The 57,099-nt window shown below is 70.2% G+C and carries 47 protein-coding genes (1 of these 47 only partly in view); 21 read left to right on the top strand and 26 right to left on the bottom strand.

Going from position 1 to position 57,099, the window contains the following annotated elements:
* The 5 genes from ACMV5O_RS10705 to ACMV5O_RS10685 all read left to right on the top strand — a co-directional run.
* Positions 1-1,115, top strand: partial view of a baseplate J/gp47 family protein gene (locus ACMV5O_RS10705; protein ID WP_416163451.1) — the 3' portion only. Its footprint begins 637 nt before the window's first position; only the last 1,115 of its 1,752 coding nucleotides appear in the window; the start codon falls outside the window, past its left edge; the stop codon is at positions 1,113-1,115.
* 43 nt (positions 1,116-1,158) lie between these two features.
* Positions 1,159-3,642, top strand: coding sequence for a hypothetical protein (locus tag ACMV5O_RS10700; protein ID WP_416163450.1), 2,484 nt, complete (start codon positions 1,159-1,161; stop codon positions 3,640-3,642).
* Positions 3,639-5,117 carry a hypothetical protein gene (locus ACMV5O_RS10695; protein ID WP_416163449.1) on the top strand — a complete coding sequence of 493 codons (1,479 nt, stop codon included), beginning with the start codon at positions 3,639-3,641 and terminating at the stop codon, positions 5,115-5,117. The genes ACMV5O_RS10700 and ACMV5O_RS10695 overlap by 4 nt, the downstream gene beginning before the upstream one ends.
* A gap of 85 nt (positions 5,118-5,202) precedes the next feature.
* Positions 5,203-6,915 carry a hypothetical protein gene (locus ACMV5O_RS10690; RefSeq protein WP_416163448.1) on the top strand — a complete coding sequence of 571 codons (1,713 nt, stop codon included), beginning with the start codon at positions 5,203-5,205 and terminating at the stop codon, positions 6,913-6,915.
* A 1-nt stretch (position 6,916) separates the two neighbouring features.
* On the top strand, positions 6,917-8,761 hold the full coding sequence (locus tag ACMV5O_RS10685) for a hypothetical protein (RefSeq protein WP_416163447.1): 1,845 nt from the start codon (positions 6,917-6,919) through the stop codon (positions 8,759-8,761).
* A gap of 45 nt (positions 8,762-8,806) precedes the next feature.
* Here ACMV5O_RS10685 and ACMV5O_RS10680 read toward each other — a convergent pair whose 3' ends face one another.
* Positions 8,807-10,402, bottom strand: a complete 1,596-nt coding sequence (locus ACMV5O_RS10680; RefSeq protein ID WP_416163446.1) for a thymidine phosphorylase family protein — start codon at positions 10,400-10,402, stop codon at positions 8,807-8,809.
* Positions 10,403-10,585: 183 nt separating this feature from the next.
* On the opposite strand from ACMV5O_RS10680, the gene ACMV5O_RS10675 reads away from it, so the two are divergent.
* Positions 10,586-11,008 (top strand): cyclic nucleotide-binding/CBS domain-containing protein, encoded by a 423-nt coding sequence (locus ACMV5O_RS10675; protein ID WP_416163445.1) that lies wholly within the window; start codon positions 10,586-10,588, stop codon positions 11,006-11,008.
* 12 nt (positions 11,009-11,020) lie between these two features.
* Here ACMV5O_RS10675 and ACMV5O_RS10670 read toward each other — a convergent pair whose 3' ends face one another.
* From ACMV5O_RS10670 to arsS, 12 genes are all read right to left on the bottom strand, one after another.
* Positions 11,021-12,034 carry a DUF5924 family protein gene (locus tag ACMV5O_RS10670; RefSeq protein WP_416163444.1) on the bottom strand — a complete coding sequence of 338 codons (1,014 nt, stop codon included), beginning with the start codon at positions 12,032-12,034 and terminating at the stop codon, positions 11,021-11,023.
* 24 nt (positions 12,035-12,058) lie between these two features.
* Positions 12,059-12,811 (bottom strand): SDR family oxidoreductase, encoded by a 753-nt coding sequence (locus tag ACMV5O_RS10665; protein ID WP_416163443.1) that lies wholly within the window; start codon positions 12,809-12,811, stop codon positions 12,059-12,061.
* Between the two features lie 89 nt (positions 12,812-12,900).
* Entirely contained in the window at positions 12,901-13,635 is a 735-nt protein-coding gene (locus tag ACMV5O_RS10660) for an SDR family NAD(P)-dependent oxidoreductase (RefSeq protein ID WP_416163442.1), read from the bottom strand.
* A complete protein-coding gene (locus ACMV5O_RS10655) occupies positions 13,632-14,885 on the bottom strand; it encodes an ABC transporter ATP-binding protein (RefSeq protein WP_416163441.1) in 1,254 nt (417 codons plus the stop codon). Before ACMV5O_RS10655 ends, ACMV5O_RS10660 begins: the two co-directional genes overlap by 4 nt.
* A complete protein-coding gene (locus ACMV5O_RS10650; protein ID WP_416163440.1) occupies positions 14,882-15,946 on the bottom strand; it encodes an ABC transporter ATP-binding protein in 1,065 nt (354 codons plus the stop codon). Before ACMV5O_RS10650 ends, ACMV5O_RS10655 begins: the two co-directional genes overlap by 4 nt.
* Positions 15,943-16,959: an ABC transporter permease gene (locus tag ACMV5O_RS10645; RefSeq protein ID WP_416163439.1), complete on the bottom strand. Its 1,017-nt coding sequence runs from the start codon at positions 16,957-16,959 to the stop codon at positions 15,943-15,945. The genes ACMV5O_RS10650 and ACMV5O_RS10645 overlap by 4 nt, the downstream gene beginning before the upstream one ends.
* 26 nt (positions 16,960-16,985) lie before the next feature.
* Complete coding sequence (locus ACMV5O_RS10640; protein WP_416163438.1) at positions 16,986-17,969, bottom strand: ABC transporter permease; 984 nt, start codon at positions 17,967-17,969, stop codon at positions 16,986-16,988.
* A 96-nt stretch (positions 17,970-18,065) separates the two neighbouring features.
* Positions 18,066-19,661 carry an ABC transporter substrate-binding protein gene (locus tag ACMV5O_RS10635; RefSeq protein ID WP_416163437.1) on the bottom strand — a complete coding sequence of 532 codons (1,596 nt, stop codon included), beginning with the start codon at positions 19,659-19,661 and terminating at the stop codon, positions 18,066-18,068.
* 131 nt (positions 19,662-19,792) lie between these two features.
* Positions 19,793-20,254 (bottom strand): CopD family protein, encoded by a 462-nt coding sequence (locus ACMV5O_RS10630; RefSeq protein WP_416163436.1) that lies wholly within the window; start codon positions 20,252-20,254, stop codon positions 19,793-19,795.
* 84 nt (positions 20,255-20,338) lie between these two features.
* Complete coding sequence (locus ACMV5O_RS10625; protein ID WP_416163435.1) at positions 20,339-20,944, bottom strand: TIGR04282 family arsenosugar biosynthesis glycosyltransferase; 606 nt, start codon at positions 20,942-20,944, stop codon at positions 20,339-20,341.
* Positions 20,941-21,615, bottom strand: a complete 675-nt coding sequence (locus tag ACMV5O_RS10620; protein ID WP_416163434.1) for a TIGR04283 family arsenosugar biosynthesis glycosyltransferase — start codon at positions 21,613-21,615, stop codon at positions 20,941-20,943. Before ACMV5O_RS10620 ends, ACMV5O_RS10625 begins: the two co-directional genes overlap by 4 nt.
* A 4-nt stretch (positions 21,616-21,619) precedes the next feature.
* Positions 21,620-22,588 carry an arsenosugar biosynthesis radical SAM (seleno)protein ArsS gene (gene arsS / locus ACMV5O_RS10615; protein ID WP_416163433.1) on the bottom strand — a complete coding sequence of 323 codons (969 nt, stop codon included), beginning with the start codon at positions 22,586-22,588 and terminating at the stop codon, positions 21,620-21,622.
* A gap of 159 nt (positions 22,589-22,747) precedes the next feature.
* On the opposite strand from arsS, the gene ACMV5O_RS10610 reads away from it, so the two are divergent.
* Both ACMV5O_RS10610 and ACMV5O_RS10605 read left to right on the top strand, forming a co-directional pair.
* Positions 22,748-23,965, top strand: coding sequence for an FAD-dependent oxidoreductase (locus ACMV5O_RS10610; protein ID WP_416163432.1), 1,218 nt, complete (start codon positions 22,748-22,750; stop codon positions 23,963-23,965).
* Between the two features lie 52 nt (positions 23,966-24,017).
* Positions 24,018-26,180, top strand: coding sequence for an FAD-dependent oxidoreductase (locus ACMV5O_RS10605; RefSeq protein WP_416163431.1), 2,163 nt, complete (start codon positions 24,018-24,020; stop codon positions 26,178-26,180).
* A gap of 85 nt (positions 26,181-26,265) precedes the next feature.
* Here the strand turns inward: ACMV5O_RS10605 and ACMV5O_RS10600 are convergent, their stop codons facing one another.
* Positions 26,266-27,525, bottom strand: a complete 1,260-nt coding sequence (locus tag ACMV5O_RS10600; protein WP_416163430.1) for a CynX/NimT family MFS transporter — start codon at positions 27,523-27,525, stop codon at positions 26,266-26,268.
* A 209-nt stretch (positions 27,526-27,734) separates the two neighbouring features.
* On the opposite strand from ACMV5O_RS10600, the gene ACMV5O_RS10595 reads away from it, so the two are divergent.
* The 7 genes from ACMV5O_RS10595 (at position 27,735) to ACMV5O_RS10565 (ending at position 37,074) form a co-directional block, all read left to right on the top strand.
* Positions 27,735-28,583: a class I SAM-dependent methyltransferase gene (locus ACMV5O_RS10595; RefSeq protein WP_416163429.1), complete on the top strand. Its 849-nt coding sequence runs from the start codon at positions 27,735-27,737 to the stop codon at positions 28,581-28,583.
* Between the two features lie 158 nt (positions 28,584-28,741).
* Complete coding sequence (locus tag ACMV5O_RS10590; protein WP_416163428.1) at positions 28,742-30,538, top strand: DctP family TRAP transporter solute-binding subunit; 1,797 nt, start codon at positions 28,742-28,744, stop codon at positions 30,536-30,538.
* An 8-nt stretch (positions 30,539-30,546) separates the two neighbouring features.
* Entirely contained in the window at positions 30,547-33,909 is a 3,363-nt protein-coding gene (locus ACMV5O_RS10585) for a response regulator (RefSeq protein WP_416163427.1), read from the top strand.
* Entirely contained in the window at positions 33,906-35,018 is a 1,113-nt protein-coding gene (locus tag ACMV5O_RS10580) for an HD-GYP domain-containing protein (RefSeq protein ID WP_416163426.1), read from the top strand. Before ACMV5O_RS10585 ends, ACMV5O_RS10580 begins: the two co-directional genes overlap by 4 nt.
* Positions 35,019-35,096: 78 nt before the next feature.
* A complete protein-coding gene (locus tag ACMV5O_RS10575; RefSeq protein WP_416163425.1) occupies positions 35,097-36,068 on the top strand; it encodes an ankyrin repeat domain-containing protein in 972 nt (323 codons plus the stop codon).
* Positions 36,069-36,326: 258 nt separating this feature from the next.
* Positions 36,327-36,533 (top strand): cold-shock protein, encoded by a 207-nt coding sequence (locus ACMV5O_RS10570; RefSeq protein WP_416163424.1) that lies wholly within the window; start codon positions 36,327-36,329, stop codon positions 36,531-36,533.
* 178 nt (positions 36,534-36,711) lie between these two features.
* Positions 36,712-37,074 carry a hypothetical protein gene (locus ACMV5O_RS10565; protein WP_416163423.1) on the top strand — a complete coding sequence of 121 codons (363 nt, stop codon included), beginning with the start codon at positions 36,712-36,714 and terminating at the stop codon, positions 37,072-37,074.
* On the opposite strand, the gene ACMV5O_RS10560 is transcribed toward ACMV5O_RS10565, so the two are convergent.
* The 7 genes from ACMV5O_RS10560 to ACMV5O_RS10530 form a co-directional block, all read right to left on the bottom strand.
* Positions 37,050-38,789: an ATP-binding protein gene (locus tag ACMV5O_RS10560; RefSeq protein WP_416163422.1), complete on the bottom strand. Its 1,740-nt coding sequence runs from the start codon at positions 38,787-38,789 to the stop codon at positions 37,050-37,052. The genes ACMV5O_RS10565 and ACMV5O_RS10560 overlap by 25 nt on opposite strands.
* Positions 38,789-39,448: a response regulator transcription factor gene (locus ACMV5O_RS10555; RefSeq protein ID WP_345794212.1), complete on the bottom strand. Its 660-nt coding sequence runs from the start codon at positions 39,446-39,448 to the stop codon at positions 38,789-38,791. Before ACMV5O_RS10555 ends, ACMV5O_RS10560 begins: the two co-directional genes overlap by 1 nt.
* A gap of 213 nt (positions 39,449-39,661) precedes the next feature.
* Positions 39,662-40,468 carry an SDR family oxidoreductase gene (locus tag ACMV5O_RS10550; protein WP_416163421.1) on the bottom strand — a complete coding sequence of 269 codons (807 nt, stop codon included), beginning with the start codon at positions 40,466-40,468 and terminating at the stop codon, positions 39,662-39,664.
* A gap of 11 nt (positions 40,469-40,479) precedes the next feature.
* Positions 40,480-41,133: a TenA family transcriptional regulator gene (locus tag ACMV5O_RS10545; RefSeq protein WP_416163420.1), complete on the bottom strand. Its 654-nt coding sequence runs from the start codon at positions 41,131-41,133 to the stop codon at positions 40,480-40,482.
* Positions 41,130-42,740, bottom strand: a complete 1,611-nt coding sequence (locus ACMV5O_RS10540) for an AMP-binding protein (protein WP_416163419.1) — start codon at positions 42,738-42,740, stop codon at positions 41,130-41,132. The genes ACMV5O_RS10545 and ACMV5O_RS10540 overlap by 4 nt, the downstream gene beginning before the upstream one ends.
* A complete protein-coding gene (locus ACMV5O_RS10535) occupies positions 42,724-43,404 on the bottom strand; it encodes a thermostable hemolysin (protein WP_416163418.1) in 681 nt (226 codons plus the stop codon). Before ACMV5O_RS10535 ends, ACMV5O_RS10540 begins: the two co-directional genes overlap by 17 nt.
* A 408-nt stretch (positions 43,405-43,812) precedes the next feature.
* On the bottom strand, positions 43,813-45,216 hold the full coding sequence (locus tag ACMV5O_RS10530; RefSeq protein WP_416163417.1) for an alpha/beta fold hydrolase: 1,404 nt from the start codon (positions 45,214-45,216) through the stop codon (positions 43,813-43,815).
* 224 nt (positions 45,217-45,440) lie between these two features.
* Between ACMV5O_RS10530 and ACMV5O_RS10525 the strand changes: the two genes are divergently transcribed.
* From ACMV5O_RS10525 to ACMV5O_RS10510, 4 genes are all read left to right on the top strand, one after another.
* Positions 45,441-45,782, top strand: a complete 342-nt coding sequence (locus ACMV5O_RS10525; RefSeq protein ID WP_416163416.1) for a hypothetical protein — start codon at positions 45,441-45,443, stop codon at positions 45,780-45,782.
* 46 nt (positions 45,783-45,828) lie between these two features.
* Positions 45,829-48,582: a hypothetical protein gene (locus ACMV5O_RS10520; RefSeq protein ID WP_416163415.1), complete on the top strand. Its 2,754-nt coding sequence runs from the start codon at positions 45,829-45,831 to the stop codon at positions 48,580-48,582.
* Positions 48,579-49,931: a hypothetical protein gene (locus tag ACMV5O_RS10515; protein WP_416163414.1), complete on the top strand. Its 1,353-nt coding sequence runs from the start codon at positions 48,579-48,581 to the stop codon at positions 49,929-49,931. Before ACMV5O_RS10520 ends, ACMV5O_RS10515 begins: the two co-directional genes overlap by 4 nt.
* Before the next feature lie 145 nt (positions 49,932-50,076).
* Positions 50,077-50,979, top strand: a complete 903-nt coding sequence (locus tag ACMV5O_RS10510) for a pirin family protein (RefSeq protein WP_416163413.1) — start codon at positions 50,077-50,079, stop codon at positions 50,977-50,979.
* Here ACMV5O_RS10510 and ACMV5O_RS10505 read toward each other — a convergent pair.
* The 3 genes from ACMV5O_RS10505 to ACMV5O_RS10495 form a co-directional block, all read right to left on the bottom strand.
* Positions 50,969-51,313: a pirin family protein gene (locus ACMV5O_RS10505; protein ID WP_416163412.1), complete on the bottom strand. Its 345-nt coding sequence runs from the start codon at positions 51,311-51,313 to the stop codon at positions 50,969-50,971. The two genes, ACMV5O_RS10510 and ACMV5O_RS10505, sit on opposite strands and share 11 nt — an antisense overlap.
* Positions 51,314-51,391: 78 nt before the next feature.
* Entirely contained in the window at positions 51,392-51,970 is a 579-nt protein-coding gene (locus tag ACMV5O_RS10500; RefSeq protein WP_416163411.1) for a YceI family protein, read from the bottom strand.
* Between the two features lie 78 nt (positions 51,971-52,048).
* Positions 52,049-52,609 (bottom strand): YceI family protein, encoded by a 561-nt coding sequence (locus tag ACMV5O_RS10495; RefSeq protein ID WP_416163410.1) that lies wholly within the window; start codon positions 52,607-52,609, stop codon positions 52,049-52,051.
* Between the two features lie 301 nt (positions 52,610-52,910).
* Between ACMV5O_RS10495 and ACMV5O_RS10490 the strand changes: the two genes are divergently transcribed.
* Together ACMV5O_RS10490 and ACMV5O_RS10485 are read left to right on the top strand one after the other, a co-directional pair.
* Positions 52,911-55,178, top strand: a complete 2,268-nt coding sequence (locus ACMV5O_RS10490) for an OsmC domain/YcaO domain-containing protein (RefSeq protein WP_416163409.1) — start codon at positions 52,911-52,913, stop codon at positions 55,176-55,178.
* A 22-nt stretch (positions 55,179-55,200) separates the two neighbouring features.
* Positions 55,201-56,151, top strand: a complete 951-nt coding sequence (locus ACMV5O_RS10485; RefSeq protein WP_416163408.1) for an IS5 family transposase — start codon at positions 55,201-55,203, stop codon at positions 56,149-56,151.
* Positions 56,152-56,305: 154 nt separating this feature from the next.
* Here the strand turns inward: ACMV5O_RS10485 and ACMV5O_RS10480 are convergent, their stop codons facing one another.
* Positions 56,306-56,530: an RES family NAD+ phosphorylase gene (locus ACMV5O_RS10480; protein ID WP_416163407.1), complete on the bottom strand. Its 225-nt coding sequence runs from the start codon at positions 56,528-56,530 to the stop codon at positions 56,306-56,308.
* A gap of 10 nt (positions 56,531-56,540) precedes the next feature.
* Positions 56,541-56,756, bottom strand: coding sequence for a DUF3820 family protein (locus ACMV5O_RS10475; RefSeq protein ID WP_416163406.1), 216 nt, complete (start codon positions 56,754-56,756; stop codon positions 56,541-56,543).
* Between the last annotated feature and the right edge of the window lie 343 nt (positions 56,757-57,099).

The following is a 57,099-nucleotide window of genomic DNA, read 5'->3' as shown; positions in this document are numbered from 1 at the left end:
ACGGCCAGGCCGCGGCCAAGGTCGCGGCGCGCGACCTGGTGGCCGCCAACGACGCCCTCGCTGCCGACAGCCTGGTGCTGATGGTGCGCCCGATCGCCGGCATCGAGTCGGTCACCAACCCGGCCGCCACCGCGCGCCAGGACCGCGACGAGAACGACGACGAGTTGCGCAGCCGCGCCCGCCGCTTCCTCGCCGGCTCGGCCCGTGGCACGCGCAGCGCGCTCGAGGCCGCAGTTGCCGCCGAAGGCTTGCGCGCCGAGATCCTCGAGCCCGCGCCCGGCCGCGTCGACATCCAGTTGCAGGGCGTGCTCGACCCCGACCACCGCGCGCGTCTCGACAAGGCGGTCCTCAGCGTGCGCCCGGCGGGCGTGCAGGTCCTGATCCACGACGGCAGCCCGCCGGCGAAGATCAGCCTCGACCTGCGCCTGAGCACCGCGGCCGGCCTGCTCGATGCCGAGCTGCGGGCAATCCAGGACAGCATCCGCAAGCGCTACGCCGACTACTTCGCCCGCCTGCCGCTCGCCAGCGACGGCAGCCTGACGCGCCTGGTCGGGCTCGCGATCGGCGTCGACGGTGTCGAGGACGTGCGCATCACCGCCGCCAGCGCCGACGGCACCGACGTGCTCGACGCCGCGCAGGGGCTGCTGAAGCTGGCGACGTTGTCGACCGAGCTGGGCGCGGTGCGCATCGTCGACCCGGCGCTCGCCACCGGCCTGCGCCTGCTGCTGCGCTACCCGCGCAGCGCCGCCATCCCCGACCAGGCCAGGCTCGCCAGCGCCACCGAGGCCGCCATCGCCAGCCTGAACCAGCTCGCCGAGGCCGGCGACGCCAGCGACGATGCCAGGCGCGTGCTCGACTGGAGCCGGCTCAGCCGCATCCTGCCGCTGCCGCATGCGGGCTGGAGCAGCGCCACGCTCGAGCAGCAGCTCGCCGGCGCGGCGGGCGCCAGCGCCGACGACCTCGCCCCCTACACCGTGCAGTGGGTGCTGACCCGCCCGAGCGCCCTCAGCCAGGTGCTCGACGGCCCCACGGCGCCCGGCTTCGCGCTCGCCACCGGCGAACGCCTGTCGCTCGCCGGCGTGGTGGTCGAGGTCAAGCCCAAGGATGCGCCATGAGCACGAGCGACCCCGCGCACCGCGCCTGCCCATGGAGGCCCGCATGAGCGCACGCGATCCGGCCTATGCCAACCAGCTCGAGCGCCTGCTCGCGCTGCTGCCCAGCCTGTGGCGCCCGCAGCACGACGAAGGGGGCCTGCTCGCCGACTGGCTGGCCGCGGTGGCCGCCGCCCAGGGCGAAGCCGCCGCCGAACTGCAGCACGTGCTGCGCGCACACTGGTGGGACACCGCCGACGCCGCGCTGTGGGCGCGCCACTATCAGGCCGAGCGCACCGAGCGCGGCCTGCCGCCGGCCAATGTGCGCGCGCCGCGCGATCGCGCCGAGCTGCAACGCTACCCCTGGGTGCGCGACCTCGCCCGCCTGGGCGCCCTGCTCGACCTGCCGCCCTGGCAGGAGCCGGCCAGCCTGCGCGAGAACGTCGAGGAGTACCGCCAGCGCCTGCCCGACATCGTCGACGCCTGGCGCCTCGGCCTGACCACGCCCGACGCCTTGCGCCGCCTGGTCGATGCCGCCCTGCCCGAGGACATGGCCGCGCCGCTCGCGCGCCAGCGCAGCCGCTTCGCGCTCGAGGAGCCCGCCGTGGTGCTGCGCCAGGTGCGCGCGCTGAGCGCGCCGCCGACGGTGCAGCAGGGCGAGCGCGTCGCCCCGCTCGCGCGCTGGGCGCTCGACACGCCGACGACGCCCGGCTTCGTCCTCGCCGGCATCGCCGCCGAGCCGCCTTGCGCCGCCACCGCCGCACCGATGATCGAACGCTACACGCCCGGCGCCCGCCCGCTCGGCATCGGCCTGGCCTGGACCGGCACGCTGGCGCCCGACCAGGCGCTGCGCCTGACCCCGACCCGGCGCGGCTGGCTGGCGCGTGACGCCCACCTGTATGCCACGGTGGCCGAATCGGCCGCCAACGCCGCGCGCGACCCCTCGGCCAACGGCCCCTGGCACGAGGCCGCCAGCCTGCCCGCGGGGCGCATCCTCAGCCTCGCCGCCGCCCCGGACGGCAGCCTGTGGGCCCTGCAGCGCACGCTGCAGACCTGGCGCGTGCAGCGCTTCAATGGCACGAATTTCGCCGCGGTCGAGACCGACGCGCCCGATGGCCCCTACCTTGCCCTGTGCTGCGCCGGCGACTCGGCCTGGCTGGGCACCGCTGCCGGGCTCTTCCGCTGCCCGCTGTGGCCCGCCAGCGGCGGCCTGCGCTGGCACGCGGCCGCCGGCTTCGGCGGTGCCGTGCGCGCGCTGGCGACGAACGGCTCGACGCTGTACGCGGGCGGCGCGGACGGCCTCAGCGAGCTCGCGCTCGATGCGCCGGGCGACAGCCTGCCGCTCGAACGCCGCCACGCCGGACTCGACATCCATGCCTTCCTCGTCGAACCCGGACGCGAACTGATCGCCACCGCCGGCGCGCTGTTCCAGTTCCGCCAGGGCCTGTGCTGGCGCTACGAAGGCGCCGCGGTGTCCGAGCACCTGCCCGACTGGCAGGCCGAGACGGCCGCCGCGCCCGGCCTGCACAGCCCGCTGCCGCCGCTAACCGCGCTGGCGAGCACCGCCGACGGCAGCCTGTGGCTGGGCAGCGGGGCCGGCCTCGCGCGCTGGCATGTGGCCGACGGCGAGGGCACCCGGCTCGAGGCCTTCCCCGAGCTGATCGGCGCGGTGCACAACCTGGTGGTGGATGAGCGCAGCCTGCTGTGGATCGCCGCCGACAACGGCCTGTTCCGCTACGACGGCCGCGACCTCGCGCGCCACGACATCGAGGCCGGCACCTGGATCGCCGAGGGCCGCGCCGACACCGCCTACCCGAGCGACTTCGCCAGCACGCCGCGCGGCCACTGGCGTTTCGACCGCGAGCAGGCGCGCTGGCTGCGCTGGGATCCCGCGCAGCGGCGCTTCGCCGACCCCGGCCTGGCCGACCGCCGCGCCGGCACCGGCGGCGAAGGAGCCGGCGAGGGCGTCGCCGCCCTGCTGTTCGCCCCTGGCGTGCGCGCCGAGCTCGGCCAGTGGGACGCCACCACAGGTGGCTTCAGCGCGAGCGCCGAGCTGCCGCCCGCCGAGCTGCGCCTGCGCGTCAAGCCCGACGAGCTGCGCGTCGTCGATGGCATCGCCCCCCTGCTACCGCCGCCGAGCGGGCGTGGCGACGAGCGTTGGCGCTACCTGCAGCTCGCACCCGGCGCGGCGCCGCCGCCCGGCGACAGCCACTGGTGGTCCACCGAGGGCCAGCTCTTTCCGGCGCCGGCACGCAAGGCCGCGCTACCAGGACATTTCCGCAGCGACCCGGTCTTCCTCGCCGATGCCGAGCGCGAAGGCCAGTTCGACCACCTCGCCTTCAGCTACCCGCCCTCGGCGCGGCTATGGGCCTTGCTGCCGGACGGCCCGGCGGTCGGCATCCGCCTCCGCCTGTGCCTCCCCGACCCCGACGCCGCCGCCGACCCGGCGCTGATCGAGCGGGTGTGGAAGCTGGTCGAGCGCGCCCGTCCGGCCGGGGTGCCGCTGCAACTGATGGTCGAAGGCAGAATCGTCAAGGAGAGCACATCATGACGCTGGAACAAGCCATGGCAATCGTCGCCGGACTCGGCGGCAAGGCGCCGGGCCACCTGATCCGGGCCGAGGACTGGAATGCACTGGTGAGCGTGCTCGACACCTATGGCGCGCAGATCGACGCCCTCGACACCGGGCTGCAAGGCCTGCAGGCCGAGGTCGCCACGCTGGCGACGAACCTGCAGGCGGCGATCGCCGCGCTGGAAGCACGCGTCGCACCGCTCGAGGGCCTGGACGAAGTGGTCGCGCGCATCGACGCCGAAACCGCCCCGCTGCGCGAGAACTACCTGCTCAGGGTCAGCACCACGAGCGAGAACTACTTGGTCGGCCAGGTCGCCGAGCTGGTGTTCACCGCTACCGCGCTCGATGGCAGTCCGCTGCCCGAGCCCCGCCCCTGGCTCGACATCGTCACCACCTGGGGCCGGCTGCGCGCTGCGCCCGGCTTCGTGGTGCGCGAGAACGCAGAAGAAAACGCGCTCGCGGTGCAGTTCAACAACACCGGCCAAGTGCGCGTGCAGTTGCGCTCGCACTTCACCAGGGGCATCGCCGCCAGCACCGAGGCGGCCTTCGCCGGCGTGCTGCAGGCCCAGGCCGGCAGCAGCGGCAAGACGGTGATGCGGGTGCTGCAGGAGGCCGCCTCGCCGCAGGATCCGGAGGCGCAGATGGCCTTCCGCTCGATCAGCGCGATGTACGAGGGCAACCACAGCGTGCGGGGCTTCGCCGACACCTATCTGGAGCAGTACACCGGCGGGCGCATCATCGGCGGCATCGTCGTCAGCCCCGGCGAGTGGCGCAACTATCGCGCCACCGTGATGGCCTTCGCCAAGCCCGATGCCGTCGCCACCTCGCCCGACCCCACGCGCGGCGTCGCCACCATCCAGGTGAACTTCCGCGAGTGGATTCCGAACTGGTCCTTCGGCCACATCGAGACCGTCGATCCGGTGCTGCCCGACTGGTCGCGCCTGCTCGAGCTCAACATCCGCGTGCCCGACCTGGTCCATCGCATGGTCAGCGAGCTCGACAAGCGGGCGCTCAACACCGGCGTGCTCGGGCGCATCCGCGACATGAAGGCGCTGGAGAAGGCGGCCAGCGTCATCAACCCCGGCAACGACACGCTGATCCAGCACGGCAAGGCGATGATGCAGGGCGCGCTGCAGATGCAGTTCGCCACCGGCTCCGCCGACACCGGCGTCGCCGGCGGCTACGCCCGCCAGGCCGGTATCACCCAGCAGGTCAGCCAGACCGCAAAGGCCGCGCAGGACACCGCGCTCGATGCCGCCACCGCCAAGCAGGCGGTCACCGTGCTGGAGAACCGCGTCAGGGCCGCCGAGCAGACCGGCAAGGAGATCAGCGCCGGCCTGCGCTCGCTCGGCGACGGCATCAACAAGATCGACGTCGTCCAGGTGGCCGATCTCGGCTCGCGCCTGAACGCGATCAACACCTCGCTCAGCGGGCTGGCGAGCAAGATCCGCTGAGGGCCCGCGTCCCCGACACCGCGCGCGAACCGAGGCCAACCCGACCCGCGGCCAACCCACTCCTAGGCGAACCATCTCCAGGGCCATGCCGATCGTCTATCTGCAACCGAGCGACCTCTCTGCCGTGCAGGCGGCGCAGGTGCTCGACTTCCTGAACCGGGCGACGAGCCCGGCCCAGCTCGACCGCGACATCGAGTTCCCGGGCGAGCCGGACATCGGCCTGCGCCTCGGCCAGCGCCTGCTCGATGCGCGCGCGGCGCTCGGCGGGCAGTTCACCGACATCGTGCAGGTGCGCGCGATCCGCCTGATCGGGCCGGAACGCTTCACCGAGATCTGCGTTGCCGCGCTCGGGCTCGACCCCTTGCGCTGGATCGAGCTGTTCTACGGCGGCGCCCCGCTCGCCCCGCAGGCCGAGACCGGCCTCGGCGTCAGCATCGAGGTCCAGCCGCAGGCGGCCTGGCTGGGGCAGCCGCGCACGCTGCGCCTGCGCGTGAGCGACCGCGGCGGCACGCCGCGCGCCGGCGTACCGGTGACGGTGCAGTGCGGCCTCGGACGGCTGGTCTACATGTACGGCTTCCGGCGCCTCGAGGGCCAGGCGGTGACCGTGCTCAGCGGCGCCGACGGCACCGCCGAGCTCGAGCTCCTCACCCCGCCGTCCGAACCGCTGTCCGAGAACCAGCAGGCCGCGCTCGAGCATGCGCTCGCCCGCCTCGACCCGCAGGCGCCCCACCCGCTCGAACTGGCGCCGGCCCTGCGCGCGATCGCCGAGGAATACCTGCGCGACCGCAGCTACAGCCTGCGCAGCGCGATCGACCTCCATGTGCGCGACCACCGCGAGGCCATGCTCGACAGCGTGAACCCGGGGCGCTGGCGCATGGCCTGGCCGGCCGACAGCGCCCTGGTGCAGGCCGACGCGCTCGCCGACGAGGACAGTGGCACCAGCCTCGCGCGCGCGGTGCGCACGCTGACCTGGATCAACTGGGTCGGCCCCTGGCTGAGCTTCATGGCCGAGCTGCTCGCCGATGGCGACGCGCTGGCGCGAAGCCTGGCTGCCACCACCGCCGAGGGCGGGGCCGGCGGCAGCCAGATGCTGGGCCGCTTGCTCAATCTCGGCCAGGCCCACCTCGCCAGCCACGCCGGGCGCGCCGCCGAATGGCTGGGCCGCCAGCAGGTCACGCAGACGGTCGACCGCTTTCTCGGCGCCGGCGTGGAGGCGCTGGCGCCGGCGGTGCGCGACGAGGTGGTGCGCCAGCTCGGCGTCGCCGCCAGCGGTCTCACGCCGCGTTCGCTCGGCGGCTTCACGCTGGCCGACAGCACGCGCAGCGAACTCGATGTCCGCATCGACGCGGTCGCCCAGGGCAACCTCGCCCGCTTCGAGTACCTCAGCGCGCTGGCCACCGACATCGACGGCAAGGCCGCCCTGGTCGACCGGCACATGCAGGAGCTGCAGACGATCGCCACCAGCGTGCGCCAAGACCGTCTCGTCGTCGAGGCGCGCCACACCGATTTCAACACGCGCTACGCGCAGTTCGATGCCCGCTACGCCGATTTCGACGCCCGCTACACGGACTTCGACTCGCGCTACACCACCTTCGACTCGCGCTACACCCAGATCGACGGCCGGCTCAACGAGTTCGATACCCGCTACGGCCAGTTCTCGACCGACCTCACCCGCTTTCGCACCGACCTTGCCGGCTTCGACCAGAATCGCGTCACGCTTACCGACCGCATCAACACGGTCGACAGCAACCTGAACTCGGTGGTACGCCTGAACAACCTGCGCCAGCGCGGAGGCTGAGGTGAGCCCGTCCGCCCCCCTGTCCGCCCCCCTGTCCGCTCCGGCGTCCGCCCCCTTCGGCCTCTATCCGAGCGCGAGCTTCAATGCCACGACGCAGCTGAAGGCGGGTGCCACGTTCGTGCTCGACAGACCGCTCGCCAGCGGCACCGGCAGCGTCGTGTTCCGCCGCTCGCTGTGGCTGCCGCTGCCCGCGGCCTGCCGCGACGCCCGCGCCCTGCAGCTGGCCGACAGCCAGCTCGAGCTGCGCTTCTCGCCGGGCGAGCTGACCCTGGCGACCGACGACCCGCACTGGTTCTCAGCCGTCGACGACGACCGACGCCAGCAGACACGGCTGGCCTTCGTATGGCCGGCGACGGTGATCCGCATCGACGGCCCGCATGCGGGCAAGCCTTACGCGTTCGGCCTGCACCGCGCCGACGGCGAGGCGGTGTCGGCCGAAGCCACGCAGCGCGGGCAGACCGGCGTTGCGCTCGCCCCGCCCTGGCAAGGCTCGCCGCTGGTGGTGCGCTTCGACCATCCGCTGCCTGCAAACGTACGCGCCGACACGATCCGGGAGGCAATGCTCACCAGGCCGCGCGCCCAGCCCCAGGCACGCGCGGCCGCCCCGCCCAAGGGCGGCGAGATCCTGCAGGCGCAGGACGCGGCGCTGGCCGCCGAGGTCGGGGCGTTCGCCCAGCGGCGGCTCACCTCGACGCTGGTCCCTGGCGTCGCCATCGCCGCCCGTCCGGCAAGTCCGCGCCTGCGCCTGATGCTGCTGGAAGGGGGCAAGGAGCGGCTGCTGTGGCAGGCGATCGAGCCGGGCGAGCACGCCACGCCGGTGAGCCTGCCTGGCTCCGCGCTCGCCCAGGAATGGGCCGCCGCCCTGGAGCAGATCGTCGCCACCTGCCGCAAGCTGCCGCCCGGCGCCGATCTGCCCGGCCTGCGCCTGGACATCGAATCCGACGCACCGTGCCTGCTCAGCGTGCCGCATGCCGCGCTCGCCCTCGACGCCGAATACGACCTGCTTGCCGCGCCTGCGGCCGCCGATGCCGACCCGGATGCCGACCAGGACACGACCGCCGACGGGCTGCGGCTGGTCTTCGATGGCACTCGCCACAGCCGCCTGGCGATCGCCCTGCCCCCGCCGCAAGCGGGCGCCCGGCGTGCGCTGCAGCTTGGCGGGCGTATCCGCTGCGCCGACACGCCGGCCGTGGGCGCCGAGCCGGCCGCGTCCGGCGCCGATGCGCGCCAGGGCCTGCTGCTCGAGGAAGATCAGCGCGTCGAGGGTCGCCTGGTGCTGCCCACGCCGAGCCGCGTGGCCGGCCTGGCCCTGGGCTGGCATCCCTTGTCCGCACGCCTGCGCGGCAGCCTGCGCGTGCTGCCCGCCGACGCCCGGCGCGGTGCGCCGGCCCTGCTCACACAAGGCTTCGACTTCGACACCGCCAGCGCCAGCGCGCTGCGGTTCGCGGTGCGCTGGCCGGCACTCGACCTGCAGGCGCAAGCGCTGCGCATCGAAGTGGGGCTGCAGGAAGGGCGCGGCATCTGGCTGAGCGGCAGCGAGGGCGAGGACTGGCGCCTGCACCGGGATGCGGGCGACCCCGACGGCCGCGGGCTTGCGCTCAGGCTGCAGCTTGCCTGGCTACTCGACGACAGCGCCGACGGCACTGCCGATGGCTCGGTGCGCCGGCCGTCCTTCCATCTCGGCGCTCAGGCCCTGCCGGCGACCGGCATCGAGACGGGGCGCTTCTCGCTGCTGATCGCGCCGCCGGCACTCGACGCATGGCCGGCGCAGCCCCTGTGCGTGGAGTCCGGCATCGCCGCCGAGCTCGCCATCGAGCGCGCAAGCCTGACGCTGCGCCTGGGCTGAGGGCCCGGGGCGCCGTCTGCCTGAAGCGTGCGCCGCGCGGCCGGCTCAGAACTCCACGAACAGGTGTGACAGCTCAGCGGCCTCGCCGACCGTATAGCCCGAGGCGCGCGCGCTGGCCTGGCGGGCGAATTCGAGGTCGGCCGCGTAGTCCGCATACACCCGATACAGCACCTCGCCACGCGCGACCGGGTCGCCGAGCTTCTTCAGCAGGTCCACCCCCGCCCCCTGCACCTTGGGCGCGCCGGCGACGCGGGCGATGCGGGCGAGTTGCAGGTTGTCGATGCCGGTGACCAGGCCATCGGCCTCGGCCAGCACCTCGAAGCAGAGGCGCGCCAGCGCGGGCGCATTGTGGTCGAAGGGCTTCGCGCCCTGGGCGCGGATGATCGCGTCCATCTTGGCCAGCGCACGGCCGGAGTCGAGGATGTCGCGCGCAATGGCAAAGCCGTCGCCGCCGCGCACGTCGGGATCGAACTCGAGCATGCGCCCGGCCAGGCGCAGCGCCTTCTGGCGCAGGTCGTTGGGCGCGCGCGGGTCGTTCTCGAGCACGCGCATGACGTCGCGCGCCTCCAGCACCGGCCCGATGCCGATCCCGATCGGCTGGCGGCCGTCGGTGATGACGACGTCGATGACGAGGTTCATGCGTGCGGCGACGAACTCGAACAGCTTGCGCAGGCGCTGCGCCTCGGGCATCGAGCGCACCTTGGCGGTGGGTCCCACCGGGATGTCGAGCACGAGGTGGGTCGAGCCCGCCGCCACTTTCTTGGACAGGATGGAGGCCACCATCTGCCCGGGCGAGTCGATCGACAGCGGGCGCTCGACCGAGATCAGCACGTCGTCGGCCGGCGACAGGTGGGCGGTGCCGCCCCAGGCGAGGCAGCCGCGGTGCTCGCGCACGATGTCGGCGAGCGCATCGACCGGCAGCTCGACCCTGGCCAGCACCTCCATGGTGTCGGCGGTGCCCGCCGGCGAGGTGATCGCGCGCGAGGAGGTCTTGGGGCACAGCATGCCGTGGGCGGCAACGATGGGCACCACCAGCATCGAGGTGCGGTTGCCGGGAATGCCGCCGATGCAGTGCTTGTCGACCACCGGACGCTCACGCCAGTCCAGACGCTGGCCGACCGCCGCCATCGCCTCGGTGAGGAAGTACACCTCCTCGCGATCGAGCTCGCCCTGGTTGCTGGCGACAACGAAGGCAGTGAGCTCGATCTTCGAATAGCGGTGCTCGGCAATGTCGCGCACGATGGCACGGAAATCGTCGCGCCCGAGGCGCTCGCCGGCAATCTTGCGGTGCAGCGCCGGAATCGAGGACGGCGGCTCCGCCTGCTCCACCATCGCCGGGTGGCCGTTGTCCACGCCGAGCTGGGCAAAGGCGTCGAGCGACAGCCCGATCTCGTTGCAGCGCACGATGCGCGGATCGTCCACCACGTTCAGCGTCGCCAGCACGCGCCGGCCATTGGCGCGCACCTCGACCTTGGCCAGCGCCTGGAAGCCTTCGGCGCGGTAGATCTCGCAGTCGCGATGCAGGTAGGCGACGTTCTCGCGATAGGTATCGATCGCCACCCGCCGCAGGCTCAGCGGAAAGGGCTGGTCCTCGGGACTCGCGGTCGGTTCGGGGGGAGAAGGGGCAGGCGTCGCGTTCATGCCGAAAAGACTACACCCGCCTGCCCGGCGCGCGCAGCTCCATCGTCGATGCGGCGCGTCACAGCGCACGCTTGCCAGGCCTCATGGGGTCGATCGTATGCCGGCTTAACAAATGTCAACGCCGTCAAGCGCCTCGATGCTTAAGCTGTGATGGAAATCACACTTACAAACCGAGGAGCCATCATGACCAACCGCAACATCTCCTTCATCGTCAAGGACCAGAACCCCCTGATGCTGCGCCCCACGGACACCGTGGAAGTCGCCTGCCAGCGCATGTGCGAGCGCCGCGTCGGTGCGGTGCTGGTGACCGACGCCCATGCCCACCTCAAGGGCATCTTCACCGGTCGCGACGCCGTGCAGGTGCTGGCGCGCCACGGTGATGCCGCGCGCGTGCATCTGTCCGAGGTCATGACCGCCAAGCCCGACACCATCGCCCCCGAGCGCACCGCGATCGAGGCCTTGCGCATGATGTGCGATGGCGGCTACCGCCATCTGCCGGTGGTCACCGACGGCAAGGTCGTCGGCATCGTGTCGCGCAGCGACTTCAAGGGCCTCGAGCTCGACCAGTTCGAGGACGAGGTCAGCCTGTGGGAACGCATCTGCTGAAGCGCGCAGCGCTCACGGCACGACGCGAAAGCGCAAGGTGCCGATCATGCGGTCGTCGTCGGTCAGCACGCGGATCTGCCAGCGCCCCTCGGGGCGCTCGGGGAAGTTGAGCTTGCGCGTCCACGCCCGGTAGCCTTCGGCGCGGCCGCCGCTGACCTCGAGTTCGATGCGGTCGACCTCCTTGCCGTCGTGCAGCCAGACGTGGCGGACGCGCTCGCGCAGGCCGAGCGGCGCATGGATGGCGGTGTAGGCGTACAAGCCCTGTTCGCGCAGTTGCGCCGCGCCGATGCGCGCGAGCGCTTGTTGCGGGCGTCGTTCGTCGGTATCGACGGCGGTGGTCACCGCCATCTCGGTCATCCTCAGCGTGGCCGGTGGCACCCACAGGCGGGCGAACCAGCCCGCCGCGCCGAGCGCAGCCAGCAGCGCGAGCACCAGCAGCCCGCGCCACCAGCGCGGCACGGTGATGGAGCCGGCCAGGGTCGGAAAGGACAGCAGCACGGCCACGCCGAGCGCGAGCTGGTAACTCGTCATCGCCGGCAGGCGCAGGATCAGCGGCAGGGCCACCAGCAGCAGCACGAACAGCGTGAAGGTGTGGTAGCCGAGGAAGAGCCAGCGCCGCGGCGCCAGCCGGCGGTAATACACCGGATCGACGATGGCCACCAGCGCCGCCAGCGCCACGGCACCCGAGAACAGCGCCTGGCCACTGTTCCACGAGGTGCTGGCGATGAAGAAGGGTAGCGCGAAGAACAGGCTTTCCTGGTGGGTGAACTGGGTCAGGTAGCGCAGCAGCACCGGTGGCAGGCCGAAGCCGAAGCGCGCCGCCAGCGCATTGCTCAGCACCCGCTCGAGCACCAGCAGCAGCCAGGCCACCAGCATCGCCGCCGCCATCACCCGCCCCACGCCTTCGTGACGCTCGATCAGCCAGAAGCTCAACACCCCCGACACGAAGCCGAAGGCCGCGACCAGGCCCGGGTGCCGGCGCACCCAGATCAGCAGCCGCAGCAGGCGGATCTTCAGGACCGCCATGGGCTCATCCCGGGATGCCCGCCGTCACTGCATCAGGTCGCGCAGGTCGGCCACCGCCTCGCGGCCGAAGTCCGCATCCAGCAGGTAGTCGATCAGGTGCATGGCGCACTCCGCGGGCGCGACCAGGCCGCCACTGCGCTGCATCTCGACGAAGCGATCGCGCAGCGGAAAGTATTCGGTGGTGGTGGCGCGGATCTCGCCCTGCATCGCGGTGTCGAGCACCCCCGGCGCCAGGCTGCAGATGCGCAACCCGGGGCTGGCCTCGAGCTGCACCGCGCGGGCGTGGTGATCGAGCGCCGCCTTGCCGGCGCAGTACACGCTCCAGCCGGCATAGGGCTTGCGCGCCGCACCGCTCGAAACATGCAGGATACGACGCTCGCCAGCCGCCGGGCTGGCCGCCACCAGGGCCGCGGACAGCATCAGCGGCGCGGCCACGCTGAGCGCGATCGCCTTCGCCACCGCCGCCGGGTCCTGCGCGGGCAGCAGCGCCATCGGCTGCAGGGTGCCGGCATTGTTGATCAGCAGCACGGTCTGCGCTCCCGCCAGCCAGTCGCGCAGCTCGGCCCCGGCAAGCCAGGCCGCGAGCGCGGCGCTGTCGGAGAGATCGAGCCGGTGCTCGCGCAGCAAGCCGGGGTGGGCGGCGGCCAGTGCCGCGTTGGGCTGCCTGGCCAGTCCGAGCACGCCGATGCCGCGCGCCAGCAGTTCGTCGGCGAGCGCCGCGCCCAGGCCGCGGCTGTGTCCGGTCACGATCGCTTTCGTCCTCAGCGCTGCTTCCATGGTCTTCTCCTCCATTGCGTTCACCTCCACCGTCGTCGTCGCCGCATTCGCGCGCCTGCCGCCGGCCATGGACGGGGCCACGCGCACCACTACCACGGCAGGCGTTCGCCGCGGTAGCTGAAGAACTCGCCCGAATCCTGCGGCCCCAGGCCCGCCAGCACGCCGAGCAGGCGCTCGGCGGCCTGCGCCGGGTGCTGCACCTGCAGGCCGGCCTTGGCAAAGGGGGCGGACAGCCCGGTATCGACCGTGCCCGGATGCAGGGCCACGCAGACCGCCACCGGATTGCGCCGGCGCAGCTCGATGGCCGCGGTGCGCACGAGCTGGTTGAGCGCCGCCTTCGAGGCGCGGTAGGCATACCAGCCGCCGAGGCGGTTGTCGCCGATGCTGCCGACCTTGGCCGACAGGGTGGCGAACACTGCCCGCCCGCTTGTCGGCAGCAGCGGCAGGAAATGCTTCATCAGCAGCGCCGGGCCGATGGCATTGATGGCGAAGGCATGGGCGAGATGGGCCGGATCGAGCTGACGCAGGCTCTTCTCGGGCTGGATGCCTTCGCCGTGCAGGAAACCGGTGGCATCGAACACCAGGCGCGGCACGCCGCGGCCGGCGACGATGCGGGCGCAGGCGGCGATGCTGGCCTCGTCACGCAGCTCGAGCCCCGGCGTGCTGGCGCGGCCGAACACCAGCACCTCGGCGAAGGCCGGGTCGGCCTGCAGCGCCGCGGCCAGCGCGCCGCCGATGCCGCCACCGCCTATCACCACGGCGAGCGCAGGAGCGTGCTCCGCCTGCGACGCGAGCTGCACACGCCCCTGCGCCGCGCCGCTCATGTCGCCTCCCGCCTCGCGCTGGAGCCCGCGCCCGCCTCGTCCAGCACTGCGTCGCGCCCCTCTTCCACCGCATGGCAGGCCACCCGCTGGCCCGGGTCGAGCATACGCAGCGCCGGCGCCTCGCTGCGGCAACGCGCATCGGCGAGCGGGCAACGGGGATGGAAGCTGCAGCCCGGCGGCGGCGTGATCGGGTTGGGCACCTCGCCGCGCACCAGCTCCTCGCGCTGGCCGCGCATGGCGAGGCTGGGGATGGTCGCCAGCAGCATGCGGGTGTAGGGATGGCGCGGGCGCTCGAACAGCCTGCGACTGGGGGCGAGCTCGACGATGCGGCCGAGATACATCACGCCGACCTGGTTCGCCATGTGGCGCACCACCGCGAGGTCGTGGCTGATGAAGAGGTAGGTGAGGCCGAGCGCGTCCTGCAGGTCGCGCATCAGGTTGAGGATCTGCGCCTGCACCGAGACGTCCAGCGCCGAGGTCGGCTCGTCGCACACCAGGAACTCCGGCCGGTTGGCCAGCGCCCGTGCGATGCAGATGCGCTGGCGCTGGCCGCCGGAGAACTCATGCGGATACTTGCTGCCATCGGCAGGCGACAGCCCGACCTGGCTCAGCAGCTCGGCGACGCGGGCGCGGATCGCGGCGTCGTCGCTTTCCAGGCCGAAAACGCGGATCGGCTCGGCGATGATGCGCGCCACCCGCCAGCGCGGATTGAGGCTGGCGTAGGGATCCTGGAAGATCATCTGGAAGCGGCGGCGCAGCTTCTGGCGCTCGGCCGCGCGGGTGACCAGGGCGAGGTCGCGGCCATCGAACACGATGCGCCCGGCCGACGGCTCGTAGAGGCCGACGATCAGCCGCGCCACGGTCGACTTGCCGCAGCCCGACTCGCCCACCAGGGCGAAGGTCTCGCCGCGCGCGATGTCGAAGGAGACACCATCGACCGCCTTCAGCCAGCGCCGCGGCTCGCGCTCGAACAGGCGGTTGAGGAAGGGCCTGGAGACGTCGAAGGCGCAGCGCAGGTCCTCGACGCGCAGCAGCGGCCGGGCCTCGGGCTCGCGCGCCGCCCGCTCGACGCGGGGCGCTGGCTGTTCGCCCGCTGGCAGCAGCGCTGCACCGGGCGCCTGCACCTCATCCACCGCCAGTGGCGGAGCGGGCGTTTCCACTGCGGGCTGATGGGTCAGGCCCTCGGCGGTCTCGACCGCCTCCCTGTCCTCTTGCTTGGCCTTGTTCAGCGCCCGCTCGATGATGCTCATGCCTCGCCTCCCGACGCGCTGGCCGCAGCCGCCACCCCGGCTGGCGCGGCCTGCTCGCCGTCATACAGCCAGCAGGCCGCGCGCGTCGCGCCGGCCGCCATCAGATCGGGCCGCTCGCGCCGGCAGCGCTCGAAAGCCTCCGCGCAGCGCGGGTTGAAGGCGCAGCCGGCGGGGACGGCATTCAGGCGCGGCATGGCGCCGTCGATCTGCACCAGCCGGCGCACGTCGGCGCCCAGCACCGGGATGGAGCCCATCAGGCCGCGGGTGTAGGGGTGCGCGGGGCGCCGCGCCACCGCCTCCACCGGGCCGATCTCGGCCAGGCGACCGGCATACATCACGGCGACGCGGTCGGCGGTCTCGGCGATCACGCCCATGTCATGGGTGATCAGCATCACCGCGGTGTGGTGCTGCCGGCACAGCCGGCGCAGCAGGGCGATGATCTGCGCCTGCACCGAGACGTCGAGCGCGGTTGTCGGCTCGTCGGCGATGATCAGCTCGGGCTCGGCGCACAGCGCCAGCGCGATCACCACGCGCTGGCGCATGCCGCCGGAGAACTGGTGCGGGTAGTGGTCGATGCGCTGGCGCGGCGCCGGGATGCCGACCTCGTCGAGCAGCTCGATCGCGCGCTCGCGCGCCTGCCGATCCGACAGCTCGAGGTGGGTCTGCATGGTCTCGACCAGTTGCCGGCCCACCGTGTACAGCGGGTTGAGGCTGGTGAGCGGGTCCTGGAAGATCATCGCGATGCGGCGCCCGCGCAGGCGGCGCATGCGCTCGGCCGGCAGGGCGTGGATGGGCGCGCCGTCGAGCAGGATCTCGCCGCCGGCGATGCGCCCGGGTGGCTCGAGCAGGCCGATGATGGCGGCGCCGGTGAGCGACTTGCCGGCGCCCGACTCGCCGACCACGCCCAGCACCTCGCCACGCGCGATGTCGAAGGAGACGTCGTCGATCGCCACCAGGGTGCCGCGCCGCGACGGAAACTCGACGCGCAGCTTGCGCACCGACAGCAGCGGCACGCCCTCGCGCGCCGGCACCTGGTACACCGCGGGCGACCTCGCTCTCATCGGCGTAGCCTCGGGTTGAGCGCGTCGCGCAGCCAGTCGCCGAGCAGGTTCACCGCCAGCGCGAGCAGCAGCAGGGTGAGGCCGGGGAAGAACACGATCCACCACTCACCCGAGAACAGGAAGTCCTGGCCGACGCGGATCAGCGTCCCCAGGCTGGGCTGCGTGGGCGGCACGCCGACGCCGAGGAAGGACAGCGTCGACTCGAGGATGATCGCCAGCGCCAGGCCGATGGTGGCGATCACCAGCACCGGCCCCATCACGTTGGGCAGGATGTGGCGCAGCAGGATCGTCCGTGCCGGCACGCCGATCACGCGCGCGGCCTGCACGTACTCCTTGTTCTTCTCGGCCAGCGTCGAGCTGCGCGCGGTGCGCGCGTATTGCACCCAGTCCGACAGGCCGATCGCCACCACCAGCACGTAGATCGCCATCCTGTCCTGCAGCGCCGGCGGCACCACGCCCTTGAACACGCCGAAGATCAGCAGCGCCACCAGGATCGCCGGAAAGCTCAGCTGCACGTCGGCGATGCGCATGATCAGGCTGTCGACCCAGCCGCCGCGGTAGCCGGCGATGAGGCCGAGGCTGATGCCGAGCAGCGCGGCGAAGGCCACCGCGGCAAAACCGACCAGGATCGACACGCGCGAACCGTACAGGATGGCCGAGAACAAATCGCGGCCCTGGGCGTCGGTGCCGAGCCAATACACGTTGCCGGTGAATTCGTTGGCCTGCATCGGCCGCGTGAAGCCATCCATCAGGTTCAGCGTGGCGGGGTCGAAGGGGTTGTGCGGCGCGATCACCGGCGCCAGCAGGGCGGCAGCGAAGATCACCAGCGTCACCAGCGCCGAGACCAGCGTCACCGGCGAATGGGTGAAGCTGTAGAAGAGGTCGCTGTCGATCAGGCGCGCCCAGCGCGAACCCCGGGCTTCGGTGCGCGAAGCCTGCTCGGCCGGGGCCGGCGCCCCGGCGCCAGGTGGCGACGCGGGGCCGGAGGACGATGGATGCGGGGTGGAAGTCATGCTCGAATCCGGAGCCGGTGGCCTGCTCAGTGCCCGCGCCCGGTGCGCTGCACGCGCAGGCGCGGATCGACGACGAAGTACAGCAGGTCGACGATCAGGTTGATGACGACGAAGATCAGCGCGATCAGCACCAGGTAGGCGGCCATCACCGGAATGTCGACGAACTGCACCGCGGTGATGAAGAGCAGGCCCACGCCCGGCCACTGGAACACCGTCTCGGTGATGATGGCGAAGGCGATGATCGAGCCGATCTGCAACCCGGTGATGGTGATCACCGGCAGCAGGGTGTTCTTGAGCGCATGGCCGAAATGCACCGCGCGGTCGCTCAAGCCGCGCGCACGCGCGAACTTGATGTAGTCGGTGCGCAGCACCTCGAGCATCTCGGCGCGCACCAGGCGCATGATCAGCGTGAGCTGGTACAGGCCGAGGGTGATCGCCGGCATGATCAGCGACTTCAGCCCCGAGGTCGTCAGCAGGCCGGTGGTCCACCCGCCGAGCGCGACCACCTCGCCGCGGCCGAAGGCGGGCAGCACCTTCAGCTCCACCGCGAACACGTAGATCAGCAGGATGCCGATCAGGAAGGTGGGCAGCGACACCCCCACCAGCGACAGCCCCATGATCGCGTGGCTCAACCAGCCGTCACGGCGCAGCGCGGTATACACGCCGAGCGCGATGCCGATCACGAGCGCGCCGACGCCCGAGATCAACGCCAGCTCGAGCGTCGCCGGCAGGCGCTCGGCGATCACGTCCGCCACCGGCCGCGCCATGCGGTAGGAGACGCCGAACTCGCCGCGCGCGGCGTTGGCGACGAAACGGAAGAACTGCACCGGCACCGCGTCGTTGAGCCCGAGCGACTCGCGCAAGGCCTCGCGCTCGGCCATCGTCGCCTCCTGACCGACCATGTTGTTGATGGGGTCGCCGATGAAGCGGAACAGGCCGAAGGACACCAGCGCCACCGTCAGCATGACGAGGACGGACTGCAGCAGGCGGCGCAGGATGAAAGCGAGCATCAGGGCCTTGAGGTAGGACGCGTCGGGCGCGACGGATCGGAGCAGAAGCCTGCGGGGCGCCGTGTGCCGCCTCGAGGGCGGGCACGGCGCGGGCGCTCACTTCTTGAACTTCAGCAGCTTGAAGTAGGGGTAGTTCTCGGACTGCACCGGGAAGTCGATGTTGTCCTTCATCGCCCAGTTCAGCATCTGGTGGTGGATCGGCAGATAGACCACATCGTCCTGCACCGTCTTCCACACCTCGGCGACCATCCCGGCGCGCTTGCCCGGGTCGATCTCGCGGGTCATCGCGGTGACCAGCTCATCGACGCGCGGGCTGGAATAGCCGCTGAAGTTCCACGAGCCGCCCTTGTCGCTCTTGGTCTCGAACAGGTAGTGGAAGACGTAGTGCGAGTCCATCGTCGGCACGCCCCAGCCGAGCATGTAGAGGTCGTACTCGCCCTTGGGCAGCTCGGCGAAGTGGATGCTCTTGGGCTGGGCGCTGAGCCGGGCGCGCACGCCGATCTGGCCGAACATGCCGGTCACCGCCTGGCAGATCGCCTCGTCATTGACGTAGCGATCGTTCGGGCAGGCGAGCGTCACCGCGAAGCCGTTCGGGTAGCCCGCCTCGGCCAGCAGGGCCTTGGCACGCGCGACGTCGGTCGCCGGCACCACGTCCATCGCCTTGTCGTAACCATCGATGAAGGGCGGCGCGACGATGCCGGCGGGCACCGACTGGCCGCGCATCACCACGCGCTGGACCGCCTCGCGGTTGATGGCGATGTTCATCGCCTCGCGCACGCGCTTGTCCGCAAACGGATTCTTGCCCTTGACGTCAGAGCTGCGCAGCTCCGGCAAGGCCTGCTGCATGCCGAGGAAGATCGTGCGGTTCTCCGGCCCGGAGCGCACCACCAGCCCGCTGGCGGCGGACAGGCGCTCGAGGTCCTGTACCGGCGGATCGAGCAGGAAGTCGAGCTCGCCCGACAGCAGCGCGGCGACGCGGGTCGCGGCCGAGCGCACCGGCGTGAACACGACCTTGCTGACCTCCATCGGGAAGGTCCCCTTGCCCCAGTAGTCCTCGTTGCGCTCGAGCTCGGTGCGCACGTCGGGCTCGCGCCTGACCAGGCGGAAGGGGCCGGTGCCGTTGGCGTTGCGCACCGCGAAGGTCTCGTCGCCGGCCTTGTAGTTCTGCGGCAGGGTCACCTTGTTGGCCTCGGCCCACTCGCGGTCCATGATGAAAAGATTGGTGAGGTTGTTCGGCAGCAGCGGGTTGGGGCCGTCGGTGCGCAGGTGCACGGTATGGTCATCGACCTTGATCACCTCGACCACGGTGGTCAGCAGGCCCTTCATGTCCGAGTTCTCGTGCTTGGCGCGCATGATCGAGAACACCACGTCGTCGGCGGTGAAGGGGTTGCCGTTGTGGTACTTCACCCCCTCGCGCAGCTTGAACTCCCACACCGTCGGGTCGTCGGTGATGCGCCACGAGGTCGCCAGCCGCGGCGCCAGCTTCATCTGCTGATCGCGGAACACCAGCGAGTCATACACCTGGTGGTTCATGACGTGGGTCGGGCCCTCGTTCTGCGAGTGCGGGTCCATCGTCAGGGCATCGCCGGCGGCGGCCCAGCGCACGGTTTCGGCGGCGGCCGGGCCGGCGGCCAGTGCGGCGAGGGCGGCGGTCGCGATCGACAGTGCAGCGGCAACACGGGGGGTCTTCATTCGTGGCATCTCCGGGTAGGGGTGGATGGCTGCAGACAGGCCCGGCGATTGTTGCATCGCCGGCCTGCGCGGCATAGCCCGACGACGACGTGATACGGGTAATCCACGACGCCGGGTGCGGCCCGTGACGCTCAGCCCAGCCAGCGCCCGAGCGTGCCCATCGCGATGGTCAGGAAACCAAGCGTCAGGTTGGTGCCCACCAGTTGCCGGATGCGGCCCAGCGCCGCGCCACCCGCCTTCCAGTTCTCGGCGGCGACCGCCTTGCCCAAGGCCGCATACGGCACGAAAAACACGTAGACGTAGATCGCGATCATCACCAGCCCCATCAGCAACATGAGGTGCTGGTAGAGCGGCGCCGCGGCGAAGCCGAGGCGCAGGATCAGCGCCAGCCCGCTCGCCAGCACCGCGGCCACCGCCACCCACACCCAGCTGAAGAAGCGCGCCAGCACGCCGCGCCACAGGCGCAGCCGCGGCGCAGGCTCAAGCTGGCTGGCGGCCTCGGGACGCAGGCAGACGTAGGCGAAGAACATGCCGCCCACCCAGACGGCGACGCCGGTGATGTGCAGGAACAGCAGGAAGGGGTGGATGATCACGGCCAGTCGCTCCGGTTCGATGAAGTCATGCCCGATTGTGCCGGAAACGGACAGGGCTGCGCGCCCGGCGCCCTGCGGGCGCCCTCACCACCCCAATGGCAGGTGCACCAGATCGGCGGGCTCGTCGATGTCATGGAGCATCGGCAGCCGGGTGCACGACCAGCCCAGCGCATCGAGCCGCGCCAGCGTGGTGGCCGCCACGACAGGCGTGCTCCAGGCGATGTCCTCGAACAGGCTGGCATCGAAGCGGCGCAGCCCCAGCAAGGCATAGCCGCCGTCGGCGGTGGGGGCGATGACCGACGCCGTCTCGCGCAGCGCCTTCGCCGCCTGGCGCAGGCAGGCCGCATCCAGCCCGGGGCAGTCGGTGCCAATCAGCAGGACGGCCTCGCCCGCGCTCAGGACGCGCTGCGCCGCGCCTGCCATGCGCGCACCGAGATCGCCCTCGCCCTGCGCCGTCCGCACCACGTCATCGGGCAGGTCGATCCCGCGCCAGGCGGTGTCGGCAGGAGCGGGCGAGGCGCACAGCTCGACCGCCCCGACGCCGCTCACCAGGGCTTCGCCAAGGGCATGTGACAGCATGCGCGCCGCCAGCGCCGCCGCACCCTCCTCGCCGAGCACGGGCACCAGCCGCGTCTTGGCCAGCCCGGCGCGCGGCGCCTTGGCGAACACGACGATGCGCAGCGTCCTCACCGGTAAGCCTGGGCCAGCGCCTCGGCCGGCACGCCGCGCCAGTAAGCCCAGCGCAAGCGCCACATCAGCACGATCGTGCGCCACACGCCACGCTGTTCCCAGCGTCGGCCGGAGGTCGCGACCCGCAGCCGCAGGCAGACCGGCCGCGCGCGCCGCAGCAGGCGGCGCGACAGCTCGATGTCCTCCATCAGCGGCTGCAGCGGAAAGCCACCCACCGCGTCGAACGCCTCCCGCCGCACGAACATCGCCTGGTCGCCGGTGGCGATGCCGGTCAGCCGCGAGCGCAGGTTCATCAGCGTGGCGACGACGCGCAGCATCGGCGCGCGCCCGCTGATGTGGACGTCGAAGCGCCCCCAGGCACGACCTGGATTGGCAAGCGCCGCGCCCACCGCTGCGTCCGCGTCCGCCGGCAGGCGGGTATCCGCATGCAGGAACAGCAGCAGTTCGCCGCCCGCCTTCGCGGCCCCTGCGTCCATCTGCCGCGCGCGACCGCGCTCGCTCTCCACCACCATGAAACCCGCGGCGCGCGCCATGTCGGCTGAGCCGTCCGTGCTGCCGCCATCGACCAGCAGCACCTCGCAGCCACGCGCGCGCCAGTGCCCCAGATGCGACAGCAACGCCGGCAGCACCGCCGCCTCGTTCAACATCGGCACGATGATGGACAAGGCCATGCCCTCAGTCCCCGAGTGCGCCACCGCAGCTCGAGCCATTGCCTGCGGTGCAGCCATAGCAGTGCGCGGCGACCCGGATCGGGGCACCGTCGACATCGGTGCGCAGCAGGTCGCGCAGGTGGTGGGGACCGACCTCTGCCCCGCCTCCCATCGGCAGGTCGAGCTGCTGGTTGAAGTCACAATCGTAGAGCCGCCCCAGCCAATCCACGCTGATCAGCGAGCGGCACATGACCTGCGCCAGGTTGGCGGCGCGGTGCTGCTCCTTGAGCAGGCGCAGGTAGCCGTTGAACTGCCCCTTCGAGATCAGCATCGAGCCGAAGCGCTGGATCGGCATATTGGCGAGCGCATACAGGCTGTTGAAGACAATGCCGAAATGGGCACCCAGTTCGCGCTTGTAGTCCGCCTCGAGCGCCGGCTGGGGCGGCGGCAACACGGCCCCCTGCGGGTTGTAGACCAGGTTCAGCACCCGGCCCGAGCCTTCGCGCCCGTAGCCGAGCGCATTGAGGCGCTGCAGCGCGGCGATGCTCTTGTCGAACACGCCCTTGCCGCGCTGGCGATCGACGTTGTCCGCCGAATAGCAGGGCAGCGACGCCACCACCTCGACCTCGTTGTCGGCGAGGAACTCGGCGAGGCCTTCCTGGCCCGGCTCGAACAGGATGGTGAGGTTGCAGCGGTCGATCACCTTTACGCCGCGCGCACGCGCGGCGCGCACCAGGTCGCGAAAACCCGGGTGCAGCTCCGGCGCGCCGCCGGTCAGGTCGAGGGTGCCGATGCCGCGTGCCGCAAGCACCTGCGGGATCAGCGCCATGGTGTCGCTGTCCATCATTTCGGTGCGCCCGGGGCCGGCATTGACGTGACAGTGCACGCAGGACTGGTTGCAGCGGTAGCCCAGATTGACCTGCAACGTGGCCGTCGCCTCGCGACGGATGGCCGGAAAGTCGGAGGACTGGAGCAGCGGGAGCGTGGCGTGCATGTGCGGTCTCGGTCGGAAGTTCGGTAACAATGGGGGCGAAACATCGACGCCATCGGCTGGCGCGACGGAACCCGCGCGGTCGAGTCCGTCTCTTTGTCGTTCCAGATTCGGAAAATCTTACGATGAAGCAGTTCCCCGGCAGGCGATGAGAATTACGGCATGGCGATGAAGCGACTCGTCCTCGTCGGCGGCGGCCACGCCCAGCTCGCCGTGCTGCGCGCGCTCGCCCGCACACGGCCCCAGGGCCTTGAAACCGTGCTGGTCACGCCTTCGCCCTGGCAATACTACTCGGGCATGCTGCCGGGCTGGATGGCCGGACACTACCGCGAGGAGGACTGCCGCATCGACCTGCGCCCGCTCGCCGACGCGGCCGGCGCGCGCCTGCTGATCGGGGCAGCGACCGCGCTCGAGGCCGACCGCCGCCAGTTGCGCTTCGAGCAGGCCCCGGCCGATGGCGGCGGGCCCGCCGACAGCCTCCCCTACGACCTGCTGTCACTCGACATCGGCAGCGAAACCGACACCGCGGCGCTGGCCGGCCTCGCCGCGGGCCGCCTGCTCGCGGTCAGGCCGCTGCCTGCCTTCTTCACCGCCTGGCCCCGGGTGGTCGACACCGCGCGCGCCACCGCAGGCTTTCGCCTGTGCGTCGTCGGCGGCGGCGCCGCCGGCGTCGAGCTGGCCCTGGCCGCCGCACAAGCCTTGCGCAAGCACGCCACGACGGCGCAGATCGCGCTCGTGTGCCCGCCCGCCGGCTTGCTCGATGGCCATGCCGAGGGCGTGCGCCGCCGGGTACTGCGCCAGCTTGTCGCCGCCGGCATCACCGTGCATCTGCAGCGCGCCGTAGGTGAAGCCGACGGCCTGCGCCTCGTCGGCAGCCCGGCGTCGCACACGCTGCCGCCCGGCGGCCGCCTGCAGGCCGAATCTTGCCCGCAGCCCGACGACCGCCTGCTGCCGGCCGACTGCGTGCTCGCCGCCACCGGCGCCCGCCCGCAGGCCTGGCTGCGCCGCAGCGGGCTCGCCTGCACGGCGGCCGGCTGGGTGCGGGTCGACGCCCACCATCGCAGCCTCTCCCACGCCGAGGTGTTCGCCGCCGGCGACGTCTGCGCGCGCACCGACCGCGCGCTGGCCCGCTCCGGCGTACATGCGGTGCATGCCGGCCCGATACTCGCCGCCAACCTGCTCGCCACCCTCGACGGCCGCCCGCCGCGCGCCTATGTGCCGAAGCCGCGCTCGCTGTACCTGATCGCGTGTGGCCCGCGCTACGCGATCGCGTCCTGGGGCCCATGGTCGGCCGAAGGCGGCTGGGTGTGGCGATGGAAGGACTGGATCGACCGCGGCTTCATCCGCCGCCACCGCGACGCGGCCGCGGCTCGTCGGTAAGAAATCGGGCCGCTGCAGCGACAATGCGCCATCCTCCCTGTCCGAGTCCGCCATGCGCAAACTCCTGTTGCTGTTCCTGCTCCTCGCGCTGGCCGCCGCCTTCTTCGCCCTCGACCTGCACCAGGTCCTGACCATCGACGGCATCAAGGCCGGCATGAGCCAGTTCGCCGCCTGGCGCGACGCCTCGCCGCTGCTGGTGGCGGGCGCCTACTTCGTGCTCTACGTCATCGTCACCGCGCTGTCGCTGCCCGGCGCGGCAGTCATGACGCTGGCCGGCGGCGCGCTGTTCGGCCTCGGCTGGGGGCTGGTGATCGTGTCCTTCGCGTCTACGATCGGCGCCACCCTCGCCTTCCTGGTCTCCCGCCACCTGCTGCGCGACAGCGTGCAGGCACGTTTTGGCGACCGCCTTGCGGCGATCAACGACGGCATCGCGCGCGACGGCGCCTTCTACCTGTTCACGCTGCGCCTGGTGCCGGTGTTTCCGTTCTTCCTCATCAACCTGTTGATGGGGCTGACGCCGATCCGGCTGAAGACCTTCTACTGGGTCAGCCAGCTCGGCATGCTGGCGGGCACGCTGGTGTACGTGAACGCCGGCACCGAGCTTGCCCGCATCAAAGACCTGAGCGGCATCCTGTCGCCGGGGCTGCTGCTGTCCTTTGCCCTGCTCGGCATCTTTCCGCTGCTCGCGCGCAAAGCCTTGGCCTGGTTGCAGGCGCGCCGGGTGTATGCGCGCTGGCAGCGGCCGGCGCGCTTCGAGCGCAACCTGGTGGTGATCGGCGCCGGCGCCGCCGGCCTGGTCACCGCCTACATCGCCGCCGCGGTGAAGGCGAAGGTGACGCTGGTCGAGGCGCACAAGATGGGCGGCGACTGCCTCAACACCGGCTGCGTGCCGAGCAAGGCGCTGATCCGCAGCGCGAAGCTCGCCCATCAGATCCGTCATGCGAGCCACTACGGCCTGGACACCGCCGAGCCCAGCTTCAGCTTCCGCACGGTGATGGCGCGCGTGCACGCGGTGATCCGCCGGATCGAGCCGCACGACAGCATCGAGCGCTATACCGGGCTGGGCGTCGAGGTGATGCAGGGCCATGCGCGCGTGGTCGATCCGTGGACGGTGGAGGTGGCACTGAACGACGGCGGCACGCGGCGCATCACCACGCGCAGCATCGTCATCGCCGCCGGCGCCCGCCCAGCCGTGCCGCCGCTACCCGGGCTGGATGCGGTCGGCTACCTGACCAGCGACACGGTGTGGGAGGCCTTCGCGCGGCTGGACGCACCGCCGCGCCGGCTGGTGGTGCTGGGCGGCGGGCCGATCGGCTGCGAGCTGGCGCAGTGCTTCGCGCGCCTCGGATCGCAGGTCACGCTGGTCGGGCGTGCGCCGCAGCTGCTGCCGCGCGAGGATGAGGAGGTCGCCGCCTTCGCCCACGCCAGCCTCGAGCGCGACGGCGTGCAGGTGCTGACCGGCTGCGAGGCGCTGCGCTGCGAGCGCGAGGACGCGCCGGACGGCCCCCGCAAATTCATCGTCGTCGGCCGCGCCGGCGAGCAGCTGCGGATCGCGTTCGACGCGCTGTTGTGCGCCGTGGGCCGCGTGGCCCGCCTCGACGGCTACGGGCTGGCCGAGATCGGCATCCCGGTCCAGCAGACCGTGCTCACCAACGACTACCTCGAGACCCTCTACCCCAACATCTACGCCGCGGGCGACGTCGCCGGCCCCTACCAGTTCACCCACCTCGCCGCGCACCAGGCCTGGTATGCCGCGGTCAATGCGCTGTTCGGCAACCTGAAGCGCTTCAAGGTCGATTACCGCGTCGTGCCGCACACCACCTTCATCGACCCCGAGGTCGCGCGTGTCGGCCTCAACGCGCGCGAGGCGCGCGAGCGCGGCATCGCCTTCGAGGTGACGCGCTACGGTCTCGACGACCTCGATCGCGCCATCGCCGACGGCGCCGACCACGGCTTCGTCAAGGTGCTGACCGTGCCGGGCAAGGACCGCATTCTGGGTGCGACCATCGTCGGCGAGCACGCCGGCGAACTGCTGGCCGAATTCACCCTGGCGATGAAGCACGGCCTGGGGCTGAACAAGATCCTCGGCACCATCCACACCTACCCGACCCTGTCCGAGGCCAGCAAGTATGCCGCCGGCGAATGGAAGCGGGCGCACGCGCCGCAGCGCGTGCTCGGCTGGCTGGCGCGCTATCACGCCTGGCGGCGCGGCTGAGTGCGGGCAGCGCGCGCGGCGGCGAAAACCTGCCGCGGCGCGCCAGCGACGGTGTGGGCGGATCCCTGCCCCAGGGACCACGGCCTCAGGCCTTCTGGTAACGGGTCCGGCTCGCCAGCAGCAGGCCGACCACCGAGGCGGCGCCGGTGATCACCCAGGTCCAGTGCCAGCCACCGGCGACGCCCGCCACCCAGGCCACCAGCGGCGGGCCAAGAAACTGGCCGGTGGATGAGCACTGCTGCATCCAGCCGACGGTGGTCGACACCGTGTGCTCGTTGGGCGCCACATGCACCGCGAGCGCGAACAGCGTCGCCGGAATCAGGCCGCCGATCGCCGAGAAGAGCACCACCGCGACATAGCGCGCGATCGGCGCCTCGACGGTGAGCGGGCTGAAGGCGAGAAAGGCGGTCAGCGCCATGGCCACGAAGCCGGCGTACTGGAGGTGGCGTGCACACACGCCGCGATGCAGCAGGCGCCCGGCGGCGACGTTGCCGGTGACGTTGGCCAGGCACACGAATGCCGTCAGCAGCCCCGCCACCTGCCCGGACAGGCCGGCCTGGGCATAGATCGCCGGCAGGAAGCCGATCACCGCCAGCCACTGGCTGGAGTACATCGAAAAGGTGATCGCCACCCGCCACGGCCCCCAGCTGGTGAGCGTGTCGCGCAGCCGCGCCCACCAGCGCACGGGCAGGGCCACAGCCGCAGGGGGCGCGGCAGCCGCGGCCACCGCACGGCGCGCTCGGTCGGACGGCACCCGCCACGCCAGCCAGGCAACCACAGTCAGGGACACCAGCCCCAGCGTCACCCACAGGCCCTGCCAGCCGGCCAGGCTCATCAGCGCAGGGCCGCCCGCCAGCACCAGCGCGGTACCGGTCGCCATGTAGGTGCCCCACAGCCCCAGGTGCAGCGCCAGCCTGCTCGGCGGCACGAGCTGGCGAATCAGGCTGGGCACCGGCAGCACCACGAGCAGGAAACCGAAGCCTTCCACCGCACGCAGCACCAGCAGTTCGGCCGGCTGCGTCGCCCACGCACCTGCCAGGCTGGCCAGCGCCAGCGTGAGCTGGCCCAGCAGCATGCTGCGGCGCAGGCCGAAACCGTCGGCCGCCAGGCCGATGAACACGCCGGTGAGCATGCCCGCCATCTGCACCATCGACAGCAGGAAGCCGGCCTCGATCAGGCTGACGCCGAGCGCATCGCGCAGCACCGGAATCGCCGGCGGCATCTTGCCGATGTGCAGCGCGGCCACCATGCCGGCGGCGATGACGATGAAGGCGGGCGGCACGCGCCCGACCCATGACGGCGCGGCGCCTTGGTGCGCCAGCGTGCTTGCTTTGCTGCCCTGCATTGCTTCTTCCCCCTGCTGCCCAGGAAGCGCGCCGCCGCCGGCGCGCATCAACACGACTGATTCGAAAGCGCGAGAGCATAGCCGCGATCCTCGCCCTGCGTCGCGCCCGGCGCCCGCCCGCGCCCCCACGACAGGGTCCGCGCAGGCTTGGTCCGCGCCGGCGAGCGGAGTACAGTCCGCGCACTTCCACGCACCCGGCACGCCGCACCATGACCGCCCAGCCCCCCGAGATTCGCCCCGAGCAATCCATCGAGCTGCTCAAGCAGCTCCACATCCTCACCCGCGACGGCAAGCTCAACCAGGACAGCCGGCGCAAGTTGAAGCAGGTCTATCACCTGTACCAGTTCATCGAGCCGCTGCTCGTCGAGGCGCTCGCCCACCGGCCCGACATCCAGCTCGTCGACCATGGCGCCGGCAAGTCCTACCTCGGCTTCATCCTGCACGACCTGTTCTTCAAGCAGCACGCGCCGGCCGGCCGCATCCACGGCATCGAGACGCGCGACGAACTGGTAATGAGCTCGCGCCGCCTCGCCGACAAGCTGGGCTTCTCGGCCGGCATGCGCTTTCACAAGCTGAGCGTGGCCGAGTCGATCCACTCGGAGCGGCTCCCCGAGCGCATCGACGTCGTCACCGCGCTGCATGCCTGCAATACCGCCACCGACGACGCCATCCGCTTTGCGCTCGAGAAGCGTGCCCGCTTCATCGTGCTCGTGCCCTGCTGCCAGGCCGAGGTCGCCAGCGTGCTGCGGCAGAACAAGCAGCAGGCCCTGCGCCAGCCGATCGCCGAGCTGTGGCGCCACCCGATCCACACGCGCGAATTCGGCAGTCACGTCACCAACGTGCTGCGCGGCCTGCAGCTCGAATCCCACGGCTACCAGGTGAGCGTGACCGAGCTGGTGGGCTGGGAGCACTCGATGAAGAACGAGCTGATCATCGCCAGCTACAAGGACCTGCCGCGCCGCCGGCCGGCCGAACGCCTCACCGCGCTGCTGCACACGCTGGGGCTGGAGGCGCTCGCCGAGCGCTTCTTCACCGGCGCGCCCGCCACCGCGGACTGAGCCCCCCGCCGGCGCGCCGCCGTGCAGGAATGCGCAGGCGCCGCCTGGCGTCGGGAATAGAATCCGGGACAACGCAAGAATCACTGCAGCGCATGCTGTGAGGCGCATGTGCGCGAGTTCGGCGGCCGTCGGCCCGCACTGCGGTAAGGAAGGGCACGATGTTCAGGAACCCAGTCACCGCCACCATCAGTCTCCTGCTGCTGATCGCCGCGGTGTTGCTGGCCTCCCTGCTGCCGAGGGGTGAAGCCACCCCACCCGACCCGCCCGCGGCGGCCTCGGAGTCGGTGCGCGTGCTTCGCTTCGGCTACAACATCCCGGTCGACAGTGCCCTGCACGAGGCGGCCGCGCGCTTTGCCGAGGAGGTGGCCGAGCGCAGCCAGGGCCAGATCCGGGTGGTGCTCTACCCGGCGCAGCAGCTCGGCACCGACGACCAGATGCTGGAGATGGCCCGCCTGGGCGAGCTCGACCTGCTGCTGACCCCTACCGCCAAGATCAGCGTCGCCGTGCCGGCAATGCAGTACGCCGACCTGCCGTTCTACTTCCCCACCCGCGAAGACCTGTACGAGATGCTCGACGGCGAGCCGGGACGCATGCTGCTCGACAAGCTGCGCGCGATCGATCTCGTCGGCGTGACCTTCTGGGAGAACGGCTTCAAGCACTTCACCGCGACGCGAGCGCTGCGACGCGTGGAGGACTTTGCCGGGCTTCCCATGCGTGTGATGAAGAGCCGCCTGCTGATCGAGCAGTTCCGGGCCCTGGGCGCGCACCCGATCTCGATCGACTTCCATGCGCTGCGCCAGGCCCTGGCCGACGGCGTGGTCGAGGGGCAGGAGAACCCGCTGGTCGCCATCACCAGCATGGGCCTGCATGAGGTGCAGCCCCACCTGACCCTGAGCAGCCACGGCTACCTCGGCTACGTGTTCATGATCAGTGCGCGCGTGTTCGACACCCTGCCCTCGTCCACCCAGCAGCTGCTGATCGACACCGCCCGTGCCCTGACGCCCTGGGAGCGTGAGCAGACCCATCGCCGCGAGGCCGTGCTGCTGGAGACGATCCGCCAGGCCGGCGTCAGCATCCACACCCTCGACGAGGCCGAGCGCGCGCGCTTCGCCACCGCCACCGCGCATATCGCGGAGCGCTTCGAGCACGACATCGGCCCGCAGCTGCTCGCGCTCAGCGAGGAGTTGCTCGAGCACAAGTACGGCCGCGGCCAGCACATCGTGATCGGCCTGAGTGCCGACCTGTCACAGGACTGCAGCGTCGCCGGAACGGGGCTCAGGCGCGGAGCGACACTCGCCATCGACGAGATCAATGCCGCAGGCGGGGTGCTCGGCCAGCCCCTCAAGCTGATCGTCCGCGATCATCGCGGTCGGCCCGCCGTCGGCGCGAACAACCTGCGCCACTTCGCCGCCCGTGCCAACGTGGTGGCCATGCTCGCCGGCGTGCAGGGCGACGTCGTCGCCGCCGAGCGTGCGGTGGCCGAGGAGACCGGCCTGCCCCTGCTCGTGGTGGGGGCGGCCGGCACCGGCTCGACGGCTGACGGCGCGCAATCCTGCCGGATGTGGGGCGTCACGACCAACGACGACCCGGCCAGGCTCGACCCGGGCCGGCTGTCGAGCTTCAGCCTGGTGGACGGCCCGCGGCCCGCCGCCGTCGAGCTGAGCAGGCGCTACCTGGCACGCTATGCCGCCGGCGACGCAGGCGCGGTCACGGCACCACAGGCGGTGGTCCGGGCCCATGAGCGGGTTCACCTGCTCGCGCGCGCAATCACCCGGGCCGGCACCACCGAACGCAGCGCCGTGCGCCGCGCCCTCGAACAGCTGGCCGGGCACGACGGCGCGGTGCGGCACCCGGCGCTCGCCTTGCCCGCCGACCGCCACGACGCGCTGGGGCGAGCCGACGGCCACCGGGTGCGCCTCGCCGACGACAGCGCGCGCATCGCGCGCGAACCCTGAAGCCGATCATGTCGCGCTCCCCGCCAGACCGCCTGCCCGCCCCGCCACCGCGCCGCAGCCTCAAGCAGCGCCTGGTGCTGCAGGTGTCGGGCTTCGTCGCCTCCACCATGATCCTGGCGACGGCGATGGTGGCAGTGCTGCTCGACGGCCACCTCAAGCGCCAGGTCCACGGCACCCTGCTCGATGTCGGGCGCTTCTCGCAGGCCCTGCTCGAGCAGCGCATCGCCTATCTGGTCGAGAACACCGAGCGCCTGGCCGACAACCAGCTCGTCATCAACGGCCTCATCGATCCGCGTGGCAGCGAGGCCTACCTGCCCAGGCTCGCGGAGAACTTCGCCGAGGGGCGCGACGTCGCCACGTTCTCGCTGGTGGACTTCGACGGCCGGCCGCTGTACCAGGCGCGTGGCCGCGTGGCCGACTACAACGCCTCGCCCGCGCTGCGCCGTGCGCTCGCCCTCGGCCGCCGCGCCCTCTTCATCACGCCCGACAGCGACCACCTCGCGGTCGTGGTGCCGATCGTGTTCTACGACACGGTGCAGGGCGCGGTGGTGGTGGAGTTCGACCTCCGGGCGATCAGCCTGCGCCAGCCACTCAACGACCCGCGGGCCTACTTCCGGCTGTCTGCCGAAGGGCGTGAGTTGCTCGCCCACAACCATGTGGCGGACGCGCGCTACATCAGCCAGTCGCTCGCGCCCGACGCCCGCGCGCCCTTGCTGCAGGCGCTCGGCCTGCAGCTCGAGGTCGGCATCCCGGAGACCATGCAGCGCAACGCGGTATGGACGGTGGTGCGCAGCGTGCTGCTGCTGAGTGCCCTGCTGACCCTCATCGCGGTGTTCCTGTCGGCCTGGATCGGCAACTCGATCGCCAGCCCCATCCTCGCGCTCTACCGGCGGGTGCAGTCGAACCGGACGCCACAGGAGCTGGGCGCGCCGCTGGGCACGGACGACGAACTCGAATCGCTCGCGCGTGGCTTTGCCGAGCGCACCGCCGAACTGCATGCCATCCAGAGCGAGCTCGAAGCCCGCGTCGCGCAACGCACTGCCGAGCTGCAAGCCACGGCGGCCCAGCTCGAGGACGCCAACCGCGCCAAGTCGGCCTTCCTCGCCAACATGAGCCACGAGATCCGCACGCCCTTGAACGTGATCATCGGCATGGTGCACCTGACCCTCAACAGCGCGCTGACCGAGCACCAGCGCAACTACCTGAGCAAGGTCCACCGCTCGGCCGAGTCGCTGCTCGGGCTGATCAACGACATCCTCGACTTCTCGCGCATCGAGGCGCGCAAGCTGACGATCGAGCAGGTCGACTTCTCGCTGCGCGACGTGCTCGCCGACTTCGCCAGCATGGTCGGCCTGAAGGCCGAGGAGAAGGCGCTCGAGCTGCTGCTCGACGTCCCGCCGGGCCTGCCCTGCCAGCTTGTCGGCGATCCGCTGCGCCTGAGCCAGATCCTGACCAACCTCGGCTACAACGCGGTGAAGTTCACCGAGCGGGGCGAGATCGTGCTGCGGGTGCGCGTCGCCGCCGACGCCGCGGGCGAGGCCGACCTGCCGACCCCCGACTGCGCGCCCGGCCCGCTGGTGCTGCACTTCAGCGTGCGCGACACCGGCATCGGCATCAGCGCCGAACAGCAGGCGCGGCTGTTCCAGCACTTCAGCCAGGCCGACGAGTCGACCACGCGGCGCTATGGCGGCACCGGCCTGGGCCTGGCCATCTCCAGGAACCTGGTCGAAATGATGGGCGGCCGGATCTGGGTCGACAGCACGCCCGGCGCGGGCAGCACCTTCCACTTCACCCTCCCCATCGTCTGCCGTGGCCAGGAGGCGAGCCCGGCGCTGGCCACCCGCGCCGACCTCGACGGCCAGCGCGTCCTCGTCGTCGATGACAACGACAGCGCGCGCGAAGTGCTCGCCCACATGCTCGAGGCGCTCCACTTCAAGGTGGCGACCGCGGCCAGCGGCCCCGAGGCGATCACCGCCATCCGCCACGCGTGCGAGCGCGGCGAGCCGTTCGGCATGGCCTTCATCGACTGGATCATGCCCGACATGGACGGGCTGGAATGCGTGCAGCACATTCGCACCGGCCACGCGGCCGAGAGCGTGCCCAAGCTGCTCATCGTCACCGCGCGCGACGTGCATGGGCTCCCGCCCGAGAGCGGGGCGGATGGCCTGCTGGCCAAGCCGGTCACGCCCTCCAGCCTGCTCGAGGCCATCCTCGCCGCGCATGGCAAGGCAGCGACGCTGCGCCCTCATCGTGGCCTGCGCGACGAGGCCTTGCACGCGCTCCACGCGAAACTGCGCGGTGCCCATCTGCTGCTGGTCGAGGACAACGAGCTCAACCAGGAACTGGCGATCGACCTGCTCGCCAATGCCGGCATCAGCGTACGGGTGGCCGGCAATGGCCGCGAGGCACTCGACTGGCTCGAGCGCGAGTCCTTCGACGGCGTGCTGATGGACCTGCAGATGCCGGTGATGGATGGTTACGCCGCGACGCAGGCCATCCGCCAGCGCGGCATGAAGGCCCTGCCGGTGATCGCGATGACCGCCAACGTCATGGCCGGCGATCGCGACAAGGCCATGGCGGCCGGCATGGACGACCAGATCGGCAAACCCCTCGATGTGGGCCAGATGTTCCACACCATTGCGCGCTGGGTCACGCCGCGTGTGCGCGCGGCCGCGCCGGCTGCCGCGCGCATCACCCCGGGCAGCCGGCCAGCCACGGCGGTCCCGCTGCCGACGGCGGCGCTGCCCGGCATCGACCAGGCGCAGGGCCTGCACCACGCCGGCGACAACCCGGCACTGTACGCGCACATGCTGCAGTTGTTCGTCAGCGGCCAGCATGATGCGCTGGCGCGCTTCCACACGGCGCTGGCCGCCGGCGACCGCGACGCGGCCAGCCGCATTGCGCACACGCTCAAGAGCGTGGCGGCCAGCATCGGCGCACAGCCCTTGTCCGCCAGCGCCCAGGCGCTCGAGTCCGCCTGCCGGGCGGGCGCGCCAGACCACGACCTCGCCCCCCTCGCTGCCGCCGTCGACGCGGCGCTTGGCCCGCTGCTGCAAGCACTGGCACACTGCGCGGCGGCGCCCGCGGCGCTGACGACGGAGACCGCACAGGTCGATGGCGATGCGGTGCTGGCAGCGCTGTCGGAGCTGCGTCGCCTGCTGGCACGCAGCGACACCGACGCCGTCGAGGCGATGGCCCGGTTGCGCACGCTGACCGACGGGCAGGACCTGCGCATCGACACGCTGGCGCAACACGTCACCCGCTTCGACTTCGACAGCGCGCTGCGCCTGCTCGACGCCGCGATGACGGACTGGCAGGCGCGCTGGGCCCCTCAACCCACCAAGACCGTTGAACTGCAGGACAGGCGATGACAGCCGAGAACAGGAAACAGAGCATCCTGATCGTCGATGACACCCCGGACAACATCGAGATGCTGCGCCAGCTGCTGCGCGCCGACTACACGGTGCACGCCGCGCTGTCGGGCGCCAAGGCGCTGGAAATCGCCCACGCCGACCCGCAACCGGACATCATCCTGCTCGACATCATGATGCCGGCCATGGACGGCTACGAGGTCTGCCGCCGGCTCAAGCGCGACCCGGCCACCGAGCATATCCCGGTGATGTTCGTCAGCGCCCTCGACCAGACCGGCGACGAAGCCATCGGCCTCGAACTCGGCGCCGTCGACTACGTGCGCAAGCCCTACGAACCGGTGCTGGTGAAGGCGCGCCTGCGCAACCACCTGGCGCTCAAGCGCTACGAGACCGAACTCGAGCAACTGGTCGAGGCCCGCACCGCCGAGCTCAACCTCACCCAGCAGGTCACCATCGAGGCCCTGGCCTCGCTCGCCGAGTACCGCGACACCGAGACCGGCAGCCACATCAAGCGCACCCAGCACTATGTGCGTGCGCTGGCCACCTACCTGAGCCGGCACGGCCCCTACCAGCCCCTGCTCGACCCCTCCACGGTCGAGCTGATGTACCGCTGCGCGCCGCTGCACGACATCGGCAAGGTCGCGGTCCGCGACGTCGTGCTGCTCAAGCCCGGCAAGCTCACCGAGGCAGAGTTCGAGGAGATGAAGCAGCACGTCATCTACGGCAGCAAGGCCCTCGAGGTCGCCAGTGGCGAGCACGGCGCCAGTTCCTTCCTCAAGCTCGCGCGCGAGCTCATCCTCGGTCATCACGAGCGCTGGGACGGCAAGGGCTATCCGCACGGCCTCAGGGGCGAGGACATCCCACTGCCGGGGCGCCTGATGGCGATCGCCGACGTCTATGACGCGCTCATCAGCCGGCGGGTGTACAAGCCCGCCTTCCCGCATGACAAGGCGGTCGCCCTCATCGCCGAGGGGCGCGGCACGCAGTTCGACCCGGTGATCCTCGACGCCTTCCTCGTGATCGCCGACGAGTTCAGGCGCATCGCGCTCGCCTATGCCGACGAGGAGCTGGCCCCCGACCAGGCAGCCGGGGCCGATACGCGCTCATGAGCGCGCGCAAACGGCGCATTTGACGTCTAGACTGAAGGAGACTTCATTACCCGAGGCAAGGCTTCCAGCCGCGCAAAGATGACCGATACCCCGCCACCCCTGACCTTCCTGCTGTCCACCGAGTTCGGGGACAAGTTTCCGCGCAAGCTCGTCGCGCAGTATCCGCATGTGGCGCAGCGGCTCGACGACTTGTGGAACGACGGCGGGGCGCTGGCCGACTACTTCACCGAACTCCTGGTCTCCAGCCGCCCGGGGCGCAGCGGTTTCCCGCCCGAGGTCGGCGCCGAGATCCTGAGCCTGAGCCTCGCCTACGACAGGATCGGGGCGATCAAGCCGCAGTCCGCCAATCCGACCGTGGCCAAGCCGTTCAGCGGCACGCTGTGGGAGTACGAGCGCGCCATCGCCGAACTCGACCGGCTGGGCATCGCGCGCACCGTGGCCGCCTTCGTGCGCGCTGCCGAGGCCGGTGACGAGCATGTCTGCATGCTCTTCATCAGTGCCGGCTTCAGCGTCGACATGCGCGACCCGCGCCAATGGACCCCGCTGATGATCGCCTGCTTCAACGGCAGGGAGACGCTCGCGCTCGAGCTCATCCGCCTCGGCGCCAGCGTCAACGCGGAGGATGCCGACGGCTACACGCCCCTGCACTGGGCCGCATTCAACGGCTACCAGGACGTCGTCAAGCTGCTGCTGCGCAAGGGTGCCTCGGCCAACCTGACCAGCCACGCCGGCATCACGCCCATGCTGCAGGCTGCGGCCCGAGGGCACCTGAACGTGGTCGCGCAACTGCTGGCGAACAGGGGCAACCCCAACCTCATCGCCAAGGACGGCTCCAGCCCGCTGCTGAAAGCGGTCGCCAACGGCCACTACAATGTCGTGCGGCTGCTGCTCGAGGCGGGCGCATCCACCGACGTGCGCATGGCAAATGGCACGACGTTAATCCAGATTGCCGAGCAGGCAAGGGATCCACGCATCGGCGAGGCCATCGCCGAGGCCGTCCGTGCGCCGCGGGTTTCCGGCTTCTCGGCATACGGCCACGAGACCCCCTGACCGCCTTGACCACGTCGGGATGTGGGCAGCCCTGCGCCCTCTGGCGCCTCACCGCATGACAGCGCGCGGGCGCGCTGGAAGAAATGCCTATCCTTATTGCCGCGTTTCGCTCATACTGCGCCGCAGCGATCTTCAAGTCGTGTAGTTTGTTTGTCGGTTTAGTATCCGAGCATTCGGTTTTAATCCTCAAGTCATACCTCGCCGTCTTGAAACTCGCCCCATTCAGGGGGCTTTCCCCATTCTCAGGAGATTCAAGACATGGCAACAGGTACCGTCAAGTGGTTCAACGATTCCAAGGGTTTTGGCTTCATCACGCCGGAAGCCGGTGGTGATGACCTTTTCGCCCACTTCTCCGCCATCCAGGGCCAGGGTTTCAAGACCCTCGCGGAAGGCCAGCGCGTCACCTTCGACGTGACCACCGGCCCCAAGGGTCTGCAAGCGTCGAACATCCGTTCCGCCGACTGAACCGTGCTGCAGTCCTGCGCTTTGCGTGCAGGCCGGCTTCACTGATCGACACAAGGCCCGACCCAAGTCGGGCCTTGTGTTTTTTGGGCCGCGGAAATCGCTTCATGACGAAACACACGCTGCTCGAAGCGGCGGAATTCGCCTCGCCCAAGCCTCCCCATCCAGCCAGGAAGATCCAATGCCCCAGCTCATTCAACGCACTGAACTCAAGTCCTTCTACTACACGCCGGTCCATTGCCCGTTCTGCGGCGAGCGTGTGATGGGTGCAGACCCGCAGGACGAGACCCGCATCACGGCCTGCCCGCACACCCTGTTCATCGCGCACGACACGGCCTTCGAATATCGCTCGGCGCGCCTTGACGACAACCTCCAGCTCGCAGGCCTTTCGGAGCATGAAGTCGAGGCCAGATGGCGTGCGGACCAGCAGGGCATCGACGGCTTCACCGACAAGGTCCGCCTGGCCGATGCGATCAAGGTCGCCGCCTACGCGCCCGCGCCGTCCGCATACGGCTCTTACTACGGCTTTGCGCCGACCGAATAAGGCGCGCCGCGGCTGTCCGCGCGCGTGCGCGGCAGTTGCACCCACACCTCCAGCCCGCCCAGCGGGCTGTCGCCAAGCCTGATCGTGCCGCGATGCCGTTCGACGATGCGGGCCACGATCGACAGGCCCAGCCCCGCGCCCGCGCCGTTGCCGGCGCGGAAGAAGCGCTCGAAGACCTTGTCGCGCAGCGCCGGCGCCACCCCCGGGCCGCTGTCCTGCACCCGCAGCGCCACCGCCTGCGCGCCGGCCTCGAGCACCACCCGGATCCGCCCTGCGGGCGGCGTGTTGTGCACCGCGTTGCTCACCAGGTTCTGCAGCAGGATGCCCAGCGCAGGCCCATCGGCGACGAGGCGAAAGTCCCCGCCCCGCTTGGCCCCCTCATCGCGGGCGGGCGCGCCTTCCTCGGTTCTCCCCTTGCCTTCCCCGGCCTTTTCCCCGTCCGCATCCGCGACCTCGAGCGCCAGCTCCTGGTCGTGCTCGAGCGCGAGCGGGGTGAGCTCGGCCAGTTCCTGGCGCGCCAGCGCCAGCAGATCGATCCGCGCCATGTGCCGGTTGCCGGCGTCGGGCTCGAGCCGCGCCAGCGTCAGCAGCTGCGCCACCACGCGGGTGGCACGGTCGATGCCACCCTCGAGTTGGCGCAGGGCGGCATCGCGGTCAGCGCAGTCGGGCGCCTGCAGCGCGTTCTGGGCGTGGATGCGCAGCACCGCAAGCGGGGTGCGCAGCTCGTGCGCCGCGTAGGCGAGGAAGCGGCGCTCGCGCTCGAGCAGCGCGGTCACCTGCAGCAGCAGGCGGTCGAGCGAGGCCACCACCGGCTCGAGCTCCTGCGGCACGTCGTCGACCTCGAGCGGCGACAAGCGCTCGGGGTCGCGCTCCTTCAGGCGCTGCACCACGCGCGCGAGCGGGCGCAGGCCCCAGCCGATCGCCAGCCACACCAGCAGGGCGAGCAGCGGCAAGCCGACGAGATCGGGCAGCAGGCTGCGCAGGGTGATGCGGCCAACCAGCTCGCCGCGCACGTCCTGGCGTTCACCGACCACGATCCACTGGCGGTCGCGCGCGTCGCGCAGCACGAACAGGCGCCAGTCGCCATCGTCCAGCGCGACCGTGTGATAGCCGGCGAGATGCGCGCCGGGCCGCCAGGGCGCGGCGGGCGGGGGTGCCGCCCCGGCGGCGGCTGACGGCGCGTTGGGCGGCGCAGTGGGCGAAGTGACGGCCGGATCGGCTGACGAAGCGGTGGGCTGGGCGGCCGACGAAGCGCCCAGCAGGCGCGCGAGCGCGGCGACCGGCGCACTCGCCGAGCGCAGCAGGCTGGCGCCCTGGTCGTCGAGCACCACGAAGCCGAGCTTGCTCTCGTACTCATGACCCTGCAGGCGGGCCTCACCGCCCTCCTCCTCGACACCGTCCTCCCGCTTGCGGCGGTCGCCCTCGCCACCGCCCGCATTGTCGCCACGCGCGTCGCCGGCGGTCGCAGCCCCGGCTGCCGCCGCACTGCCAACCACCGCCTCGTCGAGCGCCTGCTGCAGTGCGAGCCGCGCCGCCGGCGCCATCCCGGCCGGGATCATGCCGGCGAGCAGGCGCGCCTGCTGGGCGAGTTCGGCGTCGAACAGCTCCTCGATCTCGTGGCGCGCGTCGCGGTAGCTGACCAGCGAGATCGCGCTCAGCCCCACCGCGAGCAGGCCGAGCACCAGCGCCAGCGTGCGGCTGCGGATCGAACGCATCAGGCCTTGTCCACCAGATAGCCGACGCCGCGCACGGTGCGGATCAGCTCGGGGAACAGCTTCTTGCGCAGGTGGTGGATATGCACTTCGAGCGCGTTGCTCTCGGCCTCCTCGTCCCAGCCGTACAGCACCTGCTGCAGGCGGTCGCGGGTGAGCACACGGCCGGGCTGGGCGAGCAGCTCATGCAGCAGCAGGAACTCCTTCCTCTGCAGCGCCACCGGCTGGCCGCGGTAGCTCACCTGCTGGGCGACCGGATCGAGGCTGACGTCGCGGTAGTGCAGCGCCGGCTGGGCGCGATTGACGCTGCGCCGCAGCAGCGCGCGGATGCGGGCCTTGAGCTCGTCGACGTCGAAGGGCTTGACCAGGTAGTCGTCGGCGCCGGCATCCAGCCCGGCGATGCGGTCGGCGGTGGCGTCGCGCGCGGTCAGCACCAGCACCGGGGTCGGGTTGGCGGTGGCGCGCAGCCGGCGCAGCACCTCGAGCCCGTCCATGCGCGGCAGGCCGAGGTCCAGGATCGCGAGGCCGAAGTCCTCATGGGTGAGCGCATGCAGCGCGCTGGCGCCGTCGTGCGCCCAGTCCACGGTGTAGTGCTCGGGCTTGAGCGCGACGCGGATGCCTTCGCCCAGGGCCTCGTCGTCCTCGACCAGCAGGATGCGCATCGGGGGTGTTCCTCCTTGGGGGGTATTTGACGCCTTCGGCGGCGAGCGTACCAGCCTCGCGCGCAGCGACGCGCGCGTTGCGTGGGAGCGGGCTTGCCCGCGAAAGTGACGCTTGATCTGGCGACATTCGCGGGCAAGCCCGCTCCCACAGACCGTTGCTCCTACAGACCGTTGCTCCCCGGGGCGCCAGGCGCGCGGCTTCTCGGTGCGGGCTCAGCCGCGGCCGCCCTCGGCCTGCGCCGCGGCGAAGCGCTTCACCGTGGGCAACTGCTTGCGCAGCGCGCGATCGACGACCCGGGGCAGCAGCCGGTTCAGGCGCACGAAGAGCTTCTCCGGCCAGCCGAGCGCGCGCTCGGGCGCTTCGTCGCGCAGGGCCTGCACGATCTGCGCCGCGACCTGCTGCGGCACGTCCATCGCCACGCCCAGCGCGGCGTTCATCGCCACCACGGCGTCGGCGTTCATCGTGGTTTGCGTGGCGCGCGGCGCCAGGTAGAGCACGCGGATACCGCTGTCGGCGAGCTCGCGGCGCAGCGCCTCGGCAAAGCCGCGCAGGCCGAACTTGCTCGCGCTGTAGGCGCTGAAGCCGGGAAAGCCGATGGTGCCGAAGGTCGAGCCGACGAACATCAGCAGCGCGCGCCGCGGCTGGCGCAACAGCGGCAGCAGGCGGCGGGTGAGCTGCATCGGCACCAGCAGGTTCACCGTGAGCTGCTGCGCGAGGGCGGCGTCGTCCTGCTGCTCGAGCAGGCCGAAGCGATTCACCCCCGCAGCCTGGATCACGCAATCGACCCCGCCCCAGGCCTGCGCGGCGGCGGCCACCGCGTCGAGCCTGGCCGCATCGGCGAGGTCGGCGGCAACGTGGCGCACCTGGCCCGGAAAGCGCGCCATGAGCGCAGCGAGCGAGCCCGGGTCGCGCCCCACCGCCAGCACCTCGGCACCGGCCGCGCACAGCTGCTCGACCAGCGCCTGGCCGATGCCGCCGCTGGCGCCGGTGAGCAGCACCTTGCAGTTCGCAAGCTCCATCGCCTTCGCCCTCATTGCGCCAGCGGCAGGCTGCGGAACATGTCGCCATAGAGGCGATACACCACGCGCGCGGTGTGCACCACGGCCTCGCGGTCGGCGTCGTCGTCGAGCCGGTTCATCAGCCCCTCGAAGAAGCGGATGTGCTCCTGGTCGAGGCTGCCGTGCGAGTTGAGGTAGCTGAAGGCCGCCGGCGGCAGGCCGAGGCTGCCGCGGATCGCGCTCGCGGCGCGGGTGGCGAGCGCGATGCTGGTGCCCTCGAGCACATTGACCATGCCGAAGAAGCTCACCGGGTTGTGGCGGGCGATGCGGTCGTAGACGTAGGACACCATCAGCTCGGTCGGCAGCGCCGGCTGGCCGTGGCGCACCGCGTCGGGGTCGGCGCCGCAGGCGGCGAGGTCATTGAGGATCCACTCCTGGTGGCCCAGCTCTTCCTCGATGTACTCGGCGATCGCGCTGCGCAGCCACTCGTGGCGCTCGGGCAGGCGGGCGCCGCAGGCCATCAGCAGCGGCACGGTGTGCTTGACGTGGTGGTAGGCCTCGGTGAGGAAGGCGACATAGGTATGGCGCGGCAGCGTGCCCGCCACCGCGTGGTGCAGCACCGGGGCGGCGAGCAGATAGTCGCGTTCGGCGGCGGTGCGGTCCTGCAGGATCTGGAAGAAAGTCATGCGTCGATCTCGTTTTCAAGAGGAAGGAAGGGGGCGGGGTCGCCCGGATCCGCCAGGACGTCCAGCTCAGCGCAGGCGGCGATGCGCGCCAGGTAGCGCTCGGCGAGCGCCGCGCGGCGCAGGCGGCCGTTGGCGGTGAGCAGGCCGTTGGCCGGGGTGAAGGGCGCGTCGGCGCGCAGCCAGCGCTGCACCCGGGCGTAGTCGGGCAGCACGGCGTTGGCCGCCGCGATCGCCGCGTCGATCTCGGCATCGGCGCAGTCGGCGTGGCGCGGCACGATCACCGCGACGTTGGCGGCGAGCGCCTCACCATGCACCCAGGCCTGGGCGATCGGCGCCTGCTCGGCGAGCTCCGCCTCCACCCATTCCGGATTGACGTTGCGCCCGAAGGCGGTGACGAACTGGTGCTTCTTGCGCCCGTGCAGGACCAGGAAGCCGTCGTCGACGTGGCCGAGATCGCCGGTCGGCAGCCACTCGCCGGCAGGCGCCGGCTCGCCGAGGTAGCCGAGCATACGCGCGCCGCGCACCTCGACCTCGCCATCGGCGGCGAGGCGTATCGCGGCGTGCGCGAGCGGACGGCCGACGGTGCCGATGCGGCACGCACCCGGCGTATTCACGCACACCACCGAGGCGCATTCGGACAGGCCGTAACCCTCGAAGGCCGGGATGCCGAGCACCTGGGCGCGGCGCAGCAGCGCGGGCGCCACGCGTGCGCCGCCGACGGCGGCGAAGCGCAGGCTGAACGGACGCGCGGCGCCCTGCTCCACCGCGGCGACCAGCGCGAGCAGCAGCTGCGGCAGCAGGATCACGCTGTGCGGCTGGCGCGCATGCAGCGTCCCCATGAAGCGCACCACATCGAAACCGCTGGCGCCGGCGAGGCCGAGCGCAGCCTGCGGCAGCAGGTCGACGCAGGCGCCGGCCAGCACGGCCGCATACACGCCGCCGACGTTCTCGAGCAGCGTGGCCAGCGGCAGCACGCACAGGTGGCGTTCGACGCCGCAGGCGGTGCTGACCGCGGCCAGGCTCCTGGCCACCGCGAGCTGGGCGGCGGCGTCCAGGCACACGCCCTTGGGCTGGCCGGTGGTGCCGGAGGTGTAGGTGATCTTGACGGTGCCGGCGGGCAAGACCGGGACCGAACGCGGTGTGCGGCGGAAGAGGCGCGCCCCTACCGCACCGGCCTCGGCTTTGCGCTCGCTGTCCGACGCACCGGTCTCAGCCGGCCCGGTTTCCGCCGACCGATACGTCCCTGCCCAGCCCGCCGCCACCGCCACAAAACCCTCGACGCGCGCCGCCACCGCCGGGTCGCCGATCAGCGTGTCGATGCCGGCGCTGTTGAGCACATGGGCCTGCTGCTGCGGCGAGAAGAAGCCGGGCACCGGCACGCACACCCGCCCGCTGGCGAGCAGCGCCAGATCCCAGGCCACCCAGTCGGCGCCGTTGTCGAGCGCCAGCGCCACGCGCTGCGCACCGAGGGCATCGAGCGCGGCACGCCGGGCCTGGACCTCGGCCAGCACTCGCTGCCCGCTCCATTCGAGCGCCGCATCGCGCAGCGCAATGCGCTCGCCGTAGCCCGCGAGCGCCGCCCACAGCGCCTCAGCTGCACAAGCCATGCATCGCCTCCTGCGCACCGAAATGGCGATAGGTGCCGGCCGTGGCCAGCGCGCGATCGGCGCCCGGCACTTCGGCCACCATCACCTGCGGGCGGTTGTCGTAATAGGTGCCCCACTCTGCGCGCCACTGCTCGTGATCGACGCCCAGGCGCGACGGGTCGGCCGATGCCAGCCGATGGAGCGCGATGCCGAGGCGGCGAAAGCTGTTGATCAGCGCCGGCGTGCCGGTGAAGCCCGCCCAGCGCACGCCCTCGGCGGCAAGCAGGCGGGTGAGCGCGACGATCAACAGGCGCGACAGGCCGGCGCCGCGCGCGGCCAGGTTGCCGACCTCGACCACGTCGGCGCGCGCCACCGTCATGCCGGCGCGGGCGGCGATCAGGTCCTCGATCGGCTCGTCGAGATAGCGCTCGAGGAACAGCGGCTGCACCACCGCGCTGCGGCAGCCGACCGCGCCGTGCAGGCTGCCGTCGTCGGCCTCGAGGCCGAACAGGCAGGGCATGAAGTGGCGCACGTCGGCCTGGTAGTGCGCGGCGAAGCGCTCACGGATGAAGCCCTGCACCGCCGTGCGGCGCGCGGCATCGGCAGGGACGAGGTGAAGGCTGCGCGGCACGGGCGACAGGGCGGCGTCGCGCGCAGAGGGGTGGTCGAGCCACGGCAGATCCATGCTTGTTCGATCCCGATGTGTGAAACCGGGGTCGATGCTGCCGGGAGAGGCTTAAGCGGACCTTAAGCGCAGAGCCTGAACACATAGCTCCACGCCGACGTCCTGCCGAGAGAAGATCTCGATAAAGACTTTGTCATGAGCAAGACGATCGACCAATTGGTGGCCCGAGGTGGTGGCCCGAGGTGGTGGCCCGAGGGCGTGCGTCCTTGGGGCGCAAGGATGGCGTCACGGACAAGTGGGGGCTGGCGGCGATCGATGTGGGCGTGCCCCGCAGCCTCGCCACCGCGACGTATTGGGCCGTGGCTTGGGTGGTGTCGGCCCGACGACCGGCTCGGTCCACCGACTGATCGCGGCGACGCGCACGCCCGGATCCGGCGCCCGTGCGACGGGGAGCGGCTGCAGCGGCGCTCATTCGGACTTCGGCTCCACCACCTTCCAGATCTCTTTCATGCGCGCGGTGAAGCGCCCCGGATCGGCGATCAGCGGCGGCTCGACCGGCGCGGCGAGGGCTTTCGCGGCATCGGCCCGCCTCGTCTCGCCCAGGCTCCTGCGCACCACGTCGTCGATCACGGTGAACACGAAAGTGCGCACCTGCTGGTTGAAGATGTCGTTGTGGTCGGCCATCACCGATTCATCGGTCTTGATGAAGTACAGCGGATAGTTCGCCGGCAGCGGGCCGATCGCAGGCTGGCCGGACAGGGTCGTCCAGCCCTTGGGCGTGCAGTGTTCGGGCACCGCGTCGCAGCGCGTCATCTCGAAGCTCACCGCCGCGCCCTGCCCGCTCGCATGCAGGCGATGGGTCAGGAAGGGCGCGAAGTTGCCCGCCGTGGTGGCGTCGAGATGGCGCTCGCGCAGCGGCAGCGACTGGTCCGGCGCCCTGCGGTCGTGGTAGTAGGAACGCTGCAGGTCGGCTTGCCTCCACGTCGCCAGCCCGACCGTCTGGCCCGCCGGGAAGGCGTAATGCGTGGCCGAGTCGGCGTCTGAGCTGATCGAGATGAAAAGCGGCAGCTGGTCCCGCGCGTACGGCCGCTGCAGCGCCGCCTCCACGAAGGGCAAAGCCTGGTTGGCCTCGATCGCCGGGTTGAGCACCAGCACGCCGTCCCCGAAGACCCGCGCACGCTCGTCTTCCGCCCGGTTGGTCACGCGCTCGGTGATCAGGTCGGAGAGCGCACGCACCACGATTGCACCCCCGAAGCTATGGCCGACCACCACCATCACGTTGCGCGCCTCGTCAGCCGTGATCCGGTCGAGGTCGAGCAGCAGGCGGGTCACCCCGCCGCTCCCGAGTTCCTCCGCCACCGCTTTGCGATCCCAGAAGGTCAGCTCTTTCAGGAGCGGCAGCTCGATGCTCGCACCGCGCCAGCCAACATAGACGCCCACGAGGCGACGCGAACCCAGCGCCGTCCCGGCGAAGGAAGTGCCGAGCACACCCGTCATCGTCTCCAGGGATTTCTTGAAGCTGAGGACGTTCGGATCGTCCTCGCTGGCGTTGTGCTTCCAGCCATGTACGAACACGATCAGCACCACGCCGTCCTTACGCGCCTTGGCTGCGATCCTCGCTAGCACGGCCTGTACCCTCCCGTCGTCGAAGGCATTGCCGCGCTCGCTGAACTCCGCGAAGGCAAGATCGAAGCGCTCGAACTCCTGGTAGGCGCTGCTGCGGCACGCCGGCGAACCGGGGTCTGTCCTGCACGCCCCGCCATCTTCCGACGCGGTGTGATAAGGCGCGTTCGACGCACACGCGGCCGTGAGGCACGCGCCGAGGGCGCCGAGCATGCGTTTACCGATCGAAGTCCTGCCTTCCGGGTCCATGACTGCCTCCCTATAAGCACGGCCGAGGGCCGGCCGGTGCAGTCTGTTCGATCTCCTTTTCTTGAGCTTAGAAACCGGTGAGCCACCTGTCCAGTCGATGAGGGCGGCGCACTTCCGCGGGTCAACTTGGAAGCGCGCTGGCATGGCAATCACGCGTGAGCCTCCACCTTATTGGCATAGGGAAGCGGAAGGGCGCGCCCCAATTGCATGCAGGAGACCTGATCATGTCCGACATGAAGTCCTCGCCCGTCATGTGGGACCTGATCGCCAACTTCGTCGTCGACGGCCACAGCGAAATCGCCGACACCCAGCCCGTGCAGCAGCGCCGCCGCTCGAGCGCCGATTGTCCCCGGGTGAGGCCGATGAAGGCCGGGATCGCCCCGAACGGGTTGATCAGCGCGGCCAGCGTGATGAAGATCTTGGCGAATTCCATGCGATGCACTCCGGGCGGGCCGGAAGAGTGCAGCCCGCCGTTGTCGCGCGCCGCGCAGACTACGCTGCCGCCCGGGCGGGCGGCAAATCGGCGCCTTCGGGGTGGACGATCGCGGCTCGCGTTTCTATGGTGAAGGCATGCACGCCCCGCCGACCGCCGCAGGGGATGGAGGATCGCTGATGGCACAGCAAGGCCCTGAAGGACCCGCTTCGACCCGCGCCGAGCGCCCCGCCGAGGCTGCGTATCCCGCCGTTGATGAGGCGGCGCCGTTCGCCCCCCTGCCGAGCGTACTCGGCGTGCAGGATCCCGTCCCGGCGCGGCAGGCGGCGCCGACGCTGTCCTTCCGCCGCAAGCGCGCGGTCGACATCCCCTGGGGCGAGATCCTGCAGCACCTGGCGCCGAGCGGGGAGATCTCGATCGCCGCGCTGCGCGAATACTTCGAGCGCGCCTGGGGCCTCAGCGCGCCGCCCACCGAAACGCAGCTGACCGAACTGTGCAGTGGCGCGGGGGCGCAGATCGTGCGCGTGGTGCCTGCGCCACCGCCCCCGCCCGCGCCGGATGCCGATCCGCCCACGCAGGTCGCGCGCGTGTTCTACCGCACCGACCTCGCCAACCCCCAGGCACCCGGTGGCGCGCAGCTCACCTGGGCGGCGGACGACACGCCGCCCTCGGACATCGCCCTGCAGCACACCAGTGGGCGCTGGTACCTGCTGCAGCCGCGCGCGGGCGAGGTGCTGCGCTTTGACAGCTTCGTCACCACCGAGGGCTATGAGGCCGGCTGGGCGCAGGTCGAGGGCGCGGACCTGGTGTTCGCGTCGCCGGACGAGGCGAAGACGGCCTTCACCGAATACACCGAGGCCGACCTGCGCCCGGCGATCATCCAGCGCTGCTTTCGCGAACTGCTGCAGCAGCGCGACTTCGCCGCCAAGGTCGCGGAAGAAGTGGGCAAGGCCACCACGCGCTCGATCGAGCAGATCATCGCGCAGAGCCTGGACATCGACGCCGTCGAGCGCCTGCAGACCGAGTCGCTGCGCCTGCAGATGCGCCAGTACGACGTCGATCGCCGGCTCGAGCGCCTGGTGTCGCAGGCCGCGGACCTCGGCTTCTACCTGTTTCTCGAGGACCAGAAATTCAAGTTCCCGGACGGCAAGGACGTCGACGTCAAGGCGGGCGAGATCTACCGCCAGTTCCGCCGCGAGGCGCGGTGGACCACGCGTCACGCACGCACCGTGTACGAGCCGAAGAAGTTCCTGTTCATCCGGGTCGGCACCAACACGCGCACCGTGTTCGACGAGCGAGCGCACACCCAGGTGGTGGCGGACTACGAGAAGGTCGACACCTCGCGCGACGCGGTGGCCGACATGCAGACCGCGCTGCGCCAGACAGGCAAGGCCGTGTTCGTCTTCCACCGCGACCCGGAGGGCTTCGTCACCGCCGACGGCACCCGCCTGCGCACCGTCATGGAGCAGTGCGACGCGAGCGAAGCCTTCCGCCAGCGCTGCGTGGTGATGCTGCCGGTGTTCGAGGACTCGATCACCGGGCGCTCGGCGCTGGTCAAGTACAGCGTGTTCAAGCACCCGCTGCCGGGCGTCACCGCCACCGTGCTGCCGCGGCTGTCGCTGCTCGAGGGCCTGTCCTACCGCATGAGCTGGCAGGGCAGCCACGTCGGTGAGCTGGTCAGCAGCATCAACCTCGCTCCGGGCGAGCAGCGCACCGTGACCGTGTCGCGCAACTTCACCCAGGAGACCACGGTGAGCCGCTCGGCCACCTCGGTGTTCGACCTCAGCCGCAGCGACAGCAAGGACCTGAGCAGCGAGATGGAGGACCAGACCCGCGCCGAGCAGGAGCGCTCGAGCGAGATGAAGCTCTCCACCTCGGTGTCCGGCAGCTACTTCGGCGTCACCGCCGAGGCCAGCGCCAGCGCCGGCACCAGCACCTCGCTGAAGAACTTCTGCCAGGCGGTGAGCAAGGTGGCGAAGAAGGCCTCGCAGGCGGTCAACCAGCACTCGCGCGAGGAGGTGTCCACCACCTCCAGCACCAAGAGCACGGTCGAGAACCGCGACCAGACCAGCGCTACCATCCGCAACATCAACGAGGGGCGCACCCTCAACCTGATGTTCCACCGCCTGTACAACCGCCACGAAGGCGGCATCTTCCTCGACGAGCTGGCCTTCGAGGTGGTACCCGGGGTGGAGATCATCGCCGGCAGCGGGGTCTATGAATCGAGCCGCTTCGGTATCGGCGACCTGCACGCGGTGGTGCAGGAGTTCCGCGCCGCCCGCCTGCCCTTCGACCTGTCCGACGACGCCCGCGGCGCCTGCCTGGCGCGGGTCATCGACGCCCTCGAGGCGCTGGTGACGACCGAGTACGCCCGGCCGCGGGCGTACCGCCTGCTGGCCAGAGGGCTGCGTGACGAGGCGGACGAGGTGGGGACGGGCGGCATTGAGCGCACCGTGGTCGATGATCGCGCGCCCGACGCCGACGCCGAAATGGACACGGGCGGCGACTCCTCGGTCGGCCTGCTGACCCTGGGCTGGGCTCCGGGCGCCCGCGGCGGATTTCTAGGCGCCACCGACGACGCGCCCGCCGAGAACGCCGACACGGCGCTCGCGCAGCGCGTCGCCAAGCTGGCCGCCGAGCTGCGCGGGGCGACGATCGACCGTGCCACGCCGATCGAGCCCGCGACGCTGCTGCTCGCCTCGGGCGGGCTCTACCTGGATGCGGTGGTGGGCGCGCGGCCGAGCACCGAGCCCTATTCCGAAGACATGCGCGCGCAGGAAGTCGCGCTGCGCGCAGCCGAAGTCGAGGCCAGGCAGGCGGCGAGCCTCTACCAGCGCGCACTGGCCGCCTACGTGCAGCAAGGCGGCACGCCCCCGCTGGCGAGCGTGAGTGGCGTCACGCTGACGATCGCCAGCCCTGAGAACCGCGGATGAAGGCCTCCGAGTTCCGCACGCTGCTCGGCAGCGCCGCCGGGCTGGCCGACCAGTTGAGCCACATGGACGGTATCGCCAGCGCGGACATGGCGCGCACGATCGAGTTGCTCGAGGCCACGCTCGCGGTGCTGGCGCCCTACACCCGCCCCGGCGGCGGGGGCATGCTCGAGATGGACATCCCCGCCTACCAGGGCGAGGACCGCGGCGGCACGCCGGCCTTCATGCGCGACGTCGCGCTCGACCTGCTCAATGTGGCCACGGTGCTCGAGCGCGCGCGCGAGGCCTACTGGGCCCTGGAGGCACCGGACGACCCCGCAGCCGACAAGGACAAGCCGGCTCCAGCGTCCGAGGCCGCCGCCCAGCGCGCCCGTCCCGAGCTGCGCTTTCCCCGCGAGGCGCGCACCAACTACACCGCCGAGGAGATGCAGAAGGTGCAGAAGCTGTTCCGCTTCCTGTACTCGAAGCGCGCCTACGCCAGGGTCAAACAGGGCGGTATCTGGCGGCGTGCCCTGCGCGCAGGCCGGCTGGGCGGCGACTGCAAGGACATCGTCACCCTGTCGCGCACCAACCTGCTGGCGCTGCGCCGCCAGCTCAAGCCGATGTCGCGCGCGGAACAGGACCTCTACGTCGCGCTCTTCACCCTGCCCTTCCGCCTCAAGCACACCACCGCCTCGCAACACCGCGCAGCCATCGCCAACGTCGGCATGCTGTGGTCGCTGCAGCGGCTGCAGGACTGGTTCGTGTTACCGAGCTCGCAATTCACCACCGCCTCGGACAAGTACCAGAAGGCCGACGACGACTTCGTCTTCTTCCGCATGGAAGTCGGCGAGGACGCCGTCGACACACGCTACGGCGACTTGCAGTTCGTGTTCAAGGCGAGCCAGGTCTTCGCGGACGGCTGGGTGACGCTGCACGACATGCTGGCGCCGATCGACTCGCAGACCCTGCAGACCCTGCGCCTGAAGTTCGCGCCCGACACCGTGGTGCGGCGCTCGCGCTACCTCGACGACAAGCACTGGTGGCACACCGAGTGGGAGCATGCCCCTTGCGACCCCGCCGCGCCCGACACCCCGGCGCGACGGGTGCACATCCTCGACGAGGTGTTCTACGGCCCCGACATCCGCGAAGGCCTGGTGCGCGCCATCCTGCGCGACCTGCGCGAAGTGCCCACCCTGCAGCAGGAGGCCTTCGAGCACTGCGGCGACGTCGCCTACCTGCGCTGGCTGTTGAGCGTGCTCTACCGCCTCGAGGCCAAGTACCCGTCGAGCTTCCGCTTCAGCGCCGAGACCCTGGTACGCGAGCACCACAAGCCCGCGGCGCAGGTGCCGGCGCTCAAGGCCGCGGTCTGAGGGCTCGCCAGAAGCGGCAATGCGGTCGGGCATTCCCGCCCGATCAAAGTCGAGGATCTCGCCGAATTTGGCCCTTCAAGAGTGACGTAAGATGAAGCCCATCTAAAAAACGCTGAACCGCTGAACAAGAGGAGGCGCATACCTCATGAACGCAATCACACGCATCGAAGCCCGCAGCGCCGACCTGGGCGAGGGCATGCTGGTGCGCCGCTTCCTGCCCAGCCGTCAGCAGCGGATGGTGGGGGCGTGGTGCTTCCTCGACCATGCCGGGCCGGTACGCTTTGCCCCCGGCAAGGGCATGCACGTCGGCGCCCATCCGCACATCGGCTTGCAGACCTTCACCTGGCTGATCGAGGGCGAGGTGATGCATCGCGACAGCCTGGGCAACGCGCAGATCATCCGCCCCGGGCAGGTGAACCTGATGACGGCCGGCCACGGCATCGCCCACACCGAGGACTCGCTGCACGATGGACAAGCCCTGCATGCGGCGCAGCTCTGGATCGCCCTGCCGCCCGAGGCGGAAGCCTGCGCGCCGGACTTCGCCCACCACCCCGACCTGCCGCAATGGCAGGAAAACGGCGCCCGCCTGACGCTGCTGGCGGGCACGCATGCCGGCAGGACTGCGCCGACGCGGCTGTATTCCCCGCTCCTCGGCCTCGACATCGCCTGCGACGACGCCACCGCGCTGCACCTGGCGCTGAACCCGGACTTCGAGTACGGAATGCTGCCGCTGGTCGGCGAAGCCGGGATCGAGAACGAAACCGTGCGCGCGGACGAGTTCGCCTACCTCGGGCGCGGGCGCGACGCGCTGCATCTCACTCTGAGCGCGGGCACCCGGCTGCTTGTGCTCGGCGGCGAACCCTTCGCGGAGCCGGTGCTGATGTGGTGGAACTTCGTCGGCTGGACGAAGGCGACGATCGCCGAGGCGCAGGCCGAATGGGAACGAGGGGAACAGGGCGAACCGCGCAGCGCCCGTTTCGGCCCGGTGGGCGACGGCCAGGCGCCTCGCCTCATGCCGCCCCCCTTGCCGTGGCGCGTTACCGAATAGGGGATGCCGGCTCGCGCGAGGCGTTGAATTCGCTGTGCCGCACGCCGGTGCCGGCGCTCATCATCTGCACGTCGCCCGGGCGGATCACCGAGCCGGTGCCCATCGAGTCCTTGTGTTCGAGCGCGCCCTCGAGGACATACGAAAAGATCTCCATGTCGCGGTGGCCGTGGGTGTCGAAACCGCGCCCCGGACGCACGCGGTCCTCGTTGATCACCAGCAGGTCGGAGAAGCCCATGTGCTGCGGGTCGTCGTAGCTGCCGAAGGAGAAGCTGTGCTGCGAATGCAGCCAGCCGAAGTCGGCGAGGCCGCGGGCTGCGGCGCGTCGGAGCTCCATGGTTTCCATGTCCTGCCGGTATGAAGGCCTGCATGCGCGGGCGCCGCACTGCGGCGGCGCCCGGCTTGATACGCGCGCTTAGTTCTGGATCGCTTCGATCGAGACGGTGATGGTGACCTCGTCGCCGACGTAGGGCGCGTGCTTGCCGGCGTTGAACTCGCTGCGCTTGATCACCGTGCTGGCGTTGGCGCCGATGGCGTCCTTCTTCAGCATCGGGTGCGGCATGTTGGCGAAGTGGCTCACCGTCAGCGTCACCGGCTTGGTCACGCCCTTGATGGTGAGCTCACCGTCGATGGTGGCGGGCTTGTCGCCGTCGAAGGTCACCTGGGTCGACTTGAAGGTGGCGGTCGGGTACTTCGCGGTGTCGAGGAAGTCCTCGCCCTGGATGTGGCCGTTGAAGGTCTCGTAGCCGGTGTTGACCGAGGTCATGTCGATGGTGATGTCGACCGCGCCGGTCTTCGCTTCCTTGTCCAGCGTGACGGTGCCGCTGCTGCGCTCGAACTTCGAGATCTGCGTCGACAGGCCGAAGTGGTTGTACGAGAAGTTGGCGAAGGTGTGGGTGGGGTCGACGTTGTAGGTCTCGGGCGCCGCGAACGCGGAGGTCGTGGCGCTGGCGGCGATGATCAGGGCGGCGGAGAGCTTGGCGATACGGTTCATGAGTCAATCCTCTTGAGGTTGGGGGGATGCAGAAATGAAGGGGTGTTAGCGACGGAAGGGGGATGGCGACGCGGTGGCTCAGCGGGCCGCGGCGGTGATGCGGAACTTGATGAGCACGTCGTTGGCGACGACGTCGAAGGCCTTCCAGGCGCCCTCGCCGATCGAGAAGTCGCCGCGCTGGATGTTGAGGCTGCCCTCGAACACGCCGGTGTCACCCTCGGGGGTGAAGGTGGCCGGGACGACGACGTCCCTGGTCGTGCCCTTGATCGTGAGCGTGCCGGCGACCTCGTACTGGTTGCCGCCGAGCGCCTTCACCGCGGTGGATTCGAAGCGGGCGGTGGGGAAGTCCGCCGTGTTGAACCAGGTCTTGCGTGCCACCTCCTCGTTGCCATCGGGCAGGCCGGTGTCGACGCTGGCGAGCTCGACCTCGATCGCGGCCCTGGCCGAATCGACCGCAGCGGGATCGAAGCGGAGTTCGCTGCTGAACGTGCCGAAACGCCCTTCCATCGACACGCCCATCTGCTGATAGCCGAAGGTGATCTGGCTCTTGTCAGCCAGCACCTCGCTGTACTCGAGCGCGTGGGCGGCAGACGTGGCGAGGGCGAGGGTCGACAACAGGGCGAGCGCGAAGCGTTTCATGATGGGGCGTCCTTTGAGGTTCTGTGGGCTTGCGTCAGTCGGCAGGGCCACAAGCGGGCCTGCGATCGACACCAAGCACGATCAATGGAACTGCTATGGCTGGACTTTAGACGCATCTGGCGTAGCGAAATAGGCGACAGGTGGAAAAATTTCATTGCCAAAAACGCAACAATGACCAGGCCGACTGCGCCCGCCATGCAGTTGTCGCAGCTCGCCACCGCCTCAGCGGGCGCGCAGCGCTGCCGGGGAAACGGGGATAATGGCGCCCGATTCGCGTTGAGCGCCCTTTCAGGATTCCCCGATGGAAATCAAGGTCAATTTTCTGGACAAGCTTCGTCTCGAAGCCAAATTCGATGACTTCACGGTCATCGCCGATCAGCCCATCCGCTACAAGGGCGATGGCTCTGCGCCCGGCCCGTTCGATTACTTTCTGGCTTCGTCGGCCTTGTGTGCGGCCTACTTCGTGAAGCTGTACTGCGACACGCGCAACATCCCCACCGACAACATCCGCCTGTCGCAGAACAACATCGTCGATCCGGAGAACCGCTACAAGCAGGTCTTCAAGATCCAGATCGAGCTGCCGGCCGACATTTCCGACAAGGACCGCCAGGGCATCCTGCGCTCGATCGAGCGCTGCACCGTGAAGAAGGTGGTGCAGACCGGGCCGGCGTTCGTGATCGAGGAAGTGGAGAACCTGGACGCCGATGCCCAGGCCCTGCTGACGCTGAATCCGGATCCGGACGCCCACACCTACATCCTCGGCAAGGATCTGCCGCTGGAGCAGACGATCGCCAACATGTCGAAGGTGCTGGCGGACCTGGGCATCAAGATCGAGATCGCGTCGTGGCGCAATCTGGTGCCGAACGTGTGGTCGCTGCACATCCGCGATGCGCATTCGCCGATGTGCTTCACCAACGGCAAGGGCGCGACCAAGGAAAGCGCGCTGGCCTCCGCCCTGGGCGAGTACATCGAGCGGCTAAATTTCAACCACTTCTACAACGACCAGTTCTGGGGCGAGGACATCGCCAACGCGCCCTTCGTGCATTACCCGAACGAGCGCTGGTTCAAGCCCGGCCGCAAGGATGCGCTGCCCGCCGGGCTGCTCGACGAGTATTGCCTTGGAATCTACGACCCCGAGGGCGAGCTGCGCGCCTCGCATCTCGTCGACACCAACTCCGGCAACATCGAACGCGGCATCTGCGCCCTGCCCTATGTACGCCAGTCGGACGGCGCGGTGGTGTATTTCCCGACCAACCTCACCGACAACCTCTTCCTCAGCAACGGCATGAGCGCCGGCAACACGCTGGCCGAGGCGCAGGTGCAGTGCCTGTCGGAGATCTTCGAGCGCGCGGTGAAGCGCGAGATCATCGAAGGCGAGATCGCGCTGCCCGACGTACCGGCCGACGTGCTGGCGAAGTATCCCGGCATCGTCGCCGGCATCGAGGAGCTGGAGCGCCAGGGCTTCCCGGTGCTGGTGAAGGATGCGTCGCTGGGCGGGCTGTATCCGGTGATGTGCGTCACCCTGATGAACCCGCGCACGGGCGGCGTGTTCGTGTCGTTCGGCGCGCACCCGAGCATGGAGGTGGCGCTCGAGCGCAGCCTGACCGAACTGCTGCAGGGGCGCAGCTTCGAGGGCCTGAACGACCTGCCGCCGCCGACCTTCGAGACCGCGGTCGTCACCGACCCGCACAACTACGTCGAGCACTTCATCGATTCCAGCGGCGTGGTGTCGTGGCGCTTCTTCAGCGCGCGCGCCGATCACGACTTCGTCGAGTGGGACTTCTCCGGCCACGGCCACGACACCAAAATGAGCTCCAACGCCGCCGAGGCCGCGACCCTGTTCGGCATCCTCGCGGAGATGGGCAAGGAGGCGTACATGGCAGTGCACGACCAGCTCGGCGCCATCGCCTGCCGCATCCTGGTGCCGGGCTATTCCGAGGTCTATCAGGTCGACGACCTGATCTGGGACAACACCAACAAGGCGCTGCGCTTCCGCGACGACATCCTGAACCTGCACCGCCTCGACGACGACGCGCTGGAGGCCTTGCTCGACCGCCTGGAAGAGAGCGAGCTCGACGATTACACCGACATCATCACGCTGATCGGCATCGAGTTCGACGAGAACACGGTGTGGGGCCAGCTGACGATTCTGGAATTGAAGCTGCTGATCCACCTCGCCCTGCAGCAGTTTGAAGAGGCCAAGGAGCGCGTCGAAGCCTTGCTGCAATACAACGAGAACACCGTCGAGCGCGGATTGTTCTATCAGGCCTTGAATGTGGTGCTGGAGGTGGTGCTGGACGACGAACTGGAACTGGATGATTACGTGGCCAATTTCCGCCGCATGTTCGGCACGGAGCGGATGGACGCGGTACTGGGGTCGGTCGACGGCCGCGTGCGCTTCTTCGGCCTCACGCCGACGAGCATGAAGCTGGAAGGTCTGGACCGACACCAGCGCCTGATCGACAGCTACAAGAAGCTGCACAAGGCACGGGCCGCGCACGCACCGACGGCGCCTGCGACGAAAGCACTTAGGGAAGCTCTGATCTATTCAGAGCCTGTAAAATACTGAAGTCATAAACCGCGCTGCCACCATGAAGCAAACGACCTTCGCCTCGCTGGCTTTCGAACGGAAGAAGAAACAGACGCGCCGGGAGCGCTTCCTGGCCGAGATGGAGAAGGTCGTGCCTTGGGCAGCGCTGCTGGCAGTAATCGAGCCGCACTACCCGACGACGGGCCGACGCGGGCGTCCGCCGATGCCGCTTGCGACGATGCTGCGAATCTACTTCATGCAGCAGTGGTACGCGCTGTCGGATCCGGCGATGGAAGATGCGCTCTACGAGGTCGAGTCGATGCGCCGCTTTGCTGGGCTGGACCTCACCGACGACGCGATGCCCGACGAGACGACGATCCTCAAGTTCCGCCACCTGCTCGAGAAGCATGCGCTGACCGGGCAGATGATGAACATCATCAACGACACCCTTGAACAGCGCGGGCTGCTTCTCAAGGGCGGCACGATGGTCGACGCCACGATCATCCATGCGCCCCCCTCGACGAAGAACCGGGACAAGCAGCGCGACCCCGAGATGCATCAGACCAAGAAGGGCAACCAGTGGTACTTCGGCATGAAGGTCCACGTGGGTGCCGACGTCAATTCCGGGCTCGTGCATACCGTATCCGTGACGCCTGCCAACGTCTCGGACATCAACCAGTTGCCGCACCTGGTGCGTGAAGATGACCGGGCGGTGTTCGGCGACAAGGGCTACGTGAACAACAAGCTCAAGCGTCTGGTCCGCAAGGCGGGCCTGTTCTGGGGCGTCTCGCTCAAGGCCAGCAAGCAGCACCCGCTGACCGAGGCGAACAAGCGCTTCAACCACAAGATGTCCTCGATCCGTGCTCGGGTCGAGCACGTGTTTCGCGTCATCAAGCGCCAGTTCGGCTACACGAAGGTGCGCTACAAGGGGATCGCGAAGAACGCCGCACAGGTGTTCTCGCTGATCGGTTTGACCAATCTCTATCTTGCGAGGCGCGCCTTGATGAGTTGACGGGCGAAATCCGCCCGCTGCGTCCGAAAACGGGCGCTCGGGGGCTGAAAGGCCTCGAAAAACAGCGGTAGGCGCGGAAAAATCGATCATCGGAGTCAGCGGAAGCGGTTGGCTTGGGTGAGCGCGCTCAGAACATCAGTTGATCAGGGATTCCTTAGCTGAACAGTCGTCGATCCCACGCCACGGGCTCTGGCGTGCTCACCCTGAGTCTCGCAAACTCCGGATGCACAGGGTTCACGACGGCGTTGAAGTCCAGCCTAGCAGGCACGGACGGCACGACAAGCACCAGGCTGCGGCGCGATGCGAGCCAATCGTCGCCAAAGCCGCGCGACCCCAGCCTTGAGCGCACCTTTGGGCAGGCCTTCGGCGACCTGCTCATCGAGCTCGCGTCATCGGCGCCTGCGCAGTGGATCGAGCAGTCCGACCAGGTCGTTATGGTCGAGCTCGTGCATCAACGCCAACAGCTGGCCGAGTTGCCCTGGCGGGAACCCTTGTCGCGCGAACCACGCAAGATAGTGCCCGGGCAGGTCGGCAATGATCCGCCCCTTGTACTTTCCGAAGGGCATCTCACGCGTCACGAGCAATTCGAGAAGTTCAGGACTCATCGGCCCTCTTCCTTTCGACACCATCACTTACCGGCCGCGGCGTCTGCCGCCCCGCGCCAACTGGATCATCCCCCTGGACTCAGCCTCCGCGACGAGCGTACGGTGAGACTCGTCCCCCTGCATGCCTCCCCTCGGCTAGACACCTACAATGCGGGCATCGTCACCAGCGGCCCGCACGGCATCAACACCGCCTGACCTGTAGCTCGCCATCCGCCTCGACTCGCGATCAATGGCAGCTATGCGGATGCGGTTTCCAATAGCGGCAGCCGGCCATCAGGAGACATAGCGGCTGAGAAATTTCCTCCAACGCGAACGGCGGGTAACCGATCTGGGACTGGTCATC

Origin of the sequence: Thauera sp. WH-1, from assembly GCF_047806685.1 — a bacterium.
GTDB lineage: Bacteria > Pseudomonadota > Gammaproteobacteria > Burkholderiales > Rhodocyclaceae > Thauera.
The sequence above is the reverse complement of the archived record's forward strand: the minus strand, read 5'-3'. Positions and strand labels throughout refer to the sequence as shown.

What these genes read in the sequence shown, in the direction of transcription:
- ACMV5O_RS10580 (WP_416163426.1), top strand. Translation starts at nt 33,906, where the DNA reads ATGACAGCCGAGAACAGGAAACAGAGCATCCTGATCGTCGATGACACC.
- ACMV5O_RS10620 (WP_416163434.1), bottom strand. Translation starts at nt 21,615, where the DNA reads ATGGCCTTGTCCATCATCGTGCCGATGTTGAACGAGGCGGCGGTGCTG.
- ACMV5O_RS10515 (WP_416163414.1), top strand. Translation starts at nt 48,579, where the DNA reads ATGAAGGCCTCCGAGTTCCGCACGCTGCTCGGCAGCGCCGCCGGGCTG.
- ACMV5O_RS10585 (WP_416163427.1), top strand. Translation starts at nt 30,547, where the DNA reads ATGTCGCGCTCCCCGCCAGACCGCCTGCCCGCCCCGCCACCGCGCCGC.
- ACMV5O_RS10640 (WP_416163438.1), bottom strand. Translation starts at nt 17,969, where the DNA reads ATGCTCGCTTTCATCCTGCGCCGCCTGCTGCAGTCCGTCCTCGTCATG.
- ACMV5O_RS10525 (WP_416163416.1), top strand. Translation starts at nt 45,441, where the DNA reads ATGTCCGACATGAAGTCCTCGCCCGTCATGTGGGACCTGATCGCCAAC.
- ACMV5O_RS10680 (WP_416163446.1), bottom strand. Translation starts at nt 10,402, where the DNA reads ATGAACGCGACGCCTGCCCCTTCTCCCCCCGAACCGACCGCGAGTCCC.
- ACMV5O_RS10480 (WP_416163407.1), bottom strand. Translation starts at nt 56,530, where the DNA reads ATGAGCAGGTCGCCGAAGGCCTGCCCAAAGGTGCGCTCAAGGCTGGGG.
- ACMV5O_RS10510 (WP_416163413.1), top strand. Translation starts at nt 50,077, where the DNA reads ATGAACGCAATCACACGCATCGAAGCCCGCAGCGCCGACCTGGGCGAG.
- ACMV5O_RS10665 (WP_416163443.1), bottom strand. Translation starts at nt 12,811, where the DNA reads ATGGAAGCAGCGCTGAGGACGAAAGCGATCGTGACCGGACACAGCCGC.
- ACMV5O_RS10545 (WP_416163420.1), bottom strand. Translation starts at nt 41,133, where the DNA reads ATGACTTTCTTCCAGATCCTGCAGGACCGCACCGCCGCCGAACGCGAC.
- ACMV5O_RS10605 (WP_416163431.1), top strand. Translation starts at nt 24,018, where the DNA reads ATGCGCAAACTCCTGTTGCTGTTCCTGCTCCTCGCGCTGGCCGCCGCC.
- ACMV5O_RS10535 (WP_416163418.1), bottom strand. Translation starts at nt 43,404, where the DNA reads ATGGATCTGCCGTGGCTCGACCACCCCTCTGCGCGCGACGCCGCCCTG.
- ACMV5O_RS10530 (WP_416163417.1), bottom strand. Translation starts at nt 45,216, where the DNA reads ATGGACCCGGAAGGCAGGACTTCGATCGGTAAACGCATGCTCGGCGCC.
- ACMV5O_RS10485 (WP_416163408.1), top strand. Translation starts at nt 55,201, where the DNA reads ATGAAGCAAACGACCTTCGCCTCGCTGGCTTTCGAACGGAAGAAGAAA.
- ACMV5O_RS10655 (WP_416163441.1), bottom strand. Translation starts at nt 14,885, where the DNA reads ATGAGCATCATCGAGCGGGCGCTGAACAAGGCCAAGCAAGAGGACAGG.
- arsS (WP_416163433.1), bottom strand. Translation starts at nt 22,588, where the DNA reads ATGCACGCCACGCTCCCGCTGCTCCAGTCCTCCGACTTTCCGGCCATC.
- ACMV5O_RS10550 (WP_416163421.1), bottom strand. Translation starts at nt 40,468, where the DNA reads ATGGAGCTTGCGAACTGCAAGGTGCTGCTCACCGGCGCCAGCGGCGGC.
- ACMV5O_RS10590 (WP_416163428.1), top strand. Translation starts at nt 28,742, where the DNA reads ATGTTCAGGAACCCAGTCACCGCCACCATCAGTCTCCTGCTGCTGATC.
- ACMV5O_RS10600 (WP_416163430.1), bottom strand. Translation starts at nt 27,525, where the DNA reads ATGCAGGGCAGCAAAGCAAGCACGCTGGCGCACCAAGGCGCCGCGCCG.
- ACMV5O_RS10495 (WP_416163410.1), bottom strand. Translation starts at nt 52,609, where the DNA reads ATGAAACGCTTCGCGCTCGCCCTGTTGTCGACCCTCGCCCTCGCCACG.
- ACMV5O_RS10570 (WP_416163424.1), top strand. Translation starts at nt 36,327, where the DNA reads ATGGCAACAGGTACCGTCAAGTGGTTCAACGATTCCAAGGGTTTTGGC.
- ACMV5O_RS10520 (WP_416163415.1), top strand. Translation starts at nt 45,829, where the DNA reads ATGGCACAGCAAGGCCCTGAAGGACCCGCTTCGACCCGCGCCGAGCGC.
- ACMV5O_RS10555 (WP_345794212.1), bottom strand. Translation starts at nt 39,448, where the DNA reads ATGCGCATCCTGCTGGTCGAGGACGACGAGGCCCTGGGCGAAGGCATC.
- ACMV5O_RS10575 (WP_416163425.1), top strand. Translation starts at nt 35,097, where the DNA reads ATGACCGATACCCCGCCACCCCTGACCTTCCTGCTGTCCACCGAGTTC.
- ACMV5O_RS10560 (WP_416163422.1), bottom strand. Translation starts at nt 38,789, where the DNA reads ATGCGTTCGATCCGCAGCCGCACGCTGGCGCTGGTGCTCGGCCTGCTC.
- ACMV5O_RS10635 (WP_416163437.1), bottom strand. Translation starts at nt 19,661, where the DNA reads ATGAAGACCCCCCGTGTTGCCGCTGCACTGTCGATCGCGACCGCCGCC.
- ACMV5O_RS10500 (WP_416163411.1), bottom strand. Translation starts at nt 51,970, where the DNA reads ATGAACCGTATCGCCAAGCTCTCCGCCGCCCTGATCATCGCCGCCAGC.
- ACMV5O_RS10505 (WP_416163412.1), bottom strand. Translation starts at nt 51,313, where the DNA reads ATGGAGCTCCGACGCGCCGCAGCCCGCGGCCTCGCCGACTTCGGCTGG.
- ACMV5O_RS10700 (WP_416163450.1), top strand. Translation starts at nt 1,159, where the DNA reads ATGAGCGCACGCGATCCGGCCTATGCCAACCAGCTCGAGCGCCTGCTC.
- ACMV5O_RS10645 (WP_416163439.1), bottom strand. Translation starts at nt 16,959, where the DNA reads ATGACTTCCACCCCGCATCCATCGTCCTCCGGCCCCGCGTCGCCACCT.
- ACMV5O_RS10670 (WP_416163444.1), bottom strand. Translation starts at nt 12,034, where the DNA reads ATGGCGGTCCTGAAGATCCGCCTGCTGCGGCTGCTGATCTGGGTGCGC.
- ACMV5O_RS10540 (WP_416163419.1), bottom strand. Translation starts at nt 42,740, where the DNA reads ATGGCTTGTGCAGCTGAGGCGCTGTGGGCGGCGCTCGCGGGCTACGGC.
- ACMV5O_RS10610 (WP_416163432.1), top strand. Translation starts at nt 22,748, where the DNA reads ATGGCGATGAAGCGACTCGTCCTCGTCGGCGGCGGCCACGCCCAGCTC.
- ACMV5O_RS10695 (WP_416163449.1), top strand. Translation starts at nt 3,639, where the DNA reads ATGACGCTGGAACAAGCCATGGCAATCGTCGCCGGACTCGGCGGCAAG.
- ACMV5O_RS10475 (WP_416163406.1), bottom strand. Translation starts at nt 56,756, where the DNA reads ATGAGTCCTGAACTTCTCGAATTGCTCGTGACGCGTGAGATGCCCTTC.
- ACMV5O_RS10660 (WP_416163442.1), bottom strand. Translation starts at nt 13,635, where the DNA reads ATGAGCGGCGCGGCGCAGGGGCGTGTGCAGCTCGCGTCGCAGGCGGAG.
- ACMV5O_RS10565 (WP_416163423.1), top strand. Translation starts at nt 36,712, where the DNA reads ATGCCCCAGCTCATTCAACGCACTGAACTCAAGTCCTTCTACTACACG.
- ACMV5O_RS10690 (WP_416163448.1), top strand. Translation starts at nt 5,203, where the DNA reads ATGCCGATCGTCTATCTGCAACCGAGCGACCTCTCTGCCGTGCAGGCG.
- ACMV5O_RS10675 (WP_416163445.1), top strand. Translation starts at nt 10,586, where the DNA reads ATGACCAACCGCAACATCTCCTTCATCGTCAAGGACCAGAACCCCCTG.
- ACMV5O_RS10490 (WP_416163409.1), top strand. Translation starts at nt 52,911, where the DNA reads ATGGAAATCAAGGTCAATTTTCTGGACAAGCTTCGTCTCGAAGCCAAA.
- ACMV5O_RS10595 (WP_416163429.1), top strand. Translation starts at nt 27,735, where the DNA reads ATGACCGCCCAGCCCCCCGAGATTCGCCCCGAGCAATCCATCGAGCTG.
- ACMV5O_RS10650 (WP_416163440.1), bottom strand. Translation starts at nt 15,946, where the DNA reads ATGAGAGCGAGGTCGCCCGCGGTGTACCAGGTGCCGGCGCGCGAGGGC.